Source organism: Herbaspirillum sp. RV1423 (assembly GCF_000577615.1).
Classification (GTDB): Bacteria; Pseudomonadota; Gammaproteobacteria; order Burkholderiales; family Burkholderiaceae_D; genus Herbaspirillum.
Map to the genome: position 1 here is coordinate 1 of NZ_CBXX010000002.1, position 57,671 is coordinate 57,671.

The 57,671-nt window shown below is 57.7% G+C and carries 51 protein-coding genes and 4 tRNA genes (1 of these 55 running past the window's edge); 34 read left to right on the forward strand and 21 right to left on the reverse strand.

Features of this window, described 5'->3' with window-relative positions:
• The 4 genes from RV1423_RS01870 to hpnD all read right to left on the reverse strand — a co-directional run.
• The coding region (locus RV1423_RS01870; protein WP_034293066.1) for an alpha-hydroxy-acid oxidizing protein at positions 1 to 402 on the reverse strand (402 nt) is incomplete at its 3' end.
• A gap of 134 nt (positions 403 to 536) precedes the next feature.
• The gene (gene hpnE / locus RV1423_RS01875; RefSeq protein ID WP_051516420.1) at positions 537 to 1,895 is read right to left on the reverse strand and encodes a hydroxysqualene dehydroxylase HpnE; all 1,359 of its coding nucleotides are present in this window, start codon (positions 1,893 to 1,895) and stop codon (positions 537 to 539) included.
• On the reverse strand, positions 1,879 to 2,322 hold the full coding sequence (locus tag RV1423_RS01880; protein WP_231502015.1) for a YxeA family protein: 444 nt from the start codon (positions 2,320 to 2,322) through the stop codon (positions 1,879 to 1,881). The genes hpnE and RV1423_RS01880 overlap by 17 nt, the downstream gene beginning before the upstream one ends.
• Positions 2,323 to 2,325: 3 nt before the next feature.
• On the reverse strand, positions 2,326 to 3,159 hold the full coding sequence (gene hpnD / locus RV1423_RS01885; protein WP_034292580.1) for a presqualene diphosphate synthase HpnD: 834 nt from the start codon (positions 3,157 to 3,159) through the stop codon (positions 2,326 to 2,328).
• 309 nt (positions 3,160 to 3,468) lie between these two features.
• Between hpnD and RV1423_RS01890 the strand changes: the two genes are divergently transcribed.
• Positions 3,469 to 4,305 carry an HDOD domain-containing protein gene (locus tag RV1423_RS01890; protein ID WP_034292582.1) on the forward strand — a complete coding sequence of 279 codons (837 nt, stop codon included), beginning with the start codon at positions 3,469 to 3,471 and terminating at the stop codon, positions 4,303 to 4,305.
• Between the two features lie 73 nt (positions 4,306 to 4,378).
• Here the strand turns inward: RV1423_RS01890 and dbpA are convergent, their stop codons facing one another.
• Complete coding sequence (gene dbpA, locus RV1423_RS01895) at positions 4,379 to 5,782, reverse strand: ATP-dependent RNA helicase DbpA (RefSeq protein WP_034292584.1); 1,404 nt, start codon at positions 5,780 to 5,782, stop codon at positions 4,379 to 4,381.
• Positions 5,783 to 5,918: 136 nt separating this feature from the next.
• Positions 5,919 to 5,995, reverse strand: a tRNA-Met gene (locus tag RV1423_RS01900).
• A 163-nt stretch (positions 5,996 to 6,158) separates the two neighbouring features.
• Between RV1423_RS01900 and RV1423_RS01905 the strand changes: the two genes are divergently transcribed.
• Both RV1423_RS01905 and RV1423_RS01910 read left to right on the forward strand, forming a co-directional pair.
• Positions 6,159 to 6,365, forward strand: coding sequence for a hypothetical protein (locus RV1423_RS01905; protein ID WP_034293070.1), 207 nt, complete (start codon positions 6,159 to 6,161; stop codon positions 6,363 to 6,365).
• A 182-nt stretch (positions 6,366 to 6,547) separates the two neighbouring features.
• Entirely contained in the window at positions 6,548 to 6,892 is a 345-nt protein-coding gene (locus tag RV1423_RS01910) for a hypothetical protein (protein WP_034292586.1), read from the forward strand.
• Positions 6,893 to 6,984: 92 nt separating this feature from the next.
• On the opposite strand, the gene hpnC is transcribed toward RV1423_RS01910, so the two are convergent.
• The gene (hpnC, locus tag RV1423_RS01915; protein WP_034293072.1) at positions 6,985 to 7,800 is read right to left on the reverse strand and encodes a squalene synthase HpnC; all 816 of its coding nucleotides are present in this window, start codon (positions 7,798 to 7,800) and stop codon (positions 6,985 to 6,987) included.
• A gap of 306 nt (positions 7,801 to 8,106) precedes the next feature.
• Here hpnC and RV1423_RS01920 point away from each other — a divergent pair.
• The 18 genes from RV1423_RS01920 (at position 8,107) to RV1423_RS02010 (ending at position 26,638) form a co-directional block, all read left to right on the forward strand.
• Positions 8,107 to 8,193: transfer RNA gene (locus tag RV1423_RS01920), tRNA-Leu, on the forward strand.
• Between the two features lie 112 nt (positions 8,194 to 8,305).
• Positions 8,306 to 8,503 carry a DUF1653 domain-containing protein gene (locus RV1423_RS01925; RefSeq protein WP_034292588.1) on the forward strand — a complete coding sequence of 66 codons (198 nt, stop codon included), beginning with the start codon at positions 8,306 to 8,308 and terminating at the stop codon, positions 8,501 to 8,503.
• 113 nt (positions 8,504 to 8,616) lie between these two features.
• Positions 8,617 to 9,102 (forward strand): CreA family protein, encoded by a 486-nt coding sequence (locus RV1423_RS01930; protein WP_051516421.1) that lies wholly within the window; start codon positions 8,617 to 8,619, stop codon positions 9,100 to 9,102.
• 3 nt (positions 9,103 to 9,105) lie between these two features.
• Complete coding sequence (locus RV1423_RS01935) at positions 9,106 to 10,449, forward strand: amidase (protein ID WP_034292589.1); 1,344 nt, start codon at positions 9,106 to 9,108, stop codon at positions 10,447 to 10,449.
• Between the two features lie 173 nt (positions 10,450 to 10,622).
• Positions 10,623 to 11,969, forward strand: coding sequence for a trigger factor (gene tig / locus RV1423_RS01940; protein WP_034292591.1), 1,347 nt, complete (start codon positions 10,623 to 10,625; stop codon positions 11,967 to 11,969).
• 52 nt (positions 11,970 to 12,021) lie between these two features.
• On the forward strand, positions 12,022 to 12,648 hold the full coding sequence (gene clpP / locus RV1423_RS01945) for an ATP-dependent Clp endopeptidase proteolytic subunit ClpP (protein WP_034292593.1): 627 nt from the start codon (positions 12,022 to 12,024) through the stop codon (positions 12,646 to 12,648).
• Between the two features lie 283 nt (positions 12,649 to 12,931).
• The gene (gene clpX / locus RV1423_RS01950; protein ID WP_034293076.1) at positions 12,932 to 14,197 is read left to right on the forward strand and encodes an ATP-dependent Clp protease ATP-binding subunit ClpX; all 1,266 of its coding nucleotides are present in this window, start codon (positions 12,932 to 12,934) and stop codon (positions 14,195 to 14,197) included.
• Between the two features lie 294 nt (positions 14,198 to 14,491).
• Positions 14,492 to 16,897 carry an endopeptidase La gene (lon, locus tag RV1423_RS01955; protein WP_034292594.1) on the forward strand — a complete coding sequence of 802 codons (2,406 nt, stop codon included), beginning with the start codon at positions 14,492 to 14,494 and terminating at the stop codon, positions 16,895 to 16,897.
• A 305-nt stretch (positions 16,898 to 17,202) separates the two neighbouring features.
• A complete protein-coding gene (locus tag RV1423_RS01960) occupies positions 17,203 to 17,475 on the forward strand; it encodes an HU family DNA-binding protein (RefSeq protein WP_034292595.1) in 273 nt (90 codons plus the stop codon).
• A gap of 50 nt (positions 17,476 to 17,525) precedes the next feature.
• Positions 17,526 to 17,601 (forward strand) — tRNA-Val (locus RV1423_RS01965).
• A 25-nt stretch (positions 17,602 to 17,626) separates the two neighbouring features.
• Positions 17,627 to 17,703, forward strand: a tRNA-Asp gene (locus RV1423_RS01970).
• Between the two features lie 83 nt (positions 17,704 to 17,786).
• Positions 17,787 to 19,064: a phage integrase SAM-like domain-containing protein gene (locus RV1423_RS01975; RefSeq protein ID WP_034292596.1), complete on the forward strand. Its 1,278-nt coding sequence runs from the start codon at positions 17,787 to 17,789 to the stop codon at positions 19,062 to 19,064.
• A gap of 198 nt (positions 19,065 to 19,262) precedes the next feature.
• Entirely contained in the window at positions 19,263 to 20,381 is a 1,119-nt protein-coding gene (gene mobV, locus RV1423_RS01980; protein ID WP_231502016.1) for a MobV family relaxase, read from the forward strand.
• Positions 20,382 to 20,645: 264 nt separating this feature from the next.
• Complete coding sequence (gene tenpIN, locus RV1423_RS28885) at positions 20,646 to 21,155, forward strand: type III toxin-antitoxin system TenpIN family toxin (protein WP_034292598.1); 510 nt, start codon at positions 20,646 to 20,648, stop codon at positions 21,153 to 21,155.
• A gap of 903 nt (positions 21,156 to 22,058) precedes the next feature.
• Positions 22,059 to 23,837, forward strand: coding sequence for an ATP-binding protein (locus RV1423_RS01995; protein ID WP_034292602.1), 1,779 nt, complete (start codon positions 22,059 to 22,061; stop codon positions 23,835 to 23,837).
• A gap of 70 nt (positions 23,838 to 23,907) precedes the next feature.
• A complete protein-coding gene (locus RV1423_RS02000) occupies positions 23,908 to 25,365 on the forward strand; it encodes an ATP-binding protein (protein WP_034292604.1) in 1,458 nt (485 codons plus the stop codon).
• 2 nt (positions 25,366 to 25,367) lie between these two features.
• Positions 25,368 to 26,018 carry a response regulator transcription factor gene (locus tag RV1423_RS02005; protein WP_034292605.1) on the forward strand — a complete coding sequence of 217 codons (651 nt, stop codon included), beginning with the start codon at positions 25,368 to 25,370 and terminating at the stop codon, positions 26,016 to 26,018.
• Positions 26,019 to 26,206: 188 nt separating this feature from the next.
• Positions 26,207 to 26,638, forward strand: a complete 432-nt coding sequence (locus RV1423_RS02010; RefSeq protein WP_197034859.1) for a response regulator — start codon at positions 26,207 to 26,209, stop codon at positions 26,636 to 26,638.
• A gap of 217 nt (positions 26,639 to 26,855) precedes the next feature.
• On the opposite strand, the gene RV1423_RS02015 is transcribed toward RV1423_RS02010, so the two are convergent.
• Positions 26,856 to 27,512, reverse strand: coding sequence for a Crp/Fnr family transcriptional regulator (locus tag RV1423_RS02015; protein ID WP_197034860.1), 657 nt, complete (start codon positions 27,510 to 27,512; stop codon positions 26,856 to 26,858).
• A gap of 283 nt (positions 27,513 to 27,795) precedes the next feature.
• Between RV1423_RS02015 and RV1423_RS02020 the strand changes: the two genes are divergently transcribed.
• The 7 genes from RV1423_RS02020 (at position 27,796) to RV1423_RS02050 (ending at position 36,531) form a co-directional block, all read left to right on the forward strand.
• Entirely contained in the window at positions 27,796 to 29,769 is a 1,974-nt protein-coding gene (locus RV1423_RS02020; protein ID WP_034292611.1) for a long-chain fatty acid--CoA ligase, read from the forward strand.
• Between the two features lie 48 nt (positions 29,770 to 29,817).
• Entirely contained in the window at positions 29,818 to 30,654 is an 837-nt protein-coding gene (locus RV1423_RS02025) for an ABC transporter ATP-binding protein (RefSeq protein WP_373419948.1), read from the forward strand.
• Between the two features lie 32 nt (positions 30,655 to 30,686).
• Complete coding sequence (locus RV1423_RS02030; protein WP_034292613.1) at positions 30,687 to 31,601, forward strand: branched-chain amino acid ABC transporter permease; 915 nt, start codon at positions 30,687 to 30,689, stop codon at positions 31,599 to 31,601.
• 194 nt (positions 31,602 to 31,795) lie between these two features.
• Positions 31,796 to 32,872: a branched-chain amino acid ABC transporter permease gene (locus RV1423_RS02035; RefSeq protein ID WP_034292616.1), complete on the forward strand. Its 1,077-nt coding sequence runs from the start codon at positions 31,796 to 31,798 to the stop codon at positions 32,870 to 32,872.
• Positions 32,873 to 32,953: 81 nt separating this feature from the next.
• Positions 32,954 to 34,276 carry an ABC transporter substrate-binding protein gene (locus RV1423_RS02040; protein ID WP_034292618.1) on the forward strand — a complete coding sequence of 441 codons (1,323 nt, stop codon included), beginning with the start codon at positions 32,954 to 32,956 and terminating at the stop codon, positions 34,274 to 34,276.
• Between the two features lie 89 nt (positions 34,277 to 34,365).
• A complete protein-coding gene (locus RV1423_RS02045) occupies positions 34,366 to 35,169 on the forward strand; it encodes an ABC transporter ATP-binding protein (RefSeq protein WP_034292620.1) in 804 nt (267 codons plus the stop codon).
• Positions 35,170 to 35,277: 108 nt separating this feature from the next.
• The gene (locus tag RV1423_RS02050) at positions 35,278 to 36,531 is read left to right on the forward strand and encodes a phenylacetate--CoA ligase family protein (protein ID WP_034292622.1); all 1,254 of its coding nucleotides are present in this window, start codon (positions 35,278 to 35,280) and stop codon (positions 36,529 to 36,531) included.
• 12 nt (positions 36,532 to 36,543) lie between these two features.
• On the opposite strand, the gene RV1423_RS02055 is transcribed toward RV1423_RS02050, so the two are convergent.
• Positions 36,544 to 36,768, reverse strand: a complete 225-nt coding sequence (locus tag RV1423_RS02055; RefSeq protein ID WP_034292623.1) for a hypothetical protein — start codon at positions 36,766 to 36,768, stop codon at positions 36,544 to 36,546.
• Between the two features lie 297 nt (positions 36,769 to 37,065).
• On the opposite strand from RV1423_RS02055, the gene RV1423_RS02060 reads away from it, so the two are divergent.
• A complete protein-coding gene (locus tag RV1423_RS02060; RefSeq protein ID WP_034292625.1) occupies positions 37,066 to 39,009 on the forward strand; it encodes a SurA N-terminal domain-containing protein in 1,944 nt (647 codons plus the stop codon).
• A gap of 279 nt (positions 39,010 to 39,288) precedes the next feature.
• Here RV1423_RS02060 and RV1423_RS30805 read toward each other — a convergent pair whose 3' ends face one another.
• Positions 39,289 to 39,411: a hypothetical protein gene (locus RV1423_RS30805; RefSeq protein WP_255344188.1), complete on the reverse strand. Its 123-nt coding sequence runs from the start codon at positions 39,409 to 39,411 to the stop codon at positions 39,289 to 39,291.
• 28 nt (positions 39,412 to 39,439) lie between these two features.
• Between RV1423_RS30805 and RV1423_RS02065 the strand changes: the two genes are divergently transcribed.
• On the forward strand, positions 39,440 to 40,105 hold the full coding sequence (locus RV1423_RS02065; protein WP_231502017.1) for a glutamine amidotransferase: 666 nt from the start codon (positions 39,440 to 39,442) through the stop codon (positions 40,103 to 40,105).
• 11 nt (positions 40,106 to 40,116) lie between these two features.
• Here the strand turns inward: RV1423_RS02065 and RV1423_RS02070 are convergent, their stop codons facing one another.
• Positions 40,117 to 40,770, reverse strand: a complete 654-nt coding sequence (locus RV1423_RS02070) for an arylesterase (protein WP_373419942.1) — start codon at positions 40,768 to 40,770, stop codon at positions 40,117 to 40,119.
• 55 nt (positions 40,771 to 40,825) lie between these two features.
• Here RV1423_RS02070 and RV1423_RS02075 point away from each other — a divergent pair, with 55 nt between their 5' ends.
• Positions 40,826 to 41,545: an ABC transporter ATP-binding protein gene (locus RV1423_RS02075; protein WP_034292627.1), complete on the forward strand. Its 720-nt coding sequence runs from the start codon at positions 40,826 to 40,828 to the stop codon at positions 41,543 to 41,545.
• A 4-nt stretch (positions 41,546 to 41,549) separates the two neighbouring features.
• Here RV1423_RS02075 and RV1423_RS02080 read toward each other — a convergent pair whose 3' ends face one another.
• The 3 genes from RV1423_RS02080 to RV1423_RS02090 form a co-directional block, all read right to left on the reverse strand.
• Positions 41,550 to 42,485: a DMT family transporter gene (locus tag RV1423_RS02080; RefSeq protein ID WP_034292629.1), complete on the reverse strand. Its 936-nt coding sequence runs from the start codon at positions 42,483 to 42,485 to the stop codon at positions 41,550 to 41,552.
• Positions 42,486 to 42,500: 15 nt separating this feature from the next.
• Complete coding sequence (locus RV1423_RS02085) at positions 42,501 to 44,012, reverse strand: bifunctional ADP-dependent NAD(P)H-hydrate dehydratase/NAD(P)H-hydrate epimerase (protein ID WP_034292631.1); 1,512 nt, start codon at positions 44,010 to 44,012, stop codon at positions 42,501 to 42,503.
• A 142-nt stretch (positions 44,013 to 44,154) separates the two neighbouring features.
• Positions 44,155 to 45,618, reverse strand: coding sequence for an FAD-dependent oxidoreductase (locus RV1423_RS02090; protein WP_081768644.1), 1,464 nt, complete (start codon positions 45,616 to 45,618; stop codon positions 44,155 to 44,157).
• A gap of 152 nt (positions 45,619 to 45,770) precedes the next feature.
• On the opposite strand from RV1423_RS02090, the gene RV1423_RS02095 reads away from it, so the two are divergent.
• Complete coding sequence (locus RV1423_RS02095) at positions 45,771 to 46,082, forward strand: BON domain-containing protein (RefSeq protein WP_034292633.1); 312 nt, start codon at positions 45,771 to 45,773, stop codon at positions 46,080 to 46,082.
• A 69-nt stretch (positions 46,083 to 46,151) separates the two neighbouring features.
• Here the strand turns inward: RV1423_RS02095 and RV1423_RS02100 are convergent, their stop codons facing one another.
• Positions 46,152 to 47,075 (reverse strand): LysR family transcriptional regulator, encoded by a 924-nt coding sequence (locus tag RV1423_RS02100; protein WP_034292636.1) that lies wholly within the window; start codon positions 47,073 to 47,075, stop codon positions 46,152 to 46,154.
• A 122-nt stretch (positions 47,076 to 47,197) separates the two neighbouring features.
• Between RV1423_RS02100 and RV1423_RS02105 the strand changes: the two genes are divergently transcribed.
• Positions 47,198 to 48,217, forward strand: a complete 1,020-nt coding sequence (locus RV1423_RS02105) for a zinc-binding alcohol dehydrogenase family protein (protein WP_034292638.1) — start codon at positions 47,198 to 47,200, stop codon at positions 48,215 to 48,217.
• A gap of 165 nt (positions 48,218 to 48,382) precedes the next feature.
• Entirely contained in the window at positions 48,383 to 52,402 is a 4,020-nt protein-coding gene (purL, locus tag RV1423_RS02110; RefSeq protein WP_034292640.1) for a phosphoribosylformylglycinamidine synthase, read from the forward strand.
• Positions 52,403 to 52,530: 128 nt separating this feature from the next.
• Here the strand turns inward: purL and RV1423_RS02115 are convergent, their stop codons facing one another.
• From RV1423_RS02115 to RV1423_RS02140, 6 genes are all read right to left on the reverse strand, one after another.
• Entirely contained in the window at positions 52,531 to 53,649 is a 1,119-nt protein-coding gene (locus RV1423_RS02115) for a porin (protein WP_034292643.1), read from the reverse strand.
• Positions 53,650 to 54,072: 423 nt separating this feature from the next.
• Positions 54,073 to 54,849 (reverse strand): peptidylprolyl isomerase, encoded by a 777-nt coding sequence (locus tag RV1423_RS02120; RefSeq protein WP_034292645.1) that lies wholly within the window; start codon positions 54,847 to 54,849, stop codon positions 54,073 to 54,075.
• A 66-nt stretch (positions 54,850 to 54,915) separates the two neighbouring features.
• On the reverse strand, positions 54,916 to 55,191 hold the full coding sequence (locus RV1423_RS02125; RefSeq protein ID WP_034292647.1) for a BolA family transcriptional regulator: 276 nt from the start codon (positions 55,189 to 55,191) through the stop codon (positions 54,916 to 54,918).
• Positions 55,188 to 55,808, reverse strand: coding sequence for a septation protein A (locus RV1423_RS02130; RefSeq protein WP_034292650.1), 621 nt, complete (start codon positions 55,806 to 55,808; stop codon positions 55,188 to 55,190). Before RV1423_RS02130 ends, RV1423_RS02125 begins: the two co-directional genes overlap by 4 nt.
• Positions 55,809 to 55,842: 34 nt before the next feature.
• The gene (gene msrB, locus RV1423_RS02135; protein WP_034292653.1) at positions 55,843 to 56,241 is read right to left on the reverse strand and encodes a peptide-methionine (R)-S-oxide reductase MsrB; all 399 of its coding nucleotides are present in this window, start codon (positions 56,239 to 56,241) and stop codon (positions 55,843 to 55,845) included.
• 85 nt (positions 56,242 to 56,326) lie between these two features.
• On the reverse strand, positions 56,327 to 57,671 hold the 3' portion of the coding sequence (locus RV1423_RS02140; RefSeq protein WP_034292655.1) for a YdiU family protein. The gene runs 161 nt beyond the window's last position; the window shows 1,345 of its 1,506 coding nt (coding positions 162-1,506); its start codon lies beyond the right edge, outside the window; its stop codon occupies positions 56,327 to 56,329.

Here is a 57,671-nt window from a genome sequence, read left to right on the forward strand (position 1 = left end):
GTCGCGCATCACATAGAGCTGGAACCAGAACGGCTTGGTGGTGACGCTGGCGACGTCTTCGATGGAGCAGATGCTCATGGTCGACAGCGTGAACGGGATGCCGAACTTTTCGGCGGCGATGGCGCCGAGCATTTCGCCGTTGGCCCATTGCATGCCGGTCAGTCCGGTCGGAGCGATGGCCACCGGCATGGCGACATCGTGGCCGATCATGGTGGTGCGGGTGGAACGCTGGTCGACGTTGATGGCCACGCGCTGGCGCAGCTTCAGTGCGGCCAGGTCGTCGCTGTTGGCGCGGTAGGTGCTCTCGGTGTAGGAGCCGCTGTCGGCGTAGTCGTAAAAGGCCTTGGGTACCCGTTTCTTTGCCAGGATGCGCAAATCTTCGACACAGGTGATGACGGGCATATTTATTCTCCGAAATAGGTTGAGTCTATAAAATTTGACCGTATCGTAGATCAAACTGGCCCATCATGGGGTGAATCCGGTTGAGAGAAAGATGAAAAGTTTCGCTGAAAAAAATCGAACAATCTTGCCGCTGCCTATAAATATAGGCTGGCAGCCTTGATGCCGCTTTGTACGGCAGCTTCCAGCGTGGCCGGATAGTCGCCGGCGACATAATCGCCGGCCAGCGCCAGGCCGGGCGGCATGTTCGTATTGTCGGGGCGCGACAAGGCCGGCGTGCAGGAAAAGGTGGCGCGCTTTTCGGAGATGGTTTTGCTCCACAAAGGCGTTTTCAGGAGAGGATTCTGAAGTTGCCGGGCCAGTTGGGCTGCGATGCCGTCGGCCAGCGCGGCATGGCCTTGGGCGATGGCATCGCCGGCCGCGCTGACGACTACCGCCAGCAAGCCGGCGTCGGTTTCGGCGTGACTGAGCTGACCGCGATCGAACACGAATTGTCCCCATGCCGTCGTGTCCGGATTGTCGGTCAGCGCATACAACGGCTGCTTCAGGCGCAGTTGCACCGGATACTGCAAATAGCAGGTCGTGATCGGTTCATAGGTGAAAGCGCGCAGAGGCGTCGTGTCGAAGGCGCCGTCGATGCCCTCCAGCAGATCGGCGGCGGTTTCCGGCGCAGTGGCGATGACCACGCCATCGAACAATGCGGTTTCGTCGCTTTGCCTGAGCCCGATGTCCCAGCGGCCTGATGTGGCGGCGGACGCGGCAATCGACGACACCGCCTGTCCGCAACCGACACTGCCGCCGTGCCGTTCAATGAAAGCTGCGGCTTGTTGCGGGAACAGGGCGGTCAGATCAGTGCGCGGGATCAGCATGTCCGACGCTGCACGGCGCGCGCCCAGACTGTCGCGCAGCACGTTCAGGAAAACCTGCGCCGAGGCGCGTTGCGGCGGTGTGTTGAGCGCGGCGATGCACAGCGGCGTCCACATCAGACGCGTGAGTCGTTCGGTCTGGTCGAAGCGTTCCAGCAATTCGGCAACGGAACAATCCTCATGCAATTGCCAACCCATCCAGCGCGCCGTGGTCGTGAAGCGCGCCAGCGCCATCTTGTCGTCGCGTGCGAGTCCGGTGGCGCGGATCAGTGCCGTCAGCATATGCCACGGCGCGGGCAATCGCGGCGCGATAAAGTCCATGCCGTCGGTCCCGGCCGGATAGCGCATCTGCAAGGGCAGGCGCAGCATGGCCTGGCCGGCGTCAATGCCGACTGTCTTCATGATGTCCAGGGTGGCGCGATAGGCGCCGAGCAGAATATGCTGGCCGTTGTCGAGCGTGCGTCCGTCGATTTCTACGCGGCGTGCGCGGCCGCCCAAGGTGCGGCCGGCTTCGAATAGACTGACGCGCTTGCCTGCCTGCGAGAGTTTGACGGCGGCGGCGCATCCGGCCCAGCCGCCGCCGATGACGGCGATGCGATCACTGCTTTTGTTATCAGGGAAGGTTCCCATTCTTGATCCGGTTCGGTAATTCCTGCTGCTGCACTTCTTCCCACGCCGTGACCTTGTTCGCCGATGACACATACAGTCGCAGATAAGTGTCGAGCGACAATTGCTTGTCCGCCGTGAATGTCAGCGTCTTTTGCTCACCGCTTTCATCCATGGCCGGCAGCCGATATTCGTATATCTCTTTCACAACGGCGCCAGGCAAAATTCTTTTTCCTGCGTCGATCACGTAGACATAAAACTGGTCCTTGCCGAAACGGTTCAGCAAGCTGTTGAACGCCGGGCTCAACAAAACGCTGGCGGCAAAGGCGACGCCAGCGAGCAAGGATAGTACATAAATGCGTTTCATCTTCCTGTCCGCCAATTCCGGAAAGTGAATTGACGTTTCGACGGCGCTAAAGTTCAGTCGCTTTACCGTGCGATTTTCGCGCAATCGTCAGCCCCGGATATACGTCTTCCACGCCAGCCAGAGCTTGCGTATCGGGGTCAGCGAAATGCGCTGGTTCAATACATGGAAGCCGTCGTGCTCGATTTCTTCGAGCAGGGTGCGATAGATCGCCGCCATCATCAGGCCGGGGCGCTGGGCGCGGCGGTCCTGTTTCGGCAACAAAGCGAATGCTTCATCGTAAACACGCTGGGCGCGTTCAACCTGGAATCGCATCAGCTTCTCGAAATTTTCGCTGTGGCGTGCATTAAGAATGTCGGCGGCGGTGACGTTGAATTGCTGTAATTCGCTGACCGGAAGATAGATGCGGCCCTTGCGTCCGTCTTCGCCGACGTCGCGGATGATGTTGGTCAGTTGGAACGCCAGCCCGAGTTTTTCCGCAAAGAGCAAGGTGCCGCCCTGTGTCACGCCGAAGATGCTCGCCGACAGGATGCCGACCACGCTGGCAACGTGCCAGCAGTAACGCTGCAGGCCGGCGAAATCGAGATAGCGGGTCTGGTCCAGATCCATTTCCATGCCGTCGATGACGGCTTGCAGATGCTCGGCCTTGAGGCCGTACGTCGCCACATGCGGCTGCAGAGCCAGGGTGACCGGATGGCTTGGGTTCCCGTTGAGCATTGCAGCAATTTCCTTGCGCCACCAGAGCAGCTTGGTGCGCGCCACGCCGGCATCCTCGATTTCATCGACGGTATCGTCCACTTCGCGGCAGAATGCATATAAAGCAGTGATGGCGCGGCGGCGCTCCGGCGGCAGGAACAAAAAGCTGTAATAGAAACTGGACCCGCTTTGGGCGGCTTTTTGCTGGCAATATTCGTCAGGAGACATGAACTGGGATGGCGATAAAGGCGGGCGCAATGCGCGAAGCCGCTATGCTAGCCGACTAGGGGAGGAAGGGCAATCGGCTTTATATTCGCAGGTATGTCCATCGTGCCGGGAATTCCTTTGGAAACGATCGAGATATCTGGTTGCAGCAGCAGACGTTGTACATTAAGCTGAGGGCAGCGAGGCATTGACTGCCGGCAAGCGCTGCGGAGACGGCGGCGATGATCTGGATGCGGATACTGTTGATAAAAATACAAAACAGACGCAACAGAGGTGAGTAAAGCAACATCAAGGCGAGGAGACTAATTCTTCATGAACAGACTGGAAGCTTTCAGAAGCATTGCAGTGCAGGCCGGCCGCGGCGAGCTGGTGTTTCCGACCAATGTCAATGCATCGATCAAATTGCAGCAGGCGCTCAACGATCCGAATTGCCATCTCGAGGCCGCCGCCAAGCTGGTCATGGCCGAGCCGCTGTTGTCGGCGCGCACCGTGGCGATCGCCAATTCAGCCGCCTACAACCGCTCCGGCGGCGAAATCAACAATGTCCGCACGGCCGTCATGCGGCTAGGTTTCAAGACCTTGAATGCGATTACGACCGCCGTCATCGTGCGTCAGTTGGGACGTAATATTTCCGACCCCGAAATGCGCGTCAAAGCGGCGCAGTTATGGGAGCATACCGCCAACGTGGCCGCGCTGGCGCAGGTGATCGCGTTGAAAATGACGCGTCTCGATCCGGAAACCGCGATGTTCGCCGGCATCGTTCATGAAGTCGGCGGCTTTTACCTGTTGTCGCGCACCGACGAGTTTCCCGGTCTGCTCGACGGTAATGCTGAAGATTGGGCTGAATATGGCGAAAAGATGATCGGTCGCGCCGTGCTGAAAAAGCTCGGCATTCCGGAAGCAGTGCTTGCTGCGGTCGAATCGCTGTGGCACGGTATCCGCGTGTTGCCGCCTGAGACCTTGGGCGATGTATTGCTGCTGGCCAAGGAATTGTCGCCGGTGCCTTCGCCGTTCCATAAGAGCCTGCTGGAAAGCGGGCGCCAAGCCGACACTATCGTGGACGACTTCATCGGCGATGACTCTTTGCATGATGTGTTGGAAGACTCTGCGGATGAAATCCGTTCGCTGACGTCGGCACTGCTGATCTGACGAGCCTCGGCGTCCGGAAAAAGCAGCCTGTTCTCGCGGCTGCTTTTTTTTTGCGGCTGCGCGTCTTGACAGGTCAGGCCGCGCGCATCAGCCGCATCTTGAAATTTCTGCCTTTGATGTTGCCGTCGCTCAGGCGTGCATAAGCCTTTTCGGCAATGCGATAGTCCAGCGCAACATAGGTTGAGAACTCAAACACGTTGATCTTGCCGACCTGCTCCTTGGTCAGGCCGACGTCGCCGGTCAGAGCGCCCAATAGATCGCCGGGACGCAGTTTGTCTTTCTTGCCGCCCTGGATGCATAAGGTGCGCATCGGCGCACGCAAGACCTTGTCTTCATTGGCATCGAGCGTATCGAGGTCGAACCATTGCACCGGCGCTTTCTGGTATTCCTCAATCAGTTTGACCCAGCGCTTTTCGTTGGGCGTACAGAGGTTGAGCGCCAGTCCGCGTTCTTGCCCGCGGCCGGTGCGGCCGATGCGGTGGATGTGGACTTCGGTGTCGCGGGTGACGTCGACGTTGATGACGGCGCTGAGGTTGGCGATATCGAGGCCGCGCGCGGCGACGTCGGTCGCGACCAGCACCGAACAGCTCTGGTTGGCGAACTGGACCAGGATTTCATCGCGCTCGCGCTGTTCCAGGTCGCCGTACAGGGCGAGGGCACTGAAGCCCTGGGCGCGCAATTCGTCGGCCAGTTCGCGGCAATGGATTTTGGTATTGCAGAACGCCAGCGTCGACACCGGCTGGTAATGCTGCAGCAGGCGGGCCACGGCAAAGTTACGCTGTTCTGCCGATACTTCGAAAAAGCGTTGCTCGATCTTTTCGTCGTCGTGCTGAGCCTCGACCTTGATTTCCACCGGATCGCGCAGGAAGCGGGCGCTGGCCTTGCGGATATCGTCGGGATAGGTCGCCGAGAACAGCAAGGTCTGGCGCCGTGCCGGGCAGGCGCTGACGATGCCTTCGATGTCTTCATAAAAGCCCATGTCGACCATGCGGTCGGCTTCGTCCAGCACCAGCGTCTGCACAGTGGCGAGATTGATGCTGCCACGGCCGATGTGATCGCGAATGCGGCCCGGCGTGCCGACGACGATGTGGGTGCCATGTTCCAGCGACGCCATTTGCGGGCGCATTGCCGTGCCGCCGCACAATGTCAGGATTTTGATGTTGTCGGTAAAGCGCGCCAGGCGGCGCAGTTCGTTCGATACCTGGTCCGCCAGTTCGCGCGTCGGACACAGCACCAGGCCCTGGATCGCGAAATAGCTGGGATTGAGTTTGTGCAGCATGCCGATGCCGAACGCCGCGGTTTTGCCGCTGCCGGTCTTAGCCTGGGCAATCAGGTCGCGTCCCTCCAGCGCAGCAGGTAAGCTCGCGGCCTGGATCGCCGTCATTTCGCGATAACCGAGCAATTCGAGATTGGCGATCATCGCCGGCGTCAGCGCCAGATTGGAAAAAGAAGAGGATGTGGACGCAGTGTTCACCATGATTGAGCCTGAGCGCGACGAAATGAGGAAAGTCTAACAGAGCCGCTGTGGGGCTTCGCGCATGCCGCGGGAGCGGCATAAAACGAAAGGGCCTGCACCGATGTCGCCATGTGCAAGCCCTTGCGGTACGTATATTTGGTTGCGGGGGCAGGATTTGAACCTACGACCTTCGGGTTATGAGCCCGACGAGCTGCCAGACTGCTCCACCCCGCGTCTGAGGGAGCGAATTCTACAGAGCATCGATTTGAATAGCAAGCGGTCATTTGCCTGTTCATGCAAATTCATGGTGCGGATGGACGTGGATGCGCATCGGCGCCTACACTGCGCGTTTTATGAACGATAAGGCGATGAAGGCAAGGAGCATCGAATGAGCAAAATGACTTATGAAGAATACCTGGACGAAGTGACGACACTGATCACTGAGCTGTACGACGTCAGCGACGCCGATGCGATCAAGCTGGTGGTGCAGGCGCAAGCCAATGAGTTCTTCGTCGCGCACGATGACGATGAGAACTTGCGCACGCAGGAGCGGGCGCTGCAGGATGCGCGGACGATCTACAAGCAAGGGCGGAAAAAACGCTGAAGCAAGAACATCTGCACGCGATTGCAAATGAGGTTGAACCATTCTGCATTTCTGCCTTCTACTAAAGCATGCCCGTCGCAAAGCCAGACTGGATAAGGTGTCCGGCGATGTCTGACAGACATTCAGGATATTCGCTTCCGTGCGACGGATTCGTCGAAATCAAAGTACAAGGAGATTTGCATATGAAAACCCGTCAGCTCATCCTTACCGCCGCAATGCTGGCCGTCACCGGCGGCGCAATGGCGCAACAACAAAGCACGATGGATGTTCCCGCTTCGCCCGGCATGACCGTTCCGGCTTCGCCAGCCAATGGCGTATCCAACGATCCGTATGTCCAGAAGCGTCAATCCGATGCCGGCGCGAAGGCAGAGTACAAGAAGCAGAAGAAGGCGATCAAGCAACAAGGCAAGGCTGACAGGAAGGCTGCCAAGCAGGAGTTGAAGGCGGAAAAGAAGGAGTCCGCTGCCGAACGAGATGCCCGGCTCGCCCAGCCGCAGCCGCAGAGCGATCTGAACAAGGGGCAATAGGCAGTCTTGTTGGGATGAGGACGGTTTCCCCCGGTAGTGAAAAAGTATCTTCACAATGAAGATGCTTTTTCGTATGCAGAAACAGGCAGTTTTCAGCCCTGCATCGCCATCGCGCGCCACACCACCAGCAACCAATCGCGTTTTCCCAGTTGCGGTCGCAGTCTGAAAACGTCGCCGTTCGCTTGTTCAATGCGTTCCAGAATGCACAAACCGCCTTGTACCACCATGCGCAGTTCCCAGCCTATGCGTCCCGGCAGCCTGCACGCCAGCGGCGCTCCCGACAGCATCATCGCGCGCGCGCGGTTGATCTCGAACTGCATCAACGCCCGCCACGCGGCGTTGCAATCGGCCGCGGCAATGTGTTGTTCCGTAATGCCGAAGCGCTGCATATCCTCCAGAGGCAGGTAGATGCGCTGCTTTTTCCAGTCGATGGCGACGTCCTGCAAGAAATTGATCAGTTGCAGCGCGGAGCAGACGGCGTCGGCGTCGCGCAGGTTGTCCGATGTCGCCGCGTGATACAGATGCAGCATCAGGGTGCCGACCGGGTTGGCGGAGCGGCGGCAATAGTCGAGCAGATCGTCGAAGTTCCGGTAACGTGTGGTGACGACATCCTGCCTGAAGGCCGACAGCAGATCGCGGAACGGCGCCATCGGCAGTTCGTATTCGCGGATGACGCCGGCCAGGGAGGCGAACATCGAATTGCCTCGAGGTTGCCGAGCATCAATGCAGTCCAGTTCCTGCTCATAGGCGGCGAGGGCGGCCAGCCGTGCTGCCGGTTCGGCATCGCCTTCATCTGCAATGTCGTCGGCGCTGCGCGCAAAGGCATAAATGGCCTTGACGGCAGGGCGCAGGCGGGCCGGCAACAGCAGCGACGCGACGGGGAAATTTTCGTAATGGTCAGCGGCCATGCAAATGAAGCGTCCAATAGAAGTCGATAAGAATCTTGAGCGGCGAAAGATATCCGGCCGCAGGATTTTGTGTCCCGAATAGTAAAGGAAAAATACGGCCGTTTCGCTTTTCGTATCAGCCGCGCTGTTCAGAGGGAGGAGGCTCTGGAAAAATTGCACCGTGGCCATATAAAAACGCAGACAGTCGGCCAAGCTTGCAGTAGAATAGCGGGCTGCAATAAAAATGCTACCTCATTGACAGGCTCTGGTTCTCCGGCGTATCCGCTGAAAAATCCAACGTAACCCGGTCGATGATTGCACCTTTCAGCGAGGGTGGCGAAATTGGTAGACGCATCAGGTTTAGGTCCTGACGCCAGCAATGGTGTAGGGGTTCGAGTCCCCTCCCTCGCACCAACAATTCCCTTTGGTTTCCCGTTCGCCCGGCCAAGAAGCGCTGACCCTGTTCGCGTGACGCTCCGGGCGATTTCCATTTGTTGTTCAGTTGAGTTTTTTTGCCGGGGCATGTATGCGCTATCAACATTACAAGGGCGGGATTTACGAATTCCTGCACGAAGCGATACTGGAATCAGATTTGACGCCGATGGTAGTCTATCGCGCCGCCAGCGGTGTGGTATGGATCCGGCCGAAGGATGTGTTTCATGAAATCATCGAGGTCGACGGCAAGCGCGTGCCGCGGTTCGCGTTGCTGGACGCCGCCGATTAGCTCAGTAAAATCCTGCGATTCTTCTCTCAAGAAGATATCAGGAAGATGAGTCGCATCTGTTAATGTCTTGACTTCGTTTCATTGCTTATAGTGCTTATATATAGGGATAAGTTATGCGCAAAGTATGGTGTCTGGCTGCGGCGGTTTTCATTGTGTCGGCGTCTGTCGTATCGTTAGCCAAAGCGCAGGAGCTTGGCGATGTCAGTACGGCGTTCCGCTGGCTCGGCAGGAATGACCGCATTGCCGTCGAAGCTTACGACGACCCGAAAGTCGTGGGCGTGACCTGCTATGTTTCGCGGGCGCGTACCGGTGGCGTCAAAGGCACGGTCGGTCTTGCCGAAGACAAGGCCGAGGCGTCGATCGCCTGCCGTCAGGTGGCAGCTTCAATTACCTTCAAGAGCACCGTTCCCGTGCAAGAGGATGTGTTCTCCGAACGCATGTCGATCCTGTTCAAACGTCTGCATATCGTGCGACTGGTCGATGTCAAACGCAACACCTTGGTATATTTGACCTATTCCGACAAATTGATCGACGGCAGTCCGATGAACGCGATTACCGCAGTTCCGGTTGCCGCGTCCACTCCTATCCCGGTGAAATAAAACATGAAGACAATCAGGGCACTCGCGGCAGAATTGCAGGCAGGACAAACCACCAGCGTCAAACTGGTCGAACAGGCGTTGGAACGCATCGCCGCGTATCGCGGGCAGGGCGGAGCAGCCTATGTCGGCGTCAATGTCGATCGTGCGCTGGCTGCTGCGCACGCCAGCGATGCGGCGCGTGCGGCTGGCAATGTGCCGTCGCTGCTGGCCGGTTTGCCGGTATCGATCAAGGATTTGTTCGACGTGCAGGGCGAAGTCACCGCCGCTGGTTCCCGTGTATTGGCGAATGCACCGGCAGCACAGTCCGATGCGCCTGCGGTGGCGCGTTTGCGGCATGCCGGAGCTGTCCTGCTCGGCCGCACCAACATGAGCGAGTTTGCATTTTCGGGGCTTGGCCTGAATCCGCACTACGGCACGCCACGCAATCCATTGGACGTGCAGCGTGTGAGCGGCGGCTCGACTTCGGGCGGCGCGGTCAGCGTGGCGGCCGGTATGGCTGTGATGGCGCTCGGCACCGATACCGGCGGCTCGATCCGAATTCCGTCTGCGTTCTGCGGCCTGACCGGCTTCAAGCCGACGGCGCGGCGTGTGAGCCTGCAAGGCGCGGTGCCGCTGTCGACCACGCTGGATTCCGCGGGACCGTTGGCGCGCAGCGTCGATTGTTGCGCGATTGCCGACGCCATTTTGTCCGGCGCAACGCTGGAAACGGATGCCGTGCCGTTGGCGGGCCTGCGTTTTGGCGTGACTGAGGATGTCGTGGCTGATGGCATGGACGATACGGTGCGTATGGCGTTCGACGCGGCGTTGTCGCGTTTGCAAAGCGCGGGGGCATTGATCCAGCGGTTTGCGTTTCCTGAACTGAAAGAGTTGCCGGTGATTAATGCCGGTGGCGGTTTCAGCGCGGCGGAGTCGTGGGCCTGGCATCGCCGGTTGCTCGACGCCTCGGCGGATCAATACGACCAGCGTGTGGCGGTGCGCATTCGTCGCGGCGCGCAGCAGACTGCCGCCGACTATATCGATTTGCTGGCAGCGCGCCGGCGCATCATTGCCCAGGCGAAGCGCCGCCTGTCGGTGTTCGATGCCTGGCTGATGCCGACGGTGCCGGTTGTGCCGCCGCTGTTACAACCGTTGCAAGACAGCGACGAGACTTTCTTTGCAATCAACGGGCTGGTGTTGCGCAATCCGAGCGTGATCAATTTTCTCGACGGTTGCGCGCTCAATCTGCCTTGTCCGACCCATAACGGGTTGCCGGTCGGCATTAGCATATGCGGCCTGAACGGCGACGATGCGCGCATTCTGGCGATCAGCCGTGCGGTGGAGGCAATTTTGCCTGCACAGCAAGGCTAAGCGACGCCATCGGCTGATTTTGTTGGCCGAAGATCGCCGTTTTGGCGCAAGGGCATCTTTTCCGTATAAAATAGCGGACTTTAGCGCGGCCGGGCAGGGCAAAAAAGCGACGTTTTTCACGTTCTTGCCATCCGGGCCGCACCACGGAATTCATTAATTTTTGGACGATTCACATGGCAACTGCAGTCGAAACTTTGAGCAAACTTGAGCGCCGCATCACCCTGACATTTCCTCTGGCCGACGTGCAGGCAGAAGTTGAAAAACGCCTGAAAGTGCGCGCCCGCACAGCGAAGGCGCCAGGCTTCCGTCCAGGCAAGGTGCCGATGAAGATGGTGGCCGCCCAGTTCGGCTACCAGGTCGAAACCGAAGTGCTGAACGACAAGGTCGGCCGCGCATTCAACGACGTCGCCGTCGAAAACAACCTGCGCGTTGCCGGTTATCCCAAGATCGAGCCAAAGACCAGCGAAGGCGTGGCTGAAGGTTCGCTGGCGTTCGACGCAACATTTGAAGTCTATCCGGAAGTCGCAATCGGCGATCTGTCCTCGGCTGAAGTCGAGAAGACCACATCGGCCGTTTCCGACGCCGAAATCGACAAGACGCTGGATATCCTGCGCAAGCAACGCGTGCACTACCACGTCAAGGGCGAACAAGGCGCGCACGGCGACGGCGGCGAACCATCCGCACAGAGCGGCGACCGCGCCACTGTCGACTTCGTCGGCAAGATCGACGGCGTCGAATTCCAGGGCGGCAAGGCTGAGGCTTTCCCGTTCGTGCTCGGCGAAGGCCGCATGTTGCCAGAGTTCGAAGCCGCAACGATCGGGCTGAAGGTCGGCGAGTCCAAGACTTTTCCGTTGGCATTTCCTGCCGATTACCATGGCAAGGACGTGGCCGGCAAAACAGCGGAATTCACCATTACGCTGAAAAAGCTGGAATGGGCGCATCTGCCGGAAGTTGACGCGGAATTCGCCAAGTCGCTGGGCATCGAAGACGGCGACCTGACCAAGATGCGCGAAGACATCAAGCGCAACCTGGAACGTGAAGTCAACGCCCGTACCAAGGCCAAGACCAAGGACAGCGTCATGGACGCCCTGATCAAGGTCAGCGAACTGGAGGTGCCGAAGGCATTGGTCGAACAAGACATCGAGCGCCTGGTTGAAATGGCGCATCAGGACATGGCGCAGCGCGGCATGGATCCGAAGGGCATGCAATTGCCGCGCGAACTGTTCGCCGCGCAAGCCGAGCGCCGCGTTCGCCTGGGTCTGATCCTGGCGGAAGTCGTCAAGACCAACAAGCTGGAAGCCACCGAAGAACAAGTCAAGGCGCAAGTCGAAGACTTCGCGCAAAGCTATGAAGACCCGCAACAAGTCCTGAAGTATTACTTCAGCGACCGTCGCCGCCTGGCCGAAGTCGAAGCCCTTGTTTTGGAAGAAAACGTCGTCAACTACGTGCTGGGTAAATCCAAGGTTTCCGAGAAATCGGTCGCGTTTGACGCCTTGATGGGCAACCAGCCGCAAGCGTAATCCGACCTTCTCGGGTAACATGAGAGAAGACTTCGACGCATAAGGAATGCACATGACAGGTTTGATTAGGCAGTCCGCACTGGACACAGAAATGCTCGGCATGGTGCCGATGGTGATCGAGCAAAGCGGTCGCGGCGAGCGTGCGTATGATATTTATTCGCGTTTGCTGAAAGAGCGCATCATTTTCCTGGTCGGCCCGGTCAATGATGCGACCGCCAACCTGGTAGTGGCGCAGTTGCTGTTCCTGGAAAGCGAAAATCCGGACAAGGATATTTCGCTGTACATCAACTCCCCGGGCGGCTCGGTCTCGGCCGGCATGGCGATTTTCGACACGATGCAATTCATCAAGCCGGACGTTTCCACACTGTGCACCGGCCTGGCGGCGTCGATGGGCGCTTTCCTGCTGGCCGCCGGCGCCAAGGGCAAGCGGTTTTCGCTGCCGAACTCGCGCATCATGATTCACCAGCCTCTGGGCGGTGCGCAGGGGCAGGCGTCGGACATCGAAATTCAGGCGCGTGAAATCCTGTATCTGCGTGAGCGCCTGAATGCCATCCTCGCTGAAAAGACCGGTCGCACGATCGATCAGATCAGCAAGGACACCGATCGCGACAACTTCATGTCGGCAGAAGCCGCTGCTGAATACGGCCTGATCGATCAGGTATTACAGAAACGCGCGTGATCCGCGTAATTCTTGGTTGCAGTGTATTTTGCGTGTGAATCGCTGTATCTCCAGCAAATGCCCGGACTTCGGTTCGGGCATTTTCTTTTTGCACTGCGTCAACGCAGGAGCGAGTCAATGCAGTGATCAGGGCCGGATTTCCGCCTTATTGCTTTTTTTGTCTGCGATCCTATATGAGATAGTCTAGGGGCTGGTTTTCACCGGCTTCCAAATATGTCGATTTCGTGACGAATCATGAAATCGCAGGTATGATCAAGCCGTACTCTATTCACATTTGCCCTATATGTCCGAGAAAAAATCTTCCAGCGGCGAAAAGCTGCTTTATTGCTCGTTTTGCGGCAAAAGTCAGCATGAAGTCAAGAAACTGATCGCAGGTCCGTCGGTATTCATCTGCGACGAATGCATCGATTTGTGCAATGACATCATTCGCGATGAAGCTTCCAGCGTTGAGTCGGTCGCAGGCGCCAAGTCCGACCTGCCGACGCCGCAAGAGATTTCCGAACTGCTCGACCAGTACGTGATCGGCCAGTCGACCGCCAAGCGCATCCTGTCGGTTGCCGTGTACAACCACTACAAGCGCCTGAAGCATCTCGGCAAGAAGGACGACGTCGAACTGGCCAAGAGCAACATCCTGCTGGTCGGTCCGACCGGTTCGGGCAAGACCTTGCTGGCCCAGACTCTGGCGCGCATGTTGAACGTGCCGTTCGTGATCGCCGATGCGACGACGCTGACCGAAGCCGGCTATGTCGGCGAAGACGTCGAGAACATCATCCAGAAGCTGCTGCAGAACTGCAACTACGAAGTCGAGAAGGCGCAGAAGGGCATCGTCTATATCGATGAAATCGACAAGATCTCGCGCAAATCCGACAATCCGTCGATCACCCGCGACGTTTCCGGCGAAGGCGTGCAGCAGGCGCTGCTGAAACTGATCGAAGGCACCATGGCGTCGGTGCCTCCACAAGGCGGCCGCAAGCATCCCAACCAGGATTTCGTGCAGATCGACACGACCAACATCATGTTCATTTGCGGCGGCGCCTTCGACGGCCTGGCGAAGATCATTTCCGAGCGTTCCGAAAAGAGCGGCATCGGTTTTGGCGCCAACGTTAAGAGCCCGTCGCAAAAGACCGCCAGCGAAGTGCTGCTGCGCGCCGAGCCGGACGATCTGGTCAAATTCGGCCTGATTCCTGAACTGGTCGGCCGTCTGCCGGTGATTGCAACGCTCAATGAGTTGAATGAAGAAGCGCTGATCCAGATCCTGCTGGAGCCGAAGAACGCGTTGATCAAGCAATATTCCAAGCTGTTGCAAATGGAAGGCGCCGAACTGGAAATCCGTCCCGCCGCGCTGCAGGCGATCGCCAAGAAGGCGCTGGCGCGCAAGACCGGTGCGCGCGGCTTGCGCTCCATCCTTGAACACGCCTTGTTGGACGTGATGTACGAACTGCCGAGCCAGCAAAACGTCGCCAAGGTAGTGATCGACGAAAACACCATTACCAATGGTGCCAAGCCTTTGCTGATCTACCACGAACAGCCCAAGGTTTCGGGCGCTTGAACGGCCGTAGAATACATCCGGCGGCAAAGCACGCCGGATGTATTCATCAAGACTAAAAGCGGTACAATAAACTGCGGACATCACTCCGGCTTCCATCGTAAAGCCACCCGAGGGCGACTTCGTGTGTGGCTTTTTTATTTGCTTTTTGTTAGGTTTTTGCCGCACCCTTGTCTTTTTGTTAACGTGGTTTTAACCTTGTTTCAACGAAAAGTTGTCGTGTTTTATTTCAATCTGGGCTTGTGTTTTAACAGCTCGCGCCAACATCACTAACAGTAACTTTTGATAAGGCTCGCCATGACGACTTCTACTCTCACCGAACAAACGCAATTGCCTCTGCTGCCGTTGCGGGATGTTGTTGTCTTCCCGCATATGGTGATTCCTTTATTCGTTGGCCGCCCCAAGTCCATTAAGGCACTGGAAGCTGCGATGGAGCAGGGCAAGAGCATTATGCTTGCCGCTCAGAAAGCCGCAGCCAAGGATGAACCCTCGGCGGACGACATCTATGAAATCGGCTGCGTCGCCAATATCCTGCAAATGCTGAAGTTGCCCGACGGCACCGTCAAGGTGCTGGTCGAAGGCGCGCAGCGCGCACGCATTCATCACATCAGCGAACTGGACACCCATTTTGTTGCCGATCTGACACCAGTCGAATCCGAACTGGGCGATGAGGCCGAAGTGGAAGCCATGCGCCGCACCATCGTTCAGCAGTTCGACCAGTACGTCAAACTGAACAAGAAGATCCCGCCTGAGATCCTGAGCTCGCTGGCCGGCATCGACGATGCCGGCCGTTTGGCGGACACTATCGCCGCACACTTGCCGCTCAAGCTCGAACAAAAGCAGGTCATCCTGGAAATCTTCAATGTCGCCAAGCGTCACGAGCATTTGCTCGGCCAACTGGAAGGCGAACTGGACATCCTGCAGGTCGAAAAGCGAATCCGTGGTCGCGTCAAGCGCCAAATGGAAAAGTCGCAGCGCGAGTACTACCTGAACGAGCAGGTCAAGGCCATCCAGAAGGAACTGGGCGAAGGCGAAGACGGTGCCGACCTCGAAGAGTTGGAGAAGAAAATCCTCTCCGCCAAGATGCCGAAGGAAGCTCTGGAAAAGGCGCAGTCCGAACTGAAGAAACTCAAACTGATGTCGCCGATGTCGGCTGAAGCCACCGTCGTGCGCAATTACATCGACACACTGGTCAGTTTGCCGTGGAAGAAGAAATCCAAGGTCAACAACGACTTGCCGCATGCGGAGAAAGTCTTGGAAGGCGACCACTACGGCCTCGACAAGGTCAAGGAACGCATCCTCGAATATCTTGCCGTGCAACAGCGTGTGGACAAGCTGAAAGCGCCGATCCTGTGCTTCGTCGGACCTCCGGGCGTGGGCAAGACCTCGCTGGGCCAATCCATCGCGCGCGCCACGAACCGCAAGTTCGTGCGCATGGCGCTGGGCGGCGTACGCGACGAAGCCGAAATCCGCGGCCATCGCCGTACTTACATTGGTTCCATGCCGGGCAAGATTTTGCAAAGCCTGGCCAAGGTTGGTGTGCGCAATCCATTGTTCCTGCTCGACGAAATCGACAAGCTCGGCATGGATTTCCGCGGCGATCCGTCGTCGGCATTGCTGGAAGTGCTGGATCCGGAACAGAACCACACTTTCTCCGACCATTACATCGAAGTCGATTTCGACTTGTCGGATGTGATGTTCGTGGCGACGTCCAACTCCTTCAATATCCCGCCGGCATTGCTGGACCGGATGGAAGTGATTCGCCTGTCTGGTTACACCGAGGATGAAAAGACCAGCATCGCGCAACGTTATCTGCTGCCCAAACAGATCAAGAACAACGGTCTGAAGGACGGTGAAATCAGCGTGGCCGAATCGGCGATCCGCGACATCATTCGCTACTACACCCGCGAAGCCGGCGTACGTTCGCTGGAACGTGAAGTGTCGAAGATATGCCGCAAGGTCGTGAAGCTGCTGCTGCTGAAAAAGCAGGAGAAGAAGGTCACTGTCACATCGCGCAATCTGGACAAGTTCCTCGGCGTGCGCCGCTTCGATTTCGGCATCGCCGAAAAGGAAAACCAGGTCGGCCAGGTCGTCGGTCTGGCATGGACCGAAGTGGGCGGCGATCTGTTGACTATCGAATCGGTCACCATGCCCGGCAAGGGCGGCGTTATTCGCACCGGCACGCTGGGCGACGTGATGAAGGAGTCGATCGAAGCGGCACGCACGGTGGTGCGCAGTCGTGCGCACAAGCTCGGCATCAGGAGCGACATATTCGAGAAGAGCGACATCCACATCCACGTGCCGGAAGGCGCAACGCCGAAAGATGGTCCATCGGCCGGTATTGCGATGACCACGGCCATGGTGTCGGTGTTCACCGGTATTCCGGTGCGTGCGGATGTGGCGATGACCGGCGAAATTACCTTGCGCGGCGAAGTGTTGCCGATCGGCGGCCTGAAGGAAAAACTGCTGGCGGCACATCGCGGCGGCATCAAGACGGTCCTGATTCCGGAACAGAATGTCAAGGACCTGACCGAGATTCCCGACAACGTGAAGAACAAGTTGGAAATCGTGCCGGTGCGCTGGATCGACAAAGTCCTGGAAATTGCGCTGGAACGCCAACCGGTTCCCCTGAGCGATGATGAAGCGGTGGTTGCCGCAGTCGCGCCCAAGGAATCGACAGATCCCAGCGTCGTGAAGCACTGATGTCATTCAGTCCTGTGTTTTTACGATGCAGGATATGAAGTACGAAAAAAGCGCTCTTCGGAGCGCTTTTTTTATCTCTTTTTAGATCGTTATTGAAAAGTAAAACGTTTTACGTTGTTGCAAAGGGTCCTCTTTCCATCGCAGGAGTGTGCGCCGGTAAACCGCTTGACACAAGGATTTGCGGCTTGTTTAATACGTTCTGCAGAATTTTCTGCATCGCGCGTGATGCGTGCCGGGCCTCATCGACCGGGGGCGGCGCCGTCGCGAAATTCAAACTTGTTCCATCTTTGTCTAAAGGGGCGTAAGTGAATAAAACCGAATTGATCGATCACATTGCCGAATCGGCCGATATCTCGAAAGCAGCATCGGCGCGTGCGCTGGAAGCTGTCATCGGCGCAGTGAAAACGACATTGAAGAAAAACGGCTCCGTTACCCTGGTTGGTTTCGGTACATTTTCCGTCGGCAAGCGTGCAGCGCGCACGGGCCGCAATCCGCGCACCGGGGCGGCGATTAAAATCAAGGCAGCGAAAGTGCCCAAATTTAAACCTGGCAAAGCTTTAAAAGATGCGCTAAACTAGCGGTCTTTCGTCGTTGACAGACGACAAATGACTGTTTGGGCTCAAGGTGCGGGTGCTTAGCTCAGTTGGTAGAGCAGCGCCCTTACAAGGCGCGGGTCGGGAGTTCGAGCCTCTCAGCACCCACCAGATCTCGATAGTCAGCAACGATTTAGGAGTGGTAGTTCAGTTGGTTAGAATACCGGCCTGTCACGCCGGGGGTCGCGGGTTCGAGCCCCGTCCGCTCCGCCAATATCATTAAAGCCTTATAGCTCATAGAGTTATAAGGCTTTTCTCATTCTGGGCTGGTAGCAATTTTGGTAGCAAATCCAAAAATGCTCAAACTTCCCATCTATCTCAGAGGTTCTAGTTACTACCTGCATACTAGAATTTTTGGTAAGCAAGTCAAACGCTCACTCCATACAGCAGACCCCACACAAGCTATTATTAGAGCTTCTAAGCTATTAGAAGAGGTTCAGATGGCAATTGATTTGTCTAAGGTCAGAAAATTCGAAATAGACCTTTCTAGGGGGATTGCTAAGGCAGATGGTCCTGAGGATCATGCTCGTATGATGGAAGCCTTATCTTTACTCACAAAAAGTCAAAAACAACATCAACAGCAACCCCACTCTTTAGGAGTTTCTGCCCCAGTGGGGCATGCTGCTACGCAGTCAGGACTGACGTTGATGGAGTTACTGGATAAGTTTAATTTATTAAAAAAACTTCGTCCTGCTACTGTGTTGGCACATCGAAATACCGTTAACGAATTTTCCAACTTTTTCCAGAAAAAATGTTTTATCACTGAAATTTTGGTGAGTGACATTACACGTTATCAAGAATTTTTAGCCACCAAAGGAAATGTTCCCAGAACCATTGATGGGAAAGTTGGTTACATCAAATCATTATTAAACTTTGCGATCAAGCAGGGTTATTTGTCTGGGAAAAATCCAGCAGAAAATATGACACTACTCACAAAAAAACAAAAATTAACCGAAGGTTATGGAATTTTCGAGGAACAGGAAATTCAGCAAATTTTCTCAAGTGAGTATTTCCAAGAACAGAAAACTTCTGACCCTGATTATTATTATGTGCTGCTGCTGGCATTAGTAACTGGTTGCCGAGTAAGTGAAATTACTTCGCTAACTCGTGGTCAATTTCAGGTTAGTAATAAAGATAATTATTTGATCTCGATTAGGAATTCAAAAACAGCGGCAGGAAAAAGAGAAGTGCCAATACCTAAAATTCTGTTTACAGATTTTGGGTTGCTTCCTTTTCTTGATGAGAAAAAAGAAGCAGTTTTCAAGTATGCGCCAAGAGATGGAAAAGGGTCGGGTAATGCCGTTGGAAAAAAATTTAAACGACAGTTGGATGAGTTAAAAATCGATCGTGATAAATTAGTTTTCCATTCAATCAGAAAATTTCTTAATGATTATTTTTTGAAAAATGGAGTTGAGTATGAGCCGAGATGCCAATTTTTTGGACACGAAATTGAGGCAGTGAATGTGGCAACTTACTCGAAAAAATTTAGTCTTGATGAGTTAAGTAAGATCACAAAACCAGCTCAAGAAAAAATTTTGGATATTGCGATGAGTAAGAAAAAAGTGGAGGAGTAACGCATAATTTTCTAAACCGCATAAAAAATAATCCTGCCATCGAGCAGGATTTTTTTTTGTGTGGGACAGGATTTTTAAGGATGTAATCCTTAAAGGTGTGGCTGTTGATTTTTTCTTTAGGGTCAAGGGAGTATCCCTTGCTCACGCAACCCCATAGGGGTTGGTATAGTGAGTGATGCCAACCCGAGGGATGGCATCTTGACTAGCACCAAAAAACTGCTAAATTATTTATATGCACATATAAAAACAATAACAGGAGGTGCTATGAATAATAATATTCTAAGAACAGAAAAAGTCAAATCGAGATCTCAAATCACACAAGCTGCTGAACACAACTTCAGGCTGCGAGATCAAAACAATATCGATTCAAATCGATCCCATCTCAATAAAATTTTTGTGAACACATTAAATGTGGATACAAAGAAATCTAGTGACCTTCAAGAAAAGCTAACTTCGTTTTATCAGTCCCTTGACATTAAAGAAAAAAAAGACAATGTGTTAATGATGGAGTTTGTTGTATCAGCTTCGCCAGAATTTTTTGAGAAAAAATCTGCAAAGCAAATTGATGAATGGGCAGCTCATCAAGTTGAATTTTTTAAAAAAGAATTTGGTGAGCAATTAAAAATTGCGATTCTTCATTTAGATGAAAAAACACCTCATCTACATTTTATGATCGGTACAGAAATTAAATCTGTGAAAAAGTATAGAAATCAGAAGGGTGAATTTTTCAAGGAGACTTGGTCATTAAATGCTAAAAGATATGACCCAGATTTTTTGTCTGCACTGCATACCAGGCACGCTGATTGGAATAAAAAATTTGGACTAAAAAGGGGGGTAAAAGGGAGTATGAGAAAACACAAATCACTAAAAGAATTTTATGCGATGGTGGATAAAGCGTTAAATTCTGACTATGCAAAACAGATAGAGAAATCTATTGAGAGTTTAGAAACCAGCTTTTTTTCTAATAAGGTTTCTATCGAAGAAGTAAGAGAGAAGTTCAAGCCAATACTAAATAATGTTCTGAAACAGAACAAAGCACTTCGTGAGAAATATGCACTTGATATCAAGCAATGGGCTGAAGACTTGAGTAAAAGAGATGCTGAACTCAAGGAAAAAGAAGAGGTGCTTAAGCAGCGAAATGAGGTTTATGCCGATGCTATTAATCGTGCAATTGTGGATGCTCAGTTGATTCAAGAACAACAAAATATTATCAAGAAGTTAAAGGAAGAAAATTCCACGTTGCTGCACAAGCTTGGTGGTGGTGATCTTGCCAAAAAATCAACTTTGAAATCTACTAGTCAAAAAGTGAAACTGTAAACTTTTACAGTTGACAGGCGGCGGCGGGCTGTAGTGGGTGATGTACTATAAAATCAAGCGTGGATTGACATTGCTTTTTCTTAATGGTATAGTTTGTTTGCAGTTTGTGGCGGTAGAAGCGCCCCACGTTAAACACAGAAGACTTCAAACAGAAATATTGTGGCGGTAGGATTAGCCCCACGTTAATAAGTAAAAGTATCCAAACAGAAATAACTGCCAGAAAAAACCCCGAAAGGGGTTTTTTTTGGTCTATTGAAAGTGCTTATGCAACTTGTCAAGCTTGATCCGTCCTTTTATCCAGCTAATACCCATTTGGTGCAGGTTATGGATAAGACTGGAACTATATGGGATCCTACTAAAATTAGGGGTTATGGCATTGTTGTAATAGCAATAAATGAGCTAACTTTTGGAATACCCTTAAGAAGTCATATCAATCATCAAGCAGCATATTTTACTGTTCGAAATCCAGGCTATGTAAAGGGTAAAACCCCCTACGGAAAAGGTTTGGATTTTTCCAAAGCACTTTTGATTTCCCAGCCACATTATCTATCATCACAAGTGTTCAAGATAGACGCCGTTGAACATAAGAAATTGGTTTCAAAGCAATACTATATTGAGCAGCTTTTTAATGACTATGTTGAAAAGTATGTTGCCGCACAGAAAAAAAGTGATCACAACATTCTTAATAGTATGGAATACAGACACACTACTTTGCAAAATTATCATCCAGAACTCGGAATTTTGCCCAAGGTTACTGTAGTAAAGGTTGTTTAATAATTAATTTTATGTGGTATCGATTTAGGTAGCAATTTTTTTAAATATACCGCTGCTATGCCTTTGATTTTATTGGTGAATTTTTTTTTGGGGTGTTTTTTTTGAACAGCCCCGTCCACTCCGCCAGATAAAAAGCGCCCGCGTCAGCGGGCGTTTTTACGTTTACATCCGGATTCGCTTCGCAAATCCCCGATTAAAAGCGGAGTGGAGGGAGCCGCCTGCGCGGCTCCTGGCGGGCGAGAAGGGAATCGTCGCTTGCAAGCGATTCCGCAGCCTGCACATATGCGGGAGAGCCACGTCCGTCCACTCCGCTAAAAATTGAAACGCCCGCTTGGTGAAGCCAAGCGGGCGTTCTTGTTTGTGTTTTTCATTCATATCTCCAGATGCAAAACACCCCCAGGCTTTTACAGCGGTTGCCCGAGCCCGGCCGTCGACGCCGGGAATCGACATTCCAATGAATACGTCATTTTTCTTTGTCTGAATAAAATACAGTTTTGTAGCAATATTAATTTGAGTATATTGTAGAATAAATTCTCATTGCTCCCATGTAGTAAGCCATTTTTAGATATTTCATATAAGTACGTGGAGATAGTCACATTTTACGTATTTATGGTGACTTTTCGCAGCAAGAAAAAATGGCGTCACTCCGAAAAATAGAAGAAACCTAGTATTTTCGATGCTTTTCTTTTAATGCAGGAGATAAGAAATCGAATGTGGCGCCGACGTAAATCATATAAATAATTCGTCGGAATCAATGTGCGTTCGCACCAGCCGCCTTCTGGCACCTCAAGGTTATGTCCGGAAACAAAATGTGTGATGTTTTGCAATGGATTCCAAAAGAGGGGAAATCAAGGCCGGGCGCCCCCGATAAACGCTTCAGGTCTTTAGGGACTCGCCATCACGATGCCAATATCAAGCAAACGAGAGTCGAACAAAAAGTCGTCGCTGGCAAATACCGGTCTTTTCCTCATTCTCGCGACGTTGTTGTTGATCGGTGTCGCCACCGCGGTGTCTTATCGCAGCGTGCGGATCTTCGAGGCGCGGTCGCTACGGGTGCAGCATACACATACCATCTTGCAACGTCTGGAAGAAAGCCAGTGGACGTTGCACGATCTGGTTGCCAGTGCACGCAGCTATGCGCTTTCTGGCAGGCATGAATATCTGTTGAGTTTCGAGGCGGACCGTACCTTGCTATCCAGCCTGTTCAACGGTTTACGGGGCTTGCAGTTCGACAACCAGGAGCAGCTCGACCGGGTGGCGCATCTGAGTCAGACCGTCGCCAAGCGCGTCGAACTGGCGCGCACGCTGATCGAGGCAGATAAGAATGCACGCATCCACAATATTGATGAACATGACCGCGACCTGAGCGAAGACATCCGTCAACAGTTCGCCGTTCTCAAGGAAATCGAGGGCGCATCACTGGTCCAGCGTTCAAGCGAGATGGCCACCGGCATTCGCTGGGTCATCCTGGCTATTGCCGGCGGCAGCATCGTCAGCATCGCGATGCTGATTGCCGTGTGCCTGCGTCTTAAACGCGAGACGCTCAGCCGCGAGGAAGCCCAGACCAAAGCGCAAATCTACGCGGCTGAAGTTGAGGCGCTCTATAATCAGGCGCCGTGCGGCTATCACTCGATTGACGAAGAAAGCGGCCTGATCGTGCAAATCAATGACACTGAACTATCCTGGCTCGGCTATCGGCGCGAACAGGTTGTGGCCAAGATGAGGCAGACCGACCTGATGAGCGAGGCCGGCGCCGAACGCTATCAACAGGAAATCTGGCCGAGATTTCAGCGCGACAGGGGCGTCAACGGCGTCGACATCGATTATCTGCGCGCCGACGGTACGTATTTTCCCGTGTTGATGAGTGCAAGTACTGACGTGCACCCCGAGACCGGTCGCGTCGTCAGCCGCAACGTGATCCACGATATTTCCGCGCGCAGGCAGGTCGAGAAGGAAATCGAAGAACTCAATGCCAGCCTGAGGTGCCAGACTCAACGCCTGAGCAACGTCAACAAGGAACTCGAGAGTTTTTCCTATTCGGTCTCGCACGACTTGCGCGCTCCGCTACGCGCCATCTCAGGCTATGCCATGATGATCGAGGAGGATTACGCAGATGCGCTGGATGCCAAGGGCAGGGAACTGCTGCAGGTTATCCGCAAGAATGTCAGCAAGATGGATGCGCTCATCAGCGACTTGCTCAAGCTGTCGAAGTCGGCTACCGGCGAGCTGACGCTGGGAAATTTCTCCATGCAGAAGCTTGTCGAGCAAGGCGTTGCCAGTCTGCGACGCGAAAATGACAGGGTTGAGTTCATTATCGACCCGTTGGAAGATGTGATAGCCAACCAGGGGTTGATCGGTCAGGTTTGGGAAAACCTGTTGGGAAATGCACTCAAGTTCAGCCAGAAAGCCGAGCACCCGATAGTGCGTGTGTCGTCCACGACAACGCCGGAAGAAGTGATTTACCAGGTGCAGGACAACGGCGTCGGCTTTGACATGCGTTATGTGCACAAGCTGTTTGGTGCTTTCCAGCGCTTGCACCGGCAGGAAGACTTTGCCGGCACCGGGATCGGATTGGCGCTGGTACAACGCATTGTGGTCAGGCACAACGGTCGCGTGTGGGCTGAGAGCAGGCCGGGCGAGGGAGCTACTTTTTATTTTGCCTTGCCGCGCAGGGAGCTATAGTGGCGGCATGATGCCATGACCGGCGCCTGGGCGACGGTCGTAACAAGAATTGGGGCGGGAAGCGAATTTTATGAGTATTCCACTCAGGGTATTGTTTGTCGAAGACATGGAAGAAGACGTGATCCTCATGGTTCGCGAGCTCAAGCGCGGCGGTTTCGAGCCGACCTGGCAGCGTGTCGACACCGGGCCGGACATGGAGGCTGCCTTGCGCGACACATGGGATATCGTGATATCGGATTATTCGATGCCGATGTTCAGCGCGGTCGATGCGCTGGATCTGGTGAAAAAGCAGAACGATCAGATTCCATTCATCATTGTTTCCGGCGCCATCGGCGAGCAGACCGCAGTGGAGATGATGAAAGCGGGAGCGCAGGATTATTTCCTCAAAAGCGCCATAGCGCGCCTGCCGATCGCGGTCGAGCGCGAGCTGCGCGACGCCCTGGTGCGGCGCAAGCAGCGCGCCAGCGCAGTGGCCTTGCGCGAGATGCAGGCGCGTTTCCATGCCTTCATGAACGCGGCGCCGATGCCGGCATGGATCAAGGATGCAGACTTGCGCTATCTCTATGTCAATCCGGCGCAATCGGCCTTTTTCGGCATGACGCCTAGCGACATGATCGGCCTCAGCGATTTCGACCTGATGTCCGGCGGCGCTGCACAAAACGTCCAGGCCAACGACCGCAAGGTGCTGGAAAGCAATCGCGAGATGCACACCCAGGAGACCGTATTCGACGCCAATCACAATCCCAAGACCATGGACATGGTGCGCTTCCCGATTGGCAGCGACGGCAAGATGCTGGCGGCAGGGCTGGCGATGGATGTGACCGAACGCGTCAACTCGCAGAAGGAACTGGAGCAGGCCATGCAGCGCCAGCAAATGCTGGCCAGTCGCGTGATCGAGGTGCAGGAACGCGAACGCCAGCATCTGGCGCGCGGCCTGCACGACGACGTCGGCCAGTCGCTGACTGCGCTCAAGATCAATTTGGAAACCATCAAAAAAACCGGCTCACTGGAAGGTCCGTCGCTGCAGAACGGCATCGACATCGTCGCTGCCGTGCTGTCGCAGGTGCGCAGCCTGTCGCTCGACCTGCGACCACCGCAACTGGACAATCTCGGCCTGATCGCCACCTTGCGTTCCTATGTCGAGAACAAGTCCCGCCTGGCGAACGTGAAAGGCTGGTTTGAAAGTTCGCCGCTGTCCGAGGAACTGCATCACGATATCGAGAACACCTGCTTTCGCATCGTGCAGGAAGCTGTCACCAACATTTTGCGTCACGCCGATGCACAAAATATTTGGGTCAAGGTCAGCCAGCGCCAGGGGCACCTCAACGTCAGCATTCGCGACGACGGCAAGGGCTTCGATCTGGAGAAGGCCCGCAGTAATGCCATTTCGGGCACCAGCTTCGGCTTGCTGAACATGGAAGAGCGTGCCGTTCTGGTGGGGGGCACGATGGACATCAGCTCCGCACCCGGAAACGGGGCGGAAATCGTTTTTCAATTACCTGTGACGCCTGTCATGCGGAGGATGTGAACATGTCGACGAAAATCTTGCTGGCCGATGATCATGCGCTGGTGCGCAGCGGTATACGTTCGCTGTTGATGGCGATGCCGGGCATTGAAGTGGTCGGCGAGGCGGATGACGGCAATGCCGCCATCGAGCTGACTGAAAAGCTCAAGCCCGATGTCGTCGTCATGGACATCGCCATGAAAGGCATGAATGGCCTGGAAGCGGTGCGCCGCTTGCGGGCTGATCATCCGACCACCAAATTCCTGATGCTGTCGATGTATGGCAGCGAGGAATACGTCATGCAGGCCCTGAATGCCGGCGCCAACGGTTATTTGTTCAAGGATTCCGCCGCCTATGAGTTGGAAAAGGCGCTAAACGAGGTCATTCACGGCAGGCAATACCTGGATTCGCACATCTCCCGGGACGCGCTCGACCTGTACATGAAGAAAGTGGCGCAGGACGGCACGGCAGTCGAAATCCTCACTCCGCGCCAGCGCGAGATTCTGCAACTCATTGCGGAAGGCAACAACACCAAGGAGATCGCGTATCGCCTCAACGTCAGCGCCAAGACCATCGAAACGCATCGGGCGCAACTCATGGAACGGCTCGAAATCCGCGACGTTCCGGGCCTTGTGCGCTATGCAATCCGGACCGGGATGACCACTTCGGACAAGTGAAAATGCAGTGACTCAGGTAAATCCTGATATCTTATCTTGTTGGTCATGCCATAATAAATTCATCTGACCTGATGCTGCGAATGTCGTTTGTGCAGAAAATTCAACGTCGATCAAGCCTGTGCCGCCATGAATGGCACGGGCACTGATGAGGTTAAAAAAGAAACAGTTGGCGAGAAAGCGACCTGCACATGGAGCAAATGGATATCATGCTGGTGGACGACAGCCCGGAGGTTGCCGAGCTCACGCGCATCGCTCTGGACACCAAGAAATTGGCGGACAGGATGACGTGGTTTGCCGATGCAGAGGAAGCTTCCGATTACATGTTTGCCGACAAGATATTTGCCGATCGCAAGGATCTTCATCCGCGATTGATCCTGCTGGATTTGCACCTGCCCCTGATGAGCGGCCACGAATTTCTCAAAATCATCAAATCCAACGTCGCCACGGCGCATATTCCCGTGGTGATGTTTTCCTCCTCCGACGACCAGCGCGACATTGTTCAGAGTTACCAGCTCGGCGCCAACGGCTATCTGATGAAATCTGCCGATCCGCGCGAGTTCATCGGCACGGTGGCCGATGCAGGCGTGTTCTGGGTGAATCGGAACAAGGTGGTGCGCTGACTGGACGGTGACGGGAATAAAAATACAGGCCGAGGCCGAGTGCCGTTCTGTTAAATTTGAAAAATGTCCTCATCGTAAATTCTTGGCCGTCGTCCTGACGAACGTCAGGACCCCGTGTCATATTGGCCGTCTTCACGACGCTGGGACGACGGCGGTAGAAAGGCATACGCTTAACTAAACGGCAATAAGACCGAGGCCTGCATTTTTCATGCATGCATCAGGAATGAAATTGCCTCAGGCCATCGAGGTCGAGGATGGTGATGCTGCCGTAATCCACTTTCAGCAGCCCGGCTTTTTCCAGCACTTGCAAAGCCTGGTTGGCGCGCTGGCGCGAGGCACCCGAGAGATTGCCGACTTCCTCCTGCGAAATTTGCAATTCGAGGCCGATGCCGGGATTCAGGTAAGGATTGAACAGCGCGGCCAGGCAACGCGCAACGCGTGCGTCGGGTTCCAGCATGCGGTCGTATTCCACCAGCGAAATGAACAGGCTAAGGCGCTCATTGAGTTGCGTCACGAGAAAGCGATTGAAGGGAATGCTGTTGTCGAGCAGCCAGAGGTAGGTGGCTTTGGGCATGTACAGCAACTCGCTGTCGCGCAGCGCCACCACATCGTATTTGCGCGGTTCATCTTTCAGCAGTGAACCTTCGCCGAGCCAGCCGCCGTTGGCCATGCCGGCGAAGGACACAGTCTTGCCTTCGGGCGAGACGCTGCTCATCTTCAACAAGCCTTCATGCACGCCGATCCAATGCGTGACCGGATCGCCCTTGCGGCACACGAAACCGCCGGCGGAAATCTTGCGGCTGAACACTTCGGATTGCACGCGCGCCAGTTGTTCGGCGGTCAGCGCGCGCGCCCAGATGCTCTTGCCCAGCATGTCCCTAATCGATGTCTCAGTTGTCATTATGATGCGTCGCAATATCAAAAGTTTGGCAATTGTCCGGCAATTGTCTGCGAGATGACAACCCTGCCTCTCAACTCACACTACTATCATCGCACAAAAGCAGCGTACAACCGCCTGACTTGCCGCAGCACAAGAGCAGTAAGTGCGCCGTAAGCATGCCGGTTCAGACTGACTTGACACATATAGAGACCCAAAACGTTTGTGTTGCGTGCCCGTATCCGGCAGCAATCGGGCGTTTATAAATAAAGGTGGGACGATGGTGGAGACAACACAACGTCCAGGAGCGCTGACATTTCCGCAGTTGCTTCTGATGCATGCACAGACGCGCCCGGAGCGCCCGGCATTCCGGGAAAAGGATCTGGGCATCTGGCAAACCACGACGTGGGCGCAGGTTGCCGACGAAGTCAGGGCGTTTGCCTGCGGCCTTGCGGCGCTCGGTTTCAAGCGCGGCATGAGCCTGGCGATCATCGGCAACAATTGCCCGCGCCTGTATTGGGCGATGTCGGCGACGCAATGCCTGGGCGGTATGCCGGTGCCCTTGTATCAGGACGCGCCGGCAGCCGACATGGCTTACGTGCTCAACGATGCCGAAATCGATTTCGTCGTCGCCGAAGATCAGGAACAGGTCGACAAGGTCTTTGAAATCAAGCAGAGTTTTTCGGACGGCGCTGCGCGTCCGACGCACATCATCTATGACGATGTGCGGGGCATGCGCAATTATCGCCAGACCGAATTGTCGTCTTTCGCCAGCGTGCAGGACATCGGCCGCGCCTATGACAAAGCCAATCCTTCGTTCTTCATGGACCAGGTCAATGCGCTGACGGCCGACGATATCTCCATCATCCTGTACACCTCCGGCACCACCGGCAAGCCCAAGGGCGTCTGCCATTCGCATGCGGCGATGATCGCGACGGCGCAGACGCTGGTCGAGTTCGACCAGTTGAACGATCGCGACGACGTGCTCTGCTATCTGCCGCTGGCATGGGTGGGCGACTTTTTATATTCATTCGCGCAGACCCATGTGGCGGGCTTCTGCCTCAATTGCCCGGAGTCGCCGAGCACGGTGATGAGCGATTTGCGCGAGATCGGACCGACGTACTATTTCGCTCCGCCGCGCATCTATGAAAACATTCTCACGCAGGTGATGATCCGTATCGAGGATGCCGGCTGGATCAAGCGCAAGCTGTTCCATGGCTTCATGAAGATTGCGCGCCGCGTCGGCATGCGCATCCTCGACAAGAAGCCGAATGTTTCGCTGGGCGATCGCTTGCTGTATGCGATCGGCGACCTGATCATCTACGGTCCGCTCAAGAACGTGCTGGGCATGTCGCGCATCCGCGTGGCGTATACCGGCGGCGAAGCGATCGGCCCCGATCTGTTCGACTTCTATCGTTCGCTCGGCATCAACCTCAAGCAGTTGTACGGCATGACGGAAACCTGCGTGACGGTGTGCATGCAGCCGTCCGGCGACGTCAGGCTCGACACGGTGGGACGGCCGATGAAAGGCGTCGAGGTCCGCATCGACGCCAGCGGCGAAGTGCTGGTGCGTTCGCCGGGCCTGATGAAATCGTATTTCAAACGCCCCGACGCCACTGCCGAGGCCATCGACGAAAACGGTTACTTCCACACCGGCGACGCCGGTTTCTTCGACAGCGATGGCCACCTGAAAATCATCGACCGCGCCAAGGATGTCGGCAAGATGGCCGGCGGTGCGATGTTTGCTCCCAAGTACATCGAGAACAAGCTGAAGTTTTTCCCGTTCATCAAGGAAGCCGTCACCTTCGGCAACCAGCGGGAGCAATGCACGGCTTTCATCAACATCGACATGGATGCAGTCGGCAACTGGGCCGAGCGCCGCAACCTGGCCTATAGCGGCTATACCGACCTGGCGGCGCATCCGAGCGTGTACGAACTGGTGGCGGAGTGCGTCGAGAAAGTCAACGCCGACCTCGTGCAGGATCCCTTGCTGGCGGACTCGCAGATCCATCGCTTCCTGATCCTGCACAAGGAGCTCGACCCCGACGACGATGAACTGACGCGCACCCGCAAAGTGCGGCGCGGTTTTATTGCCGAGAAGTACGCCGTGCTGATCGACGCGCTGTATGCCGGCAAACGGTCGCAGTACATCGAGACGCAGGTGAAATTCGAAGACGGCCGCCAGGGCATGATCGCGGCCGACCTGAAGATCGCCGACGTCAAGACTTTCGCCAATCTCAACCAAGCGGCATAGGCCTGCATGACCATCATGAAAAGACACGTCACGGAAGAAGTGCAGCCGATGGAACCCGCGCCGCTGCAGCAGGAACGACACGATGCGATGGCGGAGACGGACGGTGGCCGCAGGATCGGCGAGGTGATCCTCGACCTGCAAAACATTTCGCTGTCGTTCGGCGGCGTCAGGGCGCTGACCGATATTTCGTTCAACGTGCGCGAGCACGAGATCCGCGCCATCATCGGTCCCAACGGCGCCGGCAAGAGCTCGATGATCAACGTCATCAACGGCGTGTACCATCCGCAGAAAGGCAACATTGTCTTTCGCGGCGAGCAGCGCCACAGCATGCATCCGAGCAAGGTGGCGCGGCAAGGCATCGCGCGCACTTTCCAGAACATCGCCTTGTTCAAAGGCATGACCGTGCTCGACAACATCATGACCGGGCGCAACACCAAGATGCATTCGAGCTTTCTTTCCAATGCCATCTGGTGGGGCAGCGCGCGCAATGAAGAAATCCTGCATCGCCGCAAGGTCGAGGAAGTGATCGATTTTCTCGAGATCCAGCACATCCGCAAGACGCCGGTGGGGCGCCTGCCCTACGGCTTGCAAAAACGCGTCGAGCTGGCGCGCGCACTGGCGGCCGAGCCGGGCATGCTGTTGTTGGATGAACCGATGGCCGGCATGAACGTGGAAGAGAAGCAGGACATGTGTCGTTTCATCCTCGACGTCAATGAGCAGTTCGGGACCACCATCGTGCTGATCGAACATGACATGGGCGTGGTGATGGATATCTCGGACCGCGTGGTCGTACTCGATTACGGCAAGAAGATCGGCGACGGCACGCCCGACGAAGTGATGGCCAACCCGGAAGTGATCAAGGCCTATCTAGGCACTTCTCACTGAGTCGACTGAAACAGGAATAGCGGAGAACGCAGATGCAATTTTTCTTTGAAGTGACGCTGAGCGGCTTGCTGTCCGGCCTGATGTATTCGCTGGTGGCGCTCGGTTTCGTGCTGATTTACAAAGCCTCGGGCGTGTTCAATTTCGCCCAGGGCGCAATGGTGTATTTCGCCGCGCTGGCGGTGGTCGGACTGATGGAGAAGGGCATGCCGATGTGGGCAGCCATCATCGGCGCGTTCGTGGTGATGATTCTGGTCGGCCTCGCCACGGAGCGCTTCGTCTTGCGCAAGCTGGTCAATCAGCCGCCGATCACCTTGTTCATGGCGACCATCGGCCTGGCTTTTTTCCTCGAAGGGCTGGGACCGTTGCTGTTCGGCAGCGAAGTGCGGCCGATCGAACTGGGCATCGTCGACGAACCGATCATGTCGATCATGGACAGCATTGGTATCGGCATTTCCAAGTTCGATCTGTTTGCATCAGGCATGGTGATCCTGCTGGTGGCGCTGCTGGCGCTGTTTTTCCAGAAGACCAAAGTCGGCCGCGCGTTGCGCGCAGTCGCCGACGACCATCAGGCCGCGCTTTCGTTGGGCATCCCGCTCCAGCACATCTGGGCGGTGGTATGGGGCGTGGCCGGTTTCGTCGCGCTGGTGGCGGGCCTGCTGTGGGGTTCGCGCAATGGCGTGCAGTTCGCATTGACGATGACGGCGCTGAAGGCCTTGCCGGTGTTGATCCTGGGCGGCTTCACCTCGATCCCGGGCGCGATTGTCGGCGGTCTTATCATCGGCGCATCGGAGAAGCTTGCGGAAATTTATATTCCGCCGGTGCTGCAGGATCTGTTCGGCGGAAACTTCGGCGGCATCGAAGGTTGGTTTCCGTATGTGTTTGCCTTGCTGTTCCTGCTGGTGCGGCCGGAGGGATTGTTTGGCGAGAGGTATATCGACCGCGTCTGACGAAGACGCACAGAGTGCAATAAACGCCGTCATTCCCGCGAAAGCAGGAATCCAGCGTCGTCCGATGATTGAAGCCATCGGACAAAACAACACTGGGTCCCGGCGTGCGCCGGGACGACGGAGATGAAAATAAGTGGTGGAAGCGCGTAGCTGACGGCGAGCGTCGCACCGGACGGAGACACAGGAGAAACACTATGCTTTATCGCGAGGCCGGACAGTTCAAGACGTCGTACATTGCCGACAGCCAGATATTTCCCATCCGCCAGGATCGCATCGGCATGGCGATCCTGCTGGCGGTGGCGTTCGTCGGCATTCCGCTGGTCGGCAGCGAGTATTGGTTTTCGGCGATCCTGATTCCTTTCCTGGTGTTTGCGCTGGCGGCGCTCGGGTTGAATATCCTCACCGGTTACGCCGGCCAGTTGTCGCTCGGGTCGGCGGCCTTCATGGCGGTGGGCGCGTATGCAGCCTATAACTTCCAGTTGCGCATCGAAGGCGTTCCCATCCTGCTGTCCTTCATCCTGGCCGGCGGCTGCGCCGCGCTGGTGGGCATCGTGTTCGGCTTGCCGTCGTTGCGCATCAAGGGCTTTTATCTTGCCGTGGCGACGCTGGCGGCGCAGTTTTTCGTGGTCTGGGCGCTGACCAAGTTTTCCTGGTTCTCCAACGATAGTTCGTCGGGCGTGATCAGCACGCAGAAGATCGATTTTTTCGGCATCGACATCAACTCGCCGGTCAAAAAATACCTGTTCGTGCTCGGCATCGTCTGCGTGATGGCGCTGCTGGCCAAGAACCTGGTGCGTTCCTCGACCGGTCGCGCCTGGATGGCGGTGCGCGACATGGACGTGGCGGCGGAAGTGATCGGCATCCAGTTGATGCGCACCAAGCTGCTGGCGTTCGCCGTAAGCTCTTTTTTCTGCGGCGTGGCCGGTGCGCTGTATGCGTTCTGCTACCTCGGCTCGGTGGAGCCGGACGGCTTCTCGCTGGACCTGTCGTTCCGCATCCTGTTCATGATCATCATCGGCGGCGTGGGCAGCATCCTCGGCGCTTTCCTCGGTTCGGCATTCATTTTGCTGCTGCCGATCTTCCTCGACAATGTGCTGCCGCCGCTGGCCTCTTTCCTGCACCTGCCGTTCACCAACGCCACGGTGTCGCACATCCAGTTGATGCTGTTCGGCGGACTGATCATTTTCTTCCTGATTGTCGAGCCGCACGGGCTGGCGCGCCTGTGGCAGATCGCCAAGGAAAAGCTGCGTTTGTGGCCGTTCCCGCATTAATGCATTTTCAGAAGTAAAACGATGCGTGCCCAGAAGTAAAATGAGGTACGCACATGGGTAATAAAACTCAAGGAGACAGGAATGAAAAGCATCAAACAGCTTGTGCTTGCCGCGACCGTCGCTGCAAGCCTGTTGGTTCCGGCGCTGCCGGCAATGGCGCAGGCCAGCGATCAGTTCATCGCGATTCCCAGTTATCGTGTCGGTCCTTACGGCACCAACGGCCAGTCGTATTACGGCGGCTATGTCGATTACTTCAACTACGTCAATCTGAAGGACGGCGGCGTCAACGGCGTCAAGCTGTCCTGGGAAGAGTGCGAGACCGAGTACAACAACGCCAAGGGCGTCGAGTGCTATGAGCGCATGAAGAACAAGAATCCGGTGACCAAAGGGACCGCGATCAATTCCATGGCGACCGGTATTTCTTATGCGCTGATCGACAAGAGCGTGGAAGACAAGGTGCCGCTGCTGATGATGGGTTACGGCCGCACCGACGCGGTGGACGGTTCGGTGTTCCCGTATGCTTTTCCGCTGGTGACGACGTACCAGATGCAGGTATCGGCGATCGTCAAGTTCCTCACCACGAAGAACGGCGGTTCGCTGGCCGGTAAGAAGATCGTGTTCCTCTATCACGATTCGGCTTACGGCAAGGAACCTATCGTCGCGCTGGAAGCGGAAGCCACGCTGGGCAAGTTCAAGGTCGTACAGATCCCCGTTGCGCATCCCGGTAACGAACAGGGCGCGCAATGGCTGAAGATCCGCCAGGAAAATCCCGACTACGTGATTTTCTGGGGCTGGGGCGTGATGAACCAGACCGCGCTGAAGGCGGCGCAAAAGGTCGGTTATGCGCGCGACAAGATCATCGGTTCATGGTGGGCCGGCTCTGAAGAAGACACGATTCCCGCCGGCGAAGCCGCCAAGGGTTACATGAGTGCGACCTGGAAAGTGGCGGGCAAGGGCGTGCCGCTGATCGCCGATATCGAGAAGGTGGTCTACGGCGCCGGCAAGGGTAACCTGCAGGACAAGGCCAAGATCGGTTCCATCCTGTATAACCGCGGCGTGTCGGCGGCAATCGCTACGGTGGAAGCCGTACGCACGGCCCAGGGCAAGTTCGGCAAGGGCAAGGTCATGAGCGGCGAGGACGTGCGCTGGGGCCTGGAAAACCTCAACATCACCAATGCCCGCTTGCAGCAACTGGGGGCCACCGGCCTGCTGCCGGAGATCAAGACTTCCTGCGACAACCATGAAGGTTCCGGCAAGGTCAAGATCCAGCAATGGGACGGCAGCAAGTGGGTGCTGGTGTCGGACTGGATTGAAGGCAACAAGAACCTGATCCACCCACTGTTCAAAGCATCCGCCGCCAAGTACGCAAAGGAAAAGGGAATCACCCCTGCCTGCATGAAGTAGGCGTCGGCGCCGGCGTGTTGGAATGTATCGGCGCGCCGGCGCTTTCTTGAAAGATGGTCCGAAAACAGGCAGGCAAAGCTGGAGCGAGCATGGGTACAGCACTCAACATCAACAACATCGAAGTCATTTACGACCATGTGATCCTGGTCCTCAAGGGAGTGTCGCTGGCGGTGCCGGAAGGCAAGATCGTCGCACTCCTGGGCGCCAACGGAGCGGGCAAGAGCACAACGCTGAAGGCGATTTCCAACCTGCTGAGCGCCGAACGCGGCGACGTTACCAAGGGCAGTATCGAATTCAGGGGCGAGCGCGTCGATCAGTTGACGCCCAACGACCTGGTCAGGCGCGGCGTGATTCAGGTGATGGAAGGCCGGCATTGTTTCGGCCACCTTACCGTGGAAGAAAACCTGCTGACCGGCGCCTATACGCGCAATATCGGCAACGCCGAAGTGAAGCGGGAACTGGAAAAGATCTACGACTATTTTCCACGCCTGAAGGTGCGCCGCAAGTCGCAATCCGGCTATACCTCCGGCGGCGAACAGCAAATGACCGCGATCGGCCGGGCGATGATGGCCAAGCCGTCGATGATTTTGCTCGACGAGCCGTCGATGGGGCTGGCGCCGCAGATCGTCGAAGAAATCTTCGAGATCGTCAAAGACCTCAACACCAAGGAAAACGTGTCTTTCCTGCTGGCGGAACAGAACACGATGGTGGCGCTGCGTTATGCCGATTTCGGCTACATCCTCGAAAACGGCCGCGTGGTGATGGAAGGTGCGGCCAACGACCTTGCCAGCAACGAAGACGTCAAGGAGTTCTACCTCGGCGTGTCGGCGGCGGGGCGCAAGAATTTCCGCGACATGAAGTTCTATCGGCGGCGCAAGCGCTGGCTGGCTTAGCGCCGGCGGCGTTGCTTTTTCTTGCCGTACCTTCGTACTAGCGGCTTCTAATATAGGTGCGGCGTGTGCCGCAACAGTTCTTCCTCAGTCCACGCATACGGTAAATCCATGTCCGACATTCTCGACCCTTCAGAACAACGCGATCCGCAGCAGCGCGAAGCCGCGCTCATGTCTGCCTTGCCCGGCCTGGTGGCGCGCGCGCAGGGTGCAGAAGGCTGGCGTCGCATTCTCGACAGCGTCAGTGCCGGTGACATCCGCGACCGCGCCGCACTGGCGCAATTGCCGGTCACGCGCAAGTCGGACCTGAAAGATCTGCAGGCTGCGACGCCGCCGTTCGGCGGGCTCAACACCACGCCGCATCGTCAGTTGCGGCGCCTGTTCGTATCGCCCGGACCGATCTTCGATCCGGAGGGGCATAACCAGGACTGGTGGCGTTTCGAGCGGCCGATGCGCGCGCTCGGGCTGCGCGCCGGGCACATCATCCAGAACTGTTTTTCCTACCATTTCACGCCGGCCGCGTTCATGGCCGAAGGCGCGGCGGCCAAACTCGGCTGCGCGGTAATCCCGTCGGGCATCGGCCAGACCGAATTGCAGGTGCAGACCATGGCGTCGCTGAAGCCGGATGCCTATGTCGGCACGCCGTCCTTCCTCAAGATCATCATCGAGAAAGCGCAGGAGATGGGGGTCGCGCTCGACAGCCTGCAACGCGCGCTGGTCAGCGCCGAAGCCTTGCCGCCGTCGCTGCGCAACTGGTTTCACGCCAATGGCGTACCCAATGTGTTGCAACTGTACGCGTCGGCGGATATCGGCAATATCGCCTACGAGTCGATCAGCGAGGGCAAGGTCAATCCCGGAATGATCCTCGACGAAGACCTGATCCTTGAAATCGTCCGGCCCGGCACCGGCGATCCGGTCGGGCCGGGCGAGGTCGGCGAAGTGGTGGTGACCTCGTTCAATCCCGATTATCCGTTGATCCGTTTCGGCACCGGGGACTTGTCGGCCGTACTGGACGGCGTCTCGCCGTGCGGACGCACCAACACGCGCATCGAGGGCTGGATGGGACGCGCCGACCAGACCACCAAGGTGCGCGGCATGTTCGTGCATCCGTCGCAGGTGGCGGAAATCGCGCGCCGCCACGGATTGATCCTCAAGGCGCGGCTGGTGGTCAGCGGCGAGATGGCCAGCGACAGCATGACCCTGCATTGCGAAACCATGGACATGGAAAGTGCGGCGGCGCAGGCGGCGGCGATTGCCGACAGCGTGCGCGACATTACCAAGCTGAGGGGGGAGGTGCTGTTTGCTGCCCCTGGAAGCTTGCCGAACGACGGCAAGGTGATCGAGGACGCGCGCAAGTACGAATGAACGAAAGAGCGTTCAGTCCGGATCGGTCTTGACGACGGTCAGGCGGGCGATCAGGAATTCGCCGTCCGCGACTTTGCGAAACGGCACGCCCGCTGCTTCAAAGCCCGGTCCGCCGTGGTCGATCCAGGTCTGCGCGACCGTATCGAAGGTGGACAAATCCATGCCCAGCATCTGAAACGAGAGCACGAATCGCGCGCCTTGCTTTTGCCGTTTGACGATATCTTCCAGCTTTGCCATTTCCGTTCCTGTGGAGCATGAAGAGGTTTACCGGCCGCATGATAGCGCGAACCGGGATTGTCCGCGTATTTCCCGACGGCGGCATCGGTGACTTGGCGTGACGGGCTGTGTATAATGACGCGCGGGTGTTGCCATGGCGGCATCCCCAGAGCGGACCAGTCTGCTCCGCGCCGGTATTTGCTACAGGGCGAACGAGAGTTCGCCTTTTTTGTTATGTGTCCCTGTGCGTGTCCTGGCTGACCTTTGCGTACGCGAGGAGCGCGGTAACTGATGTCATTGTTTGTGATCGGCTGACCAATGTTTGATTTTATTCGTAACCATCAGCGCTTGATGCAATTCCTGCTGCTGCTGTTTATTTTCCCGTCTTTCGCATTCTTCGGCCTGGAAGGCTACAGTCGTTTTTCCGATGGCGACAACGCCGTGGCCAAGGTGGCCGGCCAGACCATCACCAAGGAAGAATGGGACGCAGCCCAGCGCCAGCAACTGGAGCGCCTGCGCCAGATGTCCGGCGGCCAGATCGACGCCAAGTTGTTCGACACGCCTGAAGCCAAGCGCGCCGTGCTGGAAAACCTGATCGCCCAGCGCGCGCTGGCGGCTGAAGTTGTCAGCGACAAGCTGGCGGTATCGGACCAGACATTGCAGCAAAGCATCATGCAAATCCCGGGTCTGCTGAAGGCCGACGGCAGCTTCGACAGCGACCAGTATCGCGTCCTGCTGGCAGCCCAGGGCCTGACCCCGAAGAGCTATGAAGCCAGCCTGCGCCGCGACATGGCCTTGCAACAGATCAACGCCGCCGTGCAAGGCACCGCGTTTGCGCCGAAGACCGTGGCTGCGCGCCTGTCCGACCTGAACGACCAGGAACGCACGGTGCAGGAATTGCAGTTCAAGGCAAGCGCCTATGCCGGCCAGGTCAAGGTGACCGACGACATGCTCAAGGCGTATTACGACAAGAACGGCAGCAGGTTCGAAGTCCCCGAACAGGCGAAGATCGAATACGTGGTCCTCGACAGCGCCGCCGTGGCTGCACAGGTCAGCGTGTCCGACGCCGACATCAAGTCCTATTACGACCAGAACATCAAGCAATATTCGACCGAAGAACAGCGCCGCGCCAGCCACATCCTGCTGGAAGTCAAGAAAGGCGCTTCCGCCGCCGACAAGGCTGCGGTCAAGGCCAAGGCCGACGCGCTGGCAGCGCAACTGCGCAAGAGTCCCGGCGATTTCGCCAAGCTGGCCAAGGCCAATTCCCAGGATCCGGGTTCCAAGGACCAGGGCGGCGATCTCGGCTTCTTCGGCAAGGGCGCCATGCTCAAGTCGTTCGAAGATGCGGCTTACAAGCTCAAGCAGGGTGAAATCAGCGATCCGGTCGAGTCCGATTACGGTTATCACATCATCCAGTTGACCGGCATCAAACCGGGCGCCGTCAAGCCGCTGGATGAAGTCAAGGGCGAAATCGCCGCTGAAATCAAGAAGCAACTGGCCGCCAAGAAATACGCCGAACTGGCAGATACCTTCAACAACACCGTCTACGAACAGGGCGACAGCCTCAAGCCGGTGGCCGACAAGCTGAAACTGAAGATCGAAACCGCCTCCGGCGTGACGCGCCAGCCGAATCCATCGCTGGCGCCGAACACGCCGTATAACAATCCTAAGTTCCTGACGGCGTTGTTCACCGATGACACCATCAAGGGCAAGCACAATTCGGAAGCGGTCCAGATCGCACCGGCCACGCTGATCGCCGGCCATATCGTGGAATACAAGCCGGTGAGCAAGCGTTCGTTCGACGAGGTGAAGAACGACGTGCGCGAACTGGTTACGCAGACCGAAGAAATGGCGCTGGCGAAGAAGGCCGGCGAAGCCAGGCTGGCCGAGCTCAAAGCCAAGGACGACGCCAACGGTTTCGGCGACGCCAAGGTCGCTTCGCGCGTGAAGACCCAGGGTTGGAACCAGGATGCCTTCCTGGCCGTGATGAAGGCCGATACCGCCAAGCTCCCGGCTTATACCGGCGTGGAAGTGCCGGGTCAGGGTTACAGTGTGTTCCGCATCACCAAGGTGGCGCAGCCGGCGACGCCTGATACGGCCCGCCGCAAGACCGAGCAGGAACAGATTGCCAATACGCTGGCTCAGCAGGAAATGCTGTCTTACGTCAATTTCCTGAAGGAAAAGGCCAAGACCAAGATCCTCAAGGGCGGCGAGGCGGTCATGACCTCTTCCGGCGGCAAGCAGGCCGACGCCGGCAAGTAGGTCGAGCGGCGTAAATAATATGCATTGGACAAAAAGGGCTGCATAAGCGGTAATGCCGTTGAGTTAAGTTTGAAAAGGGCCTTCTGCATTGTCTCAGTCCATCACTACCGTCGTCCTGACGAAAGTCAGGACCCAGCGTCGTGTTGGACGTCGTCACGACACTGGGTCCCAGCGTGCGCTGGGACGACGGACGGGAAAATAGGCTTGGCTGAACGGCATTGCCGTTTATGCGGCCTTTTTTCATGTACCGTCGCAGGCTGCTGAACGTACAATACAAGTTCACACCAGTTCCTCACGCGCGCCAATGCCAGCCCGAACCTCATCTTCATCTTCATCTTCATCTTCATCTTCATCTTCATCTTCATCTTCATCTTCATCTTCATCTTCCGTCCCCGTTCTCATTATCCATACGGGCGATCCCAACGACGAATTGAAGCAGTCTTACGGCAGTTATGCCGTCCAGTTGCAGAAAGCGGCCGGACTGGCCGACGATGGGACTGAAATCGTCTCGGTGTTTCAGGGGCAGTTCCTGCGCGAGCCTGACCGATACCGCGCGGTGCTGATCACCGGTTCGCCGACCATGGTGACGGATCTGGTCGAATGGAGCGAGCGCACCGCCGCCTGGCTGCGCAGGGCGGCAGAGCACAAGTTGCCGATGTTCGGCGTCTGTTATGGCCATCAACTGTTGTCGCATGCCTTCGGCGGCAAGGTCGGCTACAACCCGGCCGGACGCGTGGCGGGCACCATGACGGTGAAAAAGCATGCCGTCGCCGTCGATGAACATTTACTGCATGAGATGCCCGAGAGCTTCGCGGCGCACATGCTGCATTCGCAAGTGGTGCTGGAACCGCCGCCGGGCGCGACTGTCCTGGCAAGCTCGCCGATGGATCCGCACCATATGTTGCGGCTGGCGCCCAACATCTTTTCGGCGCAGTTCCATCCCGAGTTCACCAGCGATTTCGTCAAGGCGCACCTGGTGTATTACACCGACGTGTACAGCAAGTGCGGCATCGATACCGCAGCCATGTGCGAGCAGGTCAGCGAGACGCCGCAATCAGCCGCGCTGCTGCGCCGCTTCCTCCATCTGCACGCCTGATTCGCTGCAATCTACTTGAGCAGCGGTTTCAGCGCCGGCCAGACATTGTCGAGCAAGGTCGACTGCGCCTGTTCGTTGGGGTGCATGCGGTCGGCCTGGAACAGCGCCGGCTTGTCGGCCACATCCTTCAGAAAAAACGGCACCAGCGCCGTCTTGTTCTGCCTGGCTGCAGCGGGAAACAATTGCATGAATTTATTCGTATAGTCGGCGCCGTAATTCGGCGGGATCTGCATGCCGACCAGCAGCACCTTGGCCTTGGCGGCGCGCGACATGTCGATCAGCGCCTGCAGGTTGGCTTGCGTGGCTTCCAGTTGCAGGCCGCGCAGGGCGTCATTGGCGCCCAGCTCGATGATCACCACGTCCGGTGCATGTTTGCTCAGCAAGGCCGGCAGGCGCGTCTTGCCGCCGATGGTGGTTTCGCCGCTGATGCTGGCGTTGACGATGCTGGTATTGAGTTTTTCCTGTTGCAATCGTTTGTCGAGCAGCGCGACCCAGCCGCTGCCGCGCGCCAGGCCGTATTCGGCCGAAAGGCTGTCGCCGAGCACGAGCAGAGTTTTTGGTGCAGAATAGGCGCTCGCCGCCAGCATCAGCAGGGGCATCGCCAGCAGCGCTGCGAACAGGCGGCGCCATTGCCTTTGCCCGGCGTGTTTCATCCGTTGCCGCATCGCTGTCTTCCATCTTCCGATTACTCTGACGCCATTGCATTGGCCATTTGATTGCATGCCTGATTCCTCTGTTTCTTCTGCCGCCGTTGCAGCCATCGAAGTGGTCCATTTGTCCAAACGCGTCGCCGATGCCGCCGCTGCGGCCACTGCAGTGAGCAAGGCCGGCGAGCTGGCGATTTTGCGCGACGTCAATTTTAACGTGCGGGCCGGAACCACGCTGGCGATTGTCGGCGCTTCCGGTTCCGGCAAGTCGACCTTGCTGGGCTTGCTGGCGGGTCTGGACACGCCGTCGGAGGGCACCGTCAGGATCGACGGCGTCGATATCTTCGCCCTCGACGAGGACGGCCGTGCGGCGTTGCGCAAGCACAAGCTCGGCTTCGTGTTCCAGTCCTTCCAGTTGCTGGGCCATCTGAACGCTGTGGAAAACGTCATGCTGCCGCTGGAACTTCGCGGCGACGCCGATGCCCGCGGCAAGGCGGAGCGCATGCTGGCGCGCGTCGGATTGTCCAGTCGCCTCAAGCATTATCCGAAATACCTGTCCGGCGGCGAACAGCAGCGCGTGGCGCTGGCGCGCGCCTTTGTCACGGAACCGCCTTTGCTGCTGGCCGACGAGCCGACCGGCAGCCTCGACGCCGCCACCGGCGAAGCGGTGATCCAGTTGATGTTCGAACTGAACAAGGAGCGCGGCTCGACGCTGGTGCTGGTTACGCACGACCCGTCGATTGCCGCGCGCTGTGCCGAAACCGTCACGATCGCTGCGGGACGGTTGGTCTAGGCAATCAATTTGCGGGATGCGTTTTCGCTTGCACCGGCAGCGGATGCGCGCGCCGGTGTTCGACAAAGGCGATCCCCATGCCGCTGGCGCAAATGATGGCAATGCCGAGGATCGTGATCGCATCGGGAAATTGCTCGAACACCAGCCAGCCCATGAGCGTCGCCGAAATGATCTGGCTGTAGGAGAACGGCGTCAGCACTGACGCCTCGGTATGCCGGTAGGCGCTGTTGAGCAGGAAGTGGCCGATGGTGCTGGTGATGCCGGTGGACGCCAGAATCATCCACTCGACGGCATCCGGCGTGTGCGGCGACCAGAAGAAGGGCACCAGCAGGCTGCTCACGATCATTCCCACCAGGCCGCCATAGAACAAGGTCACCATGGGGTCATCGGCCTGGTTGGCTTTGCGGTTGAGAATGGAGACGAACGCATACACCGCCGCCGACAGCAGCCCCAGCGCCACGCCGTGTGCCGGAATGTCGCCGCCGGGGCGGATCACGATCAGCATGCCGGTAAATCCCACTGCCACCGCAATCCAGCGTGAAACATAGGTGGTTTCTCCCAGCAGCCAGGGCGACACCGCCAGCACGATCAACGGCGCGCAGAAATTCATCGCCGTGCCTTCGGCCAGCGGCACGATCTTGAGCACCGAAAAAAACAGCAGCGTCGACAGCAGCAGCATCAGCGCACGCGCCGCCTGCAGGCGCGGCCGCGTCGAATGCAGGATGCTCCTGCCGTTGCGCCGCTTGTACAGCGGCATCAACGTGGCCGCCATGAAGACGGTGTTGATGCTGTAGCGCATCCAGGCGATCATCACCACATGGTAGCCGGTCATGCCCAGCAATTTTCCCGCCGTGTCCAGCAAGGATAATGTCCACAAGCCCGAAATCAGGAAGAAGATGCCCAGCCAGAGTTTGGGATGGGCGGCTATGTTAGTGGACATGGTTAGTGGACATGATCAGCGGGCATGGTCTCTGATGATTTGATTCAAGAGGGCGCGCACGGCGGGAATCACTTCGCTGGCGGTCAGCCCGACCGGTCCGACGCCGAGGTCGACCAGTTGATCGGCCGCCTTGCCGTGCAGCCAGACCGCCGCCAGCGCCGCCTGCGTGGCCGGCCAGCCTTGCGTCAGCAAAGCGCCGCACAGGCCGGACAGGACGTCGCCGGTGCCGGCGGTGGACAGCGCCGGGTTGCCGGTGGTGTTGATGACGATGTCTCCATCGGGGAAGGCGATCACGGTGCCGGCGCCTTTGAGGATGGCGATGCTCTTGAAATGCCGCGCCAGCAGGCGCGCGGCTTGTGGGCGGTCATGCTGGATTTCGACGGTGGTGGTGTCGAGCAGGCGCGCCGCTTCGAGAGGATGCGGCGTGATGATGCTGGTGTGGTGGGCGCGGTTTTGCAGCCTGTGCTGCAAGCCGGGTTCGGCTGCGATCATGTTCAGCGCGTCGGCATCGACCACGATGCGGCCATGCGCATCCAGTGCCCGCGACAGCACGTCGTGGGCGTGGCGCGAGGTGCCCAGGCCGGGACCGACCACCACCGAGGCGGCGCCGAATTCGACCCGGTCGGCCTGGCGCATCATCAGTTCCGGATGCACGCTGTCATAGGCAGGGGCATCGTCGACGAAGGCGATGAAGACGCGGCCGCTGCCGGCATGCGCGGCCATGCGCGCGGCCAGCACCGGCGCGCCGCCCATGCCGTGGGCGCCGCCGACGACGATGACGTCGCCGTAGCTGCCTTTGTGCGTATTGCCTGCGCGCGGCTTCAGGGCTGAGCTGAATAAGGGCGGCTCATTGAGCCGCGCATGCGGCGCCGGCAAGTGTTTTTCGGGGATATCCAGATTGTCGATGGCGATGCTGCCGCTGAAATCCTGACCATCGCAGGTATGCATGCCGGGTTTGTCGCCGATGAAACTCAGCGTATGCGTGGCGCGCACCGCAACGCAGCCGGCGCCGCCTACGATGCTGCCGGTATCGGCGTTGAGTCCGCTGGCGATGTCGATGGCCAGCACCGGACAGGCCAGCGTGTTGACGTATTCGACGCAGGCGTGCAGTTTGCCGACGAGCGGACGGGTCTGGCCGATGCCGAACAGGCCGTCCACTACCAGCGACCAGCGGTGCGATGCCAGATGGCCGGGGTCGGCGATGTCGAGGAAGTCGACTTCCGAGGCGCGCGCGCGTTGCAGTGCTTTGCGGGCGTCGTCGGGTTGTTTGTGTTCATCGGCATGCAGGGCGACTGCGACATGCAGGTCGAATTGCGACAGGTAATGTGCGGCTTCCAGCGCATCGCCGCCATTGTTGCCGGGGCCGGCCAGGATCAAGATATGGGCTTCGTCTTCACCCGCCACCAGGCTCAGCGCATGCCGGGCGCAAGCTTCGCCGGCGCGTTGCATCAGGGTGTAGGGGGGCAGCTCTGCCTGGGCGGCATGTTCGATCTGGCGAATTTCAGCAATCGAATAAAGCGCACTCATAGATAATGCGGCCCGGTAAGGTCAAAAATGGCGATGCAGAGGGAACGAAAGAATGGTGCTGGCGGCACCATTCTATGTCAATTGAAAAAAATCCGCAGATATGAAAAGAGCGGACCTCCAGCGACGCCGCTCCGATGTTTCATTATGCGGCAGAGGGCGACAGCAACAAACCGTCGCTGTCGATTTCGGTCTCGCGACCCGCCATGGCGTCGGCCAGCAGTTTGGCCGAACCGACGGCGGCAGACCAGCCGTGGACGCCATGCCCGGTATTGATGAAGATGTTGCCGTGCGCGGTGCCGCCGACCAGCGGCATGCCGTTCGGCTGCAACGCGAACGTGCTGCTCCAGAAATTGGCGGTGTTGAAGTTGGCCGCGTTGGGATAATAGTCGTTGGCCACCTTCAGCAAGCTGGCGATGGCCTTGGTGTGCGGCAGGTCGGTCCGGGGCAGGAAACCGAGCAGGCCGGATACGCGGATACGGTTGCCGACGCGGGCGATGGCAACCTTGTAGGTTTCGTCGAACAAGGCGGTGCGAGGCGTTTCGTCGAGGTTCTTGATTGCCGCCATGGCGTTGTAGCTTTGCAGCGGGCATAGCGGCAGCGACACGCCCAGCGGCCTGAGCAAATGCATGTTCTGTATGCCCGCCGCCAGCACGACGCCGTCGACCGTCAGCGTCGAGTCGCCGGAAGCATCATCGACGCCGCGCACATCAATGGACACCCGGCCGCCGAACTCGGGACGGATTGACCTGACCGATTGGGAGAAATGGAACTGGACGCCGATCGACTGGGCGATTGCGCGCAGTTGCTTGACGAACAGCACGCAATTGCCGGCAGCGTCTTGCGGGTAGTACATGGCGCCGGCAATCGGCACAGCCGACTGGAAAGCCGGTTCGACCTGCTGGATGGCCTCCAGGCCTTTGAGATTGCGGCGCGGCAGTTCGAATTGCTGCAGGCTGTCTTCAATACCGGCGCAACGATCCGCATCGGCTTGCTGGCGGAACAGGTGGAGCAGGCCCTGGCTGTTTTCCTGCTCCAGCGCGTATTGCTCCTGCAGATGCAAGGCCAGCATCTGGCCATAGGCCGACAGCCGCGTCAGGCGCTGCTTGTGCAGGGAAAAATAATCCCGTTGTTCGCGGCGCGACTTGCGCACCCAGCGCCAGCGCGACGGATTGAAGCCCGACTTCACCAGGATGGGGGGATCATTCTTGAACAGGTTGGAAAACGCGGTCTTGATAATGCCAGGCAAGACCAGCGGTTGTACCGCGCAAGGGGCCAGCAGGCCGGAATTGCCGAATGTGGCTTCTTCGGCGACATTGGCCCGGCGTTCCAGCACGGCAACCTCGAAACCGGCGCGCGCCAGGAAATAGGCGGTGGTTACCCCCGACAGGCCGCCGCCGACAATGGCAATCTGCTTCAGTGTTTTGTTATGCGTCACTATTATCGTCACTAATTCAAGCGAGGCCGATGCTTCACCCCAGTAATTCGCCTCGTAATGCGGCCTGAATGATACCAAATCGACGCGGATGCCGAGCACACTGATGAATTCGTCCCCGGATTGGAAATTGAAGACAGGCGTTTCGTCATTTTTGGATTGTTGCGCTGTCATGAAGAACGGCAGGAACTCGGGCGGAAGTTTTTTCTCTGATGGGGGCTTGTTATTTCGGCCGTTGGCTGGTTAGATTGGCGCCAGCCGCGTCAACGCGGTTTGCCGGTGCGCCGGAACGAGCGTTTTGCTTCAATTTTTAAAAGGTGAACACCATGACAATGACCAAACGTTTTTCCGCATTTTTCTTTGCCCTGTTCGTGCTGGCCCTGGCCGGTTGTGGTTCGACTCCCCAGCAGACCAGCACGGGACAATTTATCGACGACTCCGTGATCACCACCAAGGTGAAAGCGGCGATCTTCGAAGAGCCGACCTTGAAGACGCTGCAAATCGGCGTTGAAACCTTCAAGGGCATCGTGCAGTTGAGCGGCTTCGTGAATTCCAGCGCAGCTTCCCTCAAAGCCGCCGAAGTCACGCGCAAGGTGGAGGGCGTCAAAGGCGTGAAGAACAGCCTGATCGTGAAGTAGGAGGAAATAGAAACCGGCAGGTTTCATCGGTATCGGCCCGGATCGGCGGCAACGCGATCCGGGCCGGTTTCATTTTGCGACGGCCGGCGCTTCATACCCGGCGGCCAGCGCATCGAAGCGCTCGCGCAGGAAGGCCAGCAAGGCCCGCACCGTCGGCGAGGCGCTGTTGCGATGCGGGTAGACCGCATTGAGCGGAATCTCTTCCTGGCAATAATCGTCCAGCAAGGTCGTCAGCCGTCCCGCGCGCACGTCGCTGCGCACGTCTATCCACGATTTGTAGGCAATGCCGACACCGGCCACGGCCCATTCGCGCGCGATGGCCGCATCGTCGGTCATGCGATCGCCTTGTACCTTGATGTCGATATGTTGCTTGCCATGCTGGAAGCGCCACTGGTTGAACAAGCCCTGCTTGAGATAGAACAGCAGGCAGTTATGGCGTAGCAGGTCGTCCGGCGTCTGCGGCACGCCGTGCCGCCCGAGATAGTCCGGCGAGGCCACCAACACGCGCCTGCCGTTGGTCAATTGCTGCGACACCAGCGACGAATCGCCGAGCTTGCCGGAACGGATGGCGACGTCGACCGCATCGCGGAACAGATCGGCCACGCGATCCGAAAACTGCATCGTGAATTTGACGTCGGGATGCCGCGCCTGAAACTCGTTGAGCCAGGGGAACAGCACGTTGCGTCCGATGTCGGACGGCATGGATAGCCGTATGTGTCCCTGGATCGCGTCCTTGCCGCTGCTGAGCAGGGTTTCGCCTTCCTGCAGCAAGGCCAGCGCGTCGCGGCAGTACTCCAGGAAAATCTCTCCTTCCGGCGTGAGCCGCATGCTGCGAGTCGAACGTGCAAACAGGCGCGTGTTGAGGCGCTGCTCCACGCGCTTCAGGCTGGCGCTGGCGGTAGCCGGGAGGATGCCGAGAATGCGTGCCGCCTGCGACAGGCTGCCGGTGTCGGCCGTGTGGATCAGCAATTGCAGGTCGGTGATGGCATACATGGCTTATTTTCAAATTTTATTTGTAAGTCATTCAATTTTAAGTCCATTTATCTGTTTTTGCGATGCGGTGATAATGCCTCATCTCCCGGACATTCCCGGGTGCTTGATAAAGGAGAAAGACCATGAAAGCAGTTGCCCTGAAGCGTTACCTGCCCATCGACAATCCCGAGTCCCTGATCGACGTCGAATTGCCGCGTCCGGTGCCGCAGGGCCGCGACCTGCTGGTGGCCGTCAAGGCGATTGCCGTCAACCCGGTCGACACCAAGGTGCGCGCGCCCAAGGACAAGATCGAAGACGCGCCGCGCGTGCTCGGCTGGGACGCCGCCGGCGTGGTGGAAGCGGTAGGGCCGGAGGTGACCGGTTTCAAGCCCGGCGACAAGGTGTTCTACGCCGGCGACATCACACGCCCCGGCAGCAACAGCGAATTCCAACTGGTCGACGAGCGCATCGTCGGCCATGCGCCGGCCTCGTTGTCGGTGGAAGAGGCCGCCGCTTTGCCGCTGACTGCCATTACCGCCTGGGAAGCCTTGTTCGAGCGCCTGCGCGTGCCGCGCAAAAGCCCTGTGGGCAAGCCCGCCAGCATCCTGATCATCGGCGGCGCCGGCGGCGTGGGCTCAATCGCGATCCAGTTGGCAACCAAGGTCGTCGGCCTGAACGTCATCGCCACCGCGTCGCGTCCGGAATCGGAAAAATGGGTGCGCGAACTGGGCGCGCAACAGGTGATCAACCATTTCGGCGACATTCCGGCGCAATTGAAGGCAATCGGTTTCGAGAATGTCGATCATGTCCTGATCCTCAACGACACCGACAAGCATTTCCCGGCCGCGGCCCAGGTCATTGCGCCGCAAGGCACGATCGCCACGATCGTCGAGAACAGCGGTCCGCTCGATGTTTCCCTGCTGAAAGCCAAGAGCGCCGGGTTCGTCTGGGAATTCATGTTCACGCGTTCGATGTTCCAGACGCCCGACATGGCGGAGCAGGGCAAGCTGCTCGATGACATCGCCCACCTGATCGACCAGGGCGTCATCAAGACCACGCTCAACAAGGTGTTGTCGCCGATCAACGCCGCCAATCTGCGTCAGGCCCATGCCGACCTGGAAGGCGGTCGCGTGATCGGCAAGATCGTGTTGAAAGACTTTTAACGCCGCATGCCGCCATTCCGGACCGCTTTACGGCCGGAATGGCGGTTTTCATGGGCTGGAACAGGGCGGGCAAGGTATAATCCGGGTTTTCGTATTTCCGGCGCACCCGCTGCGCGACGGATCACAATACGGCTCGATTCCACCGCCAAATCCTGACTTTCTGCCATGCTGATTCTGCCGGGCTCCAATGCCCTTTCCGCCTTCCGCACCCAACGTCTCTTGTCCCAACTGCAGTCCGTCGACGCCGCGATCACCGGCGTGACCGGACGCTATATCCACTTCATCGACGCCGTCGGCGACGTGTCGCAGGAAGACCAGGCGCGCCTCGACGGTTTGCTGACCTACGGTGAGCCGTTCAGCGGCGCGGCAGAGGGCGATGAATTCGTGGTGATTCCGCGTTTTGGCACCATTTCGCCTTGGGCCAGCAAGGCCACCGACATCGCCCGTAACTGCGGCATGGCGCACATTCATCGCATCGAGCGCGGCGTGGCTTATCACGTGCAAGTCAAAACCGGCCTGCTCGGCGGCGCCAAGAAACTGAGCGACGCCAGCCTGGGCGCAGTCGCTGCGCTGCTGTACGACCGCATGACCGAAATGGTCCTGCGCACGCCGCAGGAAGCGGCCGGCCTGTTCAGCGAGTTGCAAGCGCGGCCGCTGGAATTCATCGATCTACTGGCCGGCGGCAAGGCCGCGCTGGAAAACGCCAATGCCGAACTCGGCCTGGCGCTGTCGGAAGATGAAATCGACTACCTGCTCGACGCCTTCACGCGCGCCCGACGCAACCCGACCGACGTCGAACTGATGATGTTCGCGCAGGCCAACAGCGAACACTGCCGCCACAAGATTTTCAATGCCGACTGGACCATCGACGGCGAGAAGCAAGGCAAGTCGCTGTTCGGCATGATCCGCAACACGCATGAATTGCATCCGCAAGGCACAGTGGTCGCCTACAGCGACAACTCCTCGGTGATCGAAGGCGCCAACATTTCGCGCTTTTACCAGCGCGGCGCGGCCAAAGGCAACGTCTATGAGGCGTCCGAGGAGTTGACCCACATCCTGATGAAGGTCGAGACGCATAACCATCCGACCGCGATTTCACCTTTCCCGGGCGCGTCGACAGGTGCTGGCGGCGAGATCCGCGACGAAGGCGCGACCGGCCGCGGCGCCAAGCCGAAGGCGGGGTTGACCGGTTTCACCGTATCCAACCTGATGGTCACGCACGCCGTGCAGCCGTGGGAAAACGCCCGCGATGTCGCGCAGGCGCCGACGCAGCGCGATGCCCTGGCGCAGGCCGGCATCTATGGCAAGCCCGACCGCATCGCGTCGCCGCTGCAAATCATGATCGACGGTCCGCTCGGCGGCGCCGCGTTCAACAATGAATTCGGCCGTCCCAACCTAGGCGGCTATTTCCGCACCTACGAACAAAATGTCGGCGGCAACGTGCAGGGCTACCACAAGCCTATCATGATCGCCGGCGGCATCGGCAACATCAGCGCCAAGCACACCAGGAAGAACGACCTGCCGGTCGGCAGCCTGCTGATCCAGTTGGGCGGCCCGGGCATGCGCATCGGCATGGGCGGCAGCGCGGCGTCGTCGATGGCCACCGGCGCCAATACCGCCGATCTGGACTTCGACTCGGTGCAGCGCGGCAATCCGGAAATGGAGCGGCGCGCGCAGGAAGTCATCAATGCCTGCTGGACCATGGGCGATGACAATCCCATCCTGTCGATCCATGACGTTGGCGCCGGCGGCTTGTCGAATGCTTTCCCGGAAATCACCAACGACGCCAAGCGCGGCGCGATTTTCGACCTGCGCAAGATTCCGCTGGAAGAGAGCGGCCTGGCGCCCAAGGAAATCTGGAGCAACGAATCGCAGGAACGTTACGTGCTGGCCATCGCACCGGACCAGTTGCCGCTGTTCCGCTACCTGTGCGAGCGCGAGCGCTGCCTGTTCGCCGTGGTCGGCACCGCGACGGAAGAACGTCAACTGAAACTAGTCGATTCCGAGCACAGCAACAATCCGGTCGACATGCCGATGGACGTGCTGCTTGGCAAGCCGCCCAAGATGCACCGTGACGTCAAACACGTCGCCGTCGAGTTGCCGCCGGTCGACCTGACCGGCATGGATCTGGTCGAGGTGTCGCACCGCGTGCTGCGTTTGCCGACTGTGGCCGACAAATCCTTCCTGATCACCATCGGCGACCGCAGTGTCGGCGCCATGACCGTACGCGACCAGATGGTCGGCCCGTGGCAGGTGCCGGTGGCCGACTGCGCCGTCACCGCCATGAGCCTGGAAGGCTATCTGGGCGAAGCGATGGCGATGGGCGAGCGCACGCCGCTGGCTGTGATCGACGCCGCTGCCTCGGGCCGCATGGCTGTGGGCGAAGCGATCACCAACATTGCCGCCGCCGCGATCGACAAGATTTCCGACATCAAGCTGTCGGCCAACTGGATGGCGGCCTGCGGCCAGCCGGGCCAGGATGCCGCGCTGTTCGACACCGTCAAGGCCATCGGCATGGAATTGTGCCCGGCATTGGGCGTCTCCATCCCGGTCGGCAAGGATTCGCTGTCGATGCGTACAACCTGGAAGGATGACGATGGCGCCAAGGCGGTGACTTCGCCGGTATCGCTGATCGTCTCGTCGTTCGCGCCGGTGCAGGACGTGCGCCGCACGCTGACGCCGCAAATCCGCAAGGACCTGGGCGATACCGTGCTGATCGTCATCGACCTCGGCCGCGGCAAGAACCGCATGGGCGCCTCGGCGCTGACGCAGGTCATGCAGCAGATCGGCAACGAGACGCCGGACGTCGACAGCGCCGACGACCTGAAGGGCTTCTTCGCCGCGATCCAGCAATTGAACAAGGAAGGCCGACTGCTCGCTTACCATGATCGTTCCGATGGCGGCCTGTTCGCGACGCTGGCCGAAATGGCTTTCGCCGGTCGCAGCGGCCTGTCGATCAACCTCGATATCCTGACCATGGAAGGCGAGCATGCTTCCGATTGGGGCGATTCCAAGAACTGGGCGTCGCAAGTCGGCGAGCGCCGCAATGAAATGACGCTGCGCGCGCTGTTCAATGAAGAGTTGGGTGCGGTGATCCAGGTGCGCGCCGATCAGAAGTCGGAAGTCATGAACGTGCTGCGTTCGTACAACCTGGGCGCCTGCAGCCACATCATCGGCAAGCCGAACGACCGCGACGTGATCGAGTTCATGCGCGACGCCAAGAACATTTACAGCCAGCCGCGCAGCGCGTTGCATCGCCTGTGGAGCGAAACCAGTTGGCGCATCGCGCGCCTGCGCGACAATCCGGCCTGTGCCGACGCCGAATACGAACGTCTGCTCGATGCCGCCGATCCCGGCATCACGCCGAAGCTGAGCTTCGATCCGGATGAAGACGTCGCGGCGCCGTTCATCAGCATCGGAGCGCGTCCTCGCGTTGCCATCCTGCGCGAGCAGGGCGTCAATTCGCACGTGGAAACTGCGTATGTCATGCACAAGTCCGGCTTCGAGTCGGTCGACGTTCACATGAGCGACCTGATCGCCGGCCGCGCCAAACTGGATGATTTCAAGGGCCTGATCGCAGTGGGCGGCTTCTCTTACGGCGACGTGCTCGGCGCCGGTGAAGGCTGGGCCAAGACGATTCTGTTCAACGCCCAACTGGCAGAACAATTCTCGCGGTTCTTCCAGCGCCAGGACACGTTTTCGTTGGGCATCTGTAACGGCTGCCAGATGATGAGCAACCTCAAGTCCATCATCCCGGGCGCCGAAGCCTGGCCGAAATTCACGCGCAACAAGTCGGAGCAATTCGAAGCGCGCTTCTCGATGGTGGAAGTGCAGGAATCGCCGTCGATCTTCCTGCAAGGCATGGCGGGCACGCAGACGCCGATCGCCATTGCGCATGGCGAGGGCTTTGCCGATTTTTCGCTGACCGGCGATATCAGCAAGGTGCAGGTAGCGATGCGTTTTGTCGACAACAAGGGCGCGGTGACCGAAACCTATCCCTACAACCCGAACGGTTCGCCGCAAGGAATCACCTCGGTGACCACGCCGGACGGTCGTTTCAACGTGCTGATGCCGCACGCCGAGCGTGTGTTCCGCAGCGTGACGCAATCGTGGCATCCGGATGCCTGGGGCGAGGATTCGCCGTGGATGCGCATGTTCCGTAATGCGCGCAAGTGGGTGGGCTGATAGGCCTGACTGCGAAAGTCGAAGGCAATAAAAAAGCGCAGTTCCGGAAGGAGCTGCGCTTTTTGTTTTCCGGCGCTGTCTGACCTGAGCCGCAAGCTGTTGAGGCCGGCGGCGCGATTCAGGCCGGATCAGAAAATGTGACGGATACCGACGCCGACGGTGGTCACGTTGTTCTTGCCCGATGCCGAGTTGGTCAGCTCGTACACAGCCGCATCCCTGGCCTTGTTGTAGTCGATCGTGGTGTACAGTTGGGTACGCTTGGAGAGCGCATAGTCGGCCCAGCCAACCACGGCATAACGCTTGCCGTCGCCGACATTGCCCAGTGTGGTGTAAGACACATTCTTGCTCTTGTCATAGTAGAACGCGCCGGTCAGGGTCAGGGCACTGGTGGCCTTGTAGCTGCTGCCCAGGAAGAAGCCATTGTCCTTGCGTTGGTTGCCGGGAGTCGCTGCGACGGTCGACGCGGTGGTCCAGCCATTGCTGACATCGCTATCGGCAGCCATGTAAGCGCCGGTCAAGCCAGTCCTGTCCTTGATGTTGAACCAGCCGCCGAACACCTTGGCAGGACCGAAGTCATAGGAAGCCGACAGGTTCCAGACGGTGTCCTTGTAGCTGGAGTTGGCGGCGCTCACAGTTTGCTGGAAGCCGCCGCCGATCGCGAAGGCGCCGGCGGTATAGCGCAGGGCGCTGCTGAACTGGCTGCCCGTGCGCAGCGAACCGGCCTGCTCGCCAAAAGCCCAACTAATCGACGCCGACACCGGGCCGAAGTCATTGTCATAGCGCAGCATGTTGGGAGTGCGAATCAGAGTGCCGGCGGCCGGCAGCCAGGAGTTGCTTGCATAGTTGCCGACGGTCAGCGGGTCGAAGTGATCGGCCAGCAGATCGAACAGCGGGGTGTTCTGCCGACCCATACGAATCTTGCCCAAACTGCCTTGCAGGCCAACCCAGGATTGGCGGCCGAACAGTGAGCCGCCTTGCAGCATTGCACCGTTGTCGCTGCTGAAACCGTTTTCCAGTTGGAACATGGCTTTCAGGCCGCCGCCCAGATCTTCAGTGCCCTTGAAGCCGATACGGCTGTTGGCAATGGCGCCGTTATCCACGCGGACGTTGCTGTTGCCTTGGGCATTGGCGTTGCTGAGGTAGTGGATGCTGGTGTCGACGATGCCGTAGACGGTGACGTTGGACTGAGCAAAAGCACTGGTGCCGGTCAGACCTGCGATAGCCAGGGCCAAGTAAGTTTTTTTCATGTGTCTCTCCTGAAACTTGCTATTTGTTATGGATCGCTGGAGGCACGAACGGTATCGTGTAACGCCGGGTCTCCTGCTTCGTCGCCGCGCTTGCTCTTGAATGTTGGTGCGCGGCGTCGCTCCGATAGGAACAAGGCGCAAGGATATCAGGAGAGATTTCGAGTGAGAAATGAATTAACGGACGACTGTGCTCTTTGTCGTTTTTCGGTAAATGCGTAAATTATTTTCGTCAGACTTATTGACTGGTATGCGTGTTTCGCGCAGGGAAGTGAATTTTTTTGGTATTTTTACGCATGAACAACTGATTTTTGCACAAATAAAAAAATAAGCCGTCAAAATTAAAAAAACGCCTAAACCGTTCCCGGTAGTAGGCGTTTTTTCAACCTGCGGGGACCGCAAATGCGGTTCCCGCAGCGATCCGGATTACTGGACCTTGGCTTTCTTGCGCAGTTCTTCCTGATAAGCCTGCAGTTTCTTCTGTTGCAGGGCTTCGGCGATTTGCGGCTTTACTTCTTCCAGGGTAGGGACCTTGGCCGGACGCGTGTCTTCCAGCTTGATCACGTGGTAGCCGAACTGGGTCTTGACCGGCGTTTCGGTGATTTCGCCTTTTTTCAGGGCGACCATGGCGTCGGAGAACGGTTTCACGAACGAAGCAGGCGTCGCCCAGTCCAGGTCGCCGCCATTGGCAGCCGAGCCGGTGTCCTTGGATTGCTTGGCCAAGTCTTCAAACTTGGTGCCGGCCTTCAGCTTGGCGATGATGGCTTTGGCGTCTTCTTCCTTGTCGACCAGGATATGGCGGGCATGGTATTCCTTGTCGCCGGCCTGGGCCTTGAACTTGTCGTATTCAGCCTGGATATCTGCATCGGCAACCGGATGCTTCTTCAGGTAGTCGCCGATCAGGGCGCGGATGACGATGGACTGGCGCGCCAGTTCCAGTTGGTTCTTGACGTCGGCGTTGTTGCTCAGGCCTTGCTTGTCGGCTTCCTGCATCAGGATTTCGCGATTGATCAGTTCTTCCTTGACGGCGCCGCGCAGTTGCGGGCTGTCCGGCTGGCCTTGTGCCGTCATTTGCTTGACCATGACGTCGGCGCGCGACGATGGAATAGCTTTGCCGTTTACGACGGCCAGATTTTGCGCCATGACTGGCAAAGCAGCGGTTGCAAACAGCAGCACCAGCAAACGAGCGGGTTTGAATGTCATTATTGAATCCTAAAAAATGGAGGTAATAAGTCGAGAAATGAGAATTGTAGAGGAGGAATAGTCTTGTTAGTTCGCTATTTCAGATGGTGCGATGGCGATGATGGCCAGTGCGTGTATATCCTTGTGCATCATATCAGCCAGGCAATCATACACCAGCCGATGGCGAATTAAACGGTTTTTCCCCTCAAAAACGGCGGAAACCAGGCGAATCCGATAGTGCCCGCCGCCCGACGCCGCGCCCGCGTGACCGGCATGCAAGGCCGACTCATCCTCGACTTGACACTCGTCGGGCGAGAAAGTTGCAAGCAGGCGTTCGCGGATGACGTCGGGACGCACGCTCATTCGGCGTCTTTCATGTATTTCGACAGGAACAGGCTCTGGGCGATGATGAAAGCGAACATCAGTCCCATGGTGCCGAACAGTTTGAAGTTGACCCAGATGTCGATGGCGTAATTGAACGCCACATACAGGTTAAGCAGACCCATCAGCACAAAGAAAATGGTCCATGCCAGGTTGAGCCTGCCCCATACCGGTTCCGGCAAGGAAACTTGCTTTTCCATCATCACCCGGATCAGGTTTTTCTTCATGAACAATTGACTGATCACCAATGCCGCGCCGAAGCACCAGTAAAGGATGGTCGGCTTCCACTTGATGAAGGTGTCGTCGCGGAAATAAATGGTCGCGCCGCCAAATACGACAATGATGGCCAGCGACACCCACAGCATGCCGTCGACCTTCTTGCGGCGCGCCAGCAGGTAGCCGATCTGCGCCACCGAAGCGACGATGGCGACCGCCGTGGCCAGCAGTATGGGCGCCTGTGAGGCCGCGACGGCGCTGCCGGACATGAAGCCCGACAAGTATTGCGCCACCAGGCCCTGCGCGGCGTCGGCATGACCTTCACCCCATTTGAAAACGCCGAAAAAGAGGATGACGGGAAAGAGGTCAAACAAAAACTTCATCTGTTAAGTCTTTTCAATGAGATTGCACAGGCAATCAGGTTGTCGGATCAAATCGCAGCGATGCCGAATTGATGCAATAGCGCAAGCCGGTCGGCGGCGGGCCGTCGGGGAAGACATGGCCCAGGTGCGCGTCGCAGACGTTGCAGATAATTTCGGTACGAATCATGCCATAACTCTTGTCGACTTTCTCGCATACGTTATCGGGATTGAGCGCCGTAAAATAGCTGGGCCAGCCGCAGCCGGAGTCGAATTTGGCGTCGGAGGCAAACAATGGCGTGTTGCAGCAGACGCAGGTATAGATGCCGGCTTCATGATGATCCCAGAATTTCCCCGTGAAAGCGCGCTCGGTGGCGGCGTGGCGGGTTACCTGATATTCCGTCGGGTCCAGTTGGGCACGCCATTCGGCGTCGGTTTTTTGGACTTTTGCAGTCATGCTAGCGCTCCGTGGTTGATGTCAAAAATGGTGTCTGGATGACGCCTGGTCGTTCCGCAGAACAGGAACAACGGGAATCTTACGCCTATGAAGAGCAACTGACTTCAAGATGGCCGGCCCAGTCGGGCGGCAGGTCGGCGTATTTGTCGTGCTCCGGTTGTTCGTCGAAAGGGCGGCGCAGGATGTGCTGCAACTTGGCGATTTCGGAGAAATCCTTTTGCTGCGCCTTGTCGATGGCGACTTGCGCCAGGTAATTTCGTAGCACGTATTTGGGGTTGGTCGCGTCCATTGCAAGTTTCCTGGCGGCATCCGCGCTATTTTCATGGCGCAGGCGGGCTCGATACTGCTGCGCCCAGGCGTCGAACGCCGCACGTTCGATGAACAGGTCGCGCAACGGCTCGTCGCCGGCGTTGCTTTCCACCCGAAGATCGCCGAGGCGGCGGAAGAACAGCGTGAAGTCGACATGGCCGGCCTGCAGGATGGCGAACATTGCCTCGAACAGCTTGTCGTCGTCCGGCTGGCGCGTCGTCAGGCCGAGCTTGGCGTGCAGCAAGGCATCGTTTTTCGCGGCGAAGTCGGCGTCGTAAGACGCCAGCGCCGCTTCGGTGTCTTCCACGCTGCCGATCAGCGGCAGCAACGCCTGGCCGAGCGCGAAGCAGTTCCATTGGCCGATGCGCGGCTGCATCTGGTAGGAATAGCGGCCTTGCTGGTCGGTGTGGTTGCAGATGTGGCGGGCGTCGAAGGCTTCCATGAAACCGAACGGACCGTAATCCAGCGTCAGCCCGAGGATGGACATGTTGTCGGTGTTCATCACGCCGTGCATGAAGCCGACCGCCTGCCATTGCGCCATCAGGTGCGCGGTGCGTCGGGTGACTTCGGCCAGCAGCGAGCGATAGGGGTTGTCTTCGCCGAGCAGTTCCGGGTAGAAATTGGCGATCACATTGTCGGCCAGCAGCTTCAATTCATCGTGACGCTTGTTGTAATACCAGTGCTCGAACGAGCCGAAGCGGATGAAGCTGGGCGACATGCGCGTCGCCACCGCCGCGGTCTCCACGGTTTCGCGCCGGACCTGCGCGTCGGAGCCGGTCACGCACAGTGCGCGCGTGGTGGGAATGCCCAATGCCGCCATCGCCTCCGAACACAGGAATTCGCGGATCGAAGAGCGCAGCACCGCGCGGCCGTCGCCCATGCGCGAATAGGGCGTCAGTCCGGCGCCCTTGAGTTGCAGTTCCAAGCGGCTGCCGTCGCGCGCAGGCAGGTCGCCCAGCAGGATGGCACGGCCGTCGCCGAGCTGGCCGGCCCAGACGCCGAATTGATGGCCGGAATACACTGCCGCCAGCGGTTTCGATTGTTGCGCAATGGCGTTGCCGGTAAAGATGTCGATGAACGCGTCGCTGTCCGCCACCGCCGGATCGAGCCCGATCAGCGCC

Coding starts and splice junctions, on each gene's coding strand:
- hpnE (WP_051516420.1), bottom strand. CDS start 1,895: ATGGGAACCTTCCCTGATAACAAAAGCAGTGATCGCATCGCCGTCATC.
- hpnD (WP_034292580.1), bottom strand. CDS start 3,159: ATGTCTCCTGACGAATATTGCCAGCAAAAAGCCGCCCAAAGCGGGTCC.
- RV1423_RS01890 (WP_034292582.1), top strand. CDS start 3,469: ATGAACAGACTGGAAGCTTTCAGAAGCATTGCAGTGCAGGCCGGCCGC.
- dbpA (WP_034292584.1), bottom strand. CDS start 5,782: ATGGTGAACACTGCGTCCACATCCTCTTCTTTTTCCAATCTGGCGCTG.
- RV1423_RS01905 (WP_034293070.1), top strand. CDS start 6,159: ATGACTTATGAAGAATACCTGGACGAAGTGACGACACTGATCACTGAG.
- RV1423_RS01910 (WP_034292586.1), top strand. CDS start 6,548: ATGAAAACCCGTCAGCTCATCCTTACCGCCGCAATGCTGGCCGTCACC.
- hpnC (WP_034293072.1), bottom strand. CDS start 7,800: ATGGCCGCTGACCATTACGAAAATTTCCCCGTCGCGTCGCTGCTGTTG.
- RV1423_RS01925 (WP_034292588.1), top strand. CDS start 8,306: ATGCGCTATCAACATTACAAGGGCGGGATTTACGAATTCCTGCACGAA.
- RV1423_RS01930 (WP_051516421.1), top strand. CDS start 8,617: ATGCGCAAAGTATGGTGTCTGGCTGCGGCGGTTTTCATTGTGTCGGCG.
- RV1423_RS01935 (WP_034292589.1), top strand. CDS start 9,106: ATGAAGACAATCAGGGCACTCGCGGCAGAATTGCAGGCAGGACAAACC.
- tig (WP_034292591.1), top strand. CDS start 10,623: ATGGCAACTGCAGTCGAAACTTTGAGCAAACTTGAGCGCCGCATCACC.
- clpP (WP_034292593.1), top strand. CDS start 12,022: ATGACAGGTTTGATTAGGCAGTCCGCACTGGACACAGAAATGCTCGGC.
- clpX (WP_034293076.1), top strand. CDS start 12,932: ATGTCCGAGAAAAAATCTTCCAGCGGCGAAAAGCTGCTTTATTGCTCG.
- lon (WP_034292594.1), top strand. CDS start 14,492: ATGACGACTTCTACTCTCACCGAACAAACGCAATTGCCTCTGCTGCCG.
- RV1423_RS01975 (WP_034292596.1), top strand. CDS start 17,787: ATGCTCAAACTTCCCATCTATCTCAGAGGTTCTAGTTACTACCTGCAT.
- tenpIN (WP_034292598.1), top strand. CDS start 20,646: ATGCAACTTGTCAAGCTTGATCCGTCCTTTTATCCAGCTAATACCCAT.
- RV1423_RS01995 (WP_034292602.1), top strand. CDS start 22,059: ATGCCAATATCAAGCAAACGAGAGTCGAACAAAAAGTCGTCGCTGGCA.
- RV1423_RS02000 (WP_034292604.1), top strand. CDS start 23,908: ATGAGTATTCCACTCAGGGTATTGTTTGTCGAAGACATGGAAGAAGAC.
- RV1423_RS02005 (WP_034292605.1), top strand. CDS start 25,368: ATGTCGACGAAAATCTTGCTGGCCGATGATCATGCGCTGGTGCGCAGC.
- RV1423_RS02010 (WP_197034859.1), top strand. CDS start 26,207: ATGGAGCAAATGGATATCATGCTGGTGGACGACAGCCCGGAGGTTGCC.
- RV1423_RS02015 (WP_197034860.1), bottom strand. CDS start 27,512: ATGCTGGGCAAGAGCATCTGGGCGCGCGCGCTGACCGCCGAACAACTG.
- RV1423_RS02020 (WP_034292611.1), top strand. CDS start 27,796: ATGGTGGAGACAACACAACGTCCAGGAGCGCTGACATTTCCGCAGTTG.
- RV1423_RS02025 (WP_373419948.1), top strand. CDS start 29,818: ATGGAACCCGCGCCGCTGCAGCAGGAACGACACGATGCGATGGCGGAG.
- RV1423_RS02030 (WP_034292613.1), top strand. CDS start 30,687: ATGCAATTTTTCTTTGAAGTGACGCTGAGCGGCTTGCTGTCCGGCCTG.
- RV1423_RS02035 (WP_034292616.1), top strand. CDS start 31,796: ATGCTTTATCGCGAGGCCGGACAGTTCAAGACGTCGTACATTGCCGAC.
- RV1423_RS02040 (WP_034292618.1), top strand. CDS start 32,954: ATGAAAAGCATCAAACAGCTTGTGCTTGCCGCGACCGTCGCTGCAAGC.
- RV1423_RS02045 (WP_034292620.1), top strand. CDS start 34,366: ATGGGTACAGCACTCAACATCAACAACATCGAAGTCATTTACGACCAT.
- RV1423_RS02050 (WP_034292622.1), top strand. CDS start 35,278: ATGTCCGACATTCTCGACCCTTCAGAACAACGCGATCCGCAGCAGCGC.
- RV1423_RS02055 (WP_034292623.1), bottom strand. CDS start 36,768: ATGGCAAAGCTGGAAGATATCGTCAAACGGCAAAAGCAAGGCGCGCGA.
- RV1423_RS02060 (WP_034292625.1), top strand. CDS start 37,066: ATGTTTGATTTTATTCGTAACCATCAGCGCTTGATGCAATTCCTGCTG.
- RV1423_RS30805 (WP_255344188.1), bottom strand. CDS start 39,411: ATGAGAACGGGGACGGAAGATGAAGATGAAGATGAAGATGAAGATGAA.
- RV1423_RS02070 (WP_373419942.1), bottom strand. CDS start 40,770: ATGCGGCAACGGATGAAACACGCCGGGCAAAGGCAATGGCGCCGCCTG.
- RV1423_RS02075 (WP_034292627.1), top strand. CDS start 40,826: ATGCCTGATTCCTCTGTTTCTTCTGCCGCCGTTGCAGCCATCGAAGTG.
- RV1423_RS02080 (WP_034292629.1), bottom strand. CDS start 42,485: ATGTCCACTAACATAGCCGCCCATCCCAAACTCTGGCTGGGCATCTTC.
- RV1423_RS02085 (WP_034292631.1), bottom strand. CDS start 44,012: ATGAGTGCGCTTTATTCGATTGCTGAAATTCGCCAGATCGAACATGCC.
- RV1423_RS02090 (WP_081768644.1), bottom strand. CDS start 45,618: ATGACAGCGCAACAATCCAAAAATGACGAAACGCCTGTCTTCAATTTC.
- RV1423_RS02095 (WP_034292633.1), top strand. CDS start 45,771: ATGACAATGACCAAACGTTTTTCCGCATTTTTCTTTGCCCTGTTCGTG.
- RV1423_RS02100 (WP_034292636.1), bottom strand. CDS start 47,075: ATGTATGCCATCACCGACCTGCAATTGCTGATCCACACGGCCGACACC.
- RV1423_RS02105 (WP_034292638.1), top strand. CDS start 47,198: ATGAAAGCAGTTGCCCTGAAGCGTTACCTGCCCATCGACAATCCCGAG.
- purL (WP_034292640.1), top strand. CDS start 48,383: ATGCTGATTCTGCCGGGCTCCAATGCCCTTTCCGCCTTCCGCACCCAA.
- RV1423_RS02115 (WP_034292643.1), bottom strand. CDS start 53,649: ATGAAAAAAACTTACTTGGCCCTGGCTATCGCAGGTCTGACCGGCACC.
- RV1423_RS02120 (WP_034292645.1), bottom strand. CDS start 54,849: ATGACATTCAAACCCGCTCGTTTGCTGGTGCTGCTGTTTGCAACCGCT.
- RV1423_RS02125 (WP_034292647.1), bottom strand. CDS start 55,191: ATGAGCGTGCGTCCCGACGTCATCCGCGAACGCCTGCTTGCAACTTTC.
- RV1423_RS02130 (WP_034292650.1), bottom strand. CDS start 55,808: ATGAAGTTTTTGTTTGACCTCTTTCCCGTCATCCTCTTTTTCGGCGTT.
- msrB (WP_034292653.1), bottom strand. CDS start 56,241: ATGACTGCAAAAGTCCAAAAAACCGACGCCGAATGGCGTGCCCAACTG.